The 57297-nt window shown below is 67.2% G+C and carries 50 protein-coding genes and 1 pseudogene (1 of these 51 only partly in view); 24 read left to right on the top strand and 27 right to left on the bottom strand.

All coding sequences use genetic code 11. The features are described from left to right. The 4 genes from I8J34_RS09955 to I8J34_RS09940 form a co-directional block, all read right to left on the bottom strand. On the bottom strand, window positions 1-290 hold the 5' end (the start) of the coding sequence (locus I8J34_RS09955) for a GGDEF domain-containing protein (protein WP_214361248.1). 991 nt of this gene lie to the left of the window's left edge; the window shows 290 of its 1281 coding nt (coding positions 1-290); it begins with the start codon at window positions 288-290; its stop codon lies off the left edge, out of view. A 130-nt stretch (window positions 291-420) separates the two neighbouring features. Further along, window positions 421-957, bottom strand: coding sequence for a phasin family protein (locus tag I8J34_RS09950; protein WP_214361247.1), 537 nt, complete (start codon window positions 955-957; stop codon window positions 421-423). A gap of 144 nt (window positions 958-1101) precedes the next feature. Continuing rightward, window positions 1102-1449, bottom strand: a complete 348-nt coding sequence (locus I8J34_RS09945; RefSeq protein ID WP_214361246.1) for a hypothetical protein — start codon at window positions 1447-1449, stop codon at window positions 1102-1104. Window positions 1450-1535: 86 nt separating this feature from the next. Then, window positions 1536-1856: an Hsp20/alpha crystallin family protein gene (locus I8J34_RS09940; protein ID WP_214361245.1), complete on the bottom strand. Its 321-nt coding sequence runs from the start codon at window positions 1854-1856 to the stop codon at window positions 1536-1538. Between the two features lie 224 nt (window positions 1857-2080). On the opposite strand from I8J34_RS09940, the gene I8J34_RS09935 reads away from it, so the two are divergent. Continuing rightward, window positions 2081-4183 (top strand): PAS domain-containing protein, encoded by a 2103-nt coding sequence (locus I8J34_RS09935; RefSeq protein ID WP_214361244.1) that lies wholly within the window; start codon window positions 2081-2083, stop codon window positions 4181-4183. 46 nt (window positions 4184-4229) lie between these two features. Next, entirely contained in the window at window positions 4230-4862 is a 633-nt protein-coding gene (locus I8J34_RS09930; RefSeq protein ID WP_214361243.1) for a response regulator, read from the top strand. A gap of 73 nt (window positions 4863-4935) precedes the next feature. Here I8J34_RS09930 and rpoS read toward each other — a convergent pair whose 3' ends face one another. From rpoS to I8J34_RS09900, 6 genes are all read right to left on the bottom strand, one after another. Continuing rightward, window positions 4936-5871, bottom strand: a complete 936-nt coding sequence (gene rpoS, locus I8J34_RS09925; RefSeq protein WP_214361242.1) for an RNA polymerase sigma factor RpoS — start codon at window positions 5869-5871, stop codon at window positions 4936-4938. A gap of 11 nt (window positions 5872-5882) precedes the next feature. Continuing rightward, window positions 5883-6836, bottom strand: coding sequence for a peptidoglycan DD-metalloendopeptidase family protein (locus tag I8J34_RS09920; RefSeq protein ID WP_230411784.1), 954 nt, complete (start codon window positions 6834-6836; stop codon window positions 5883-5885). Then, window positions 6833-7498 (bottom strand): protein-L-isoaspartate(D-aspartate) O-methyltransferase, encoded by a 666-nt coding sequence (locus tag I8J34_RS09915; RefSeq protein WP_230411788.1) that lies wholly within the window; start codon window positions 7496-7498, stop codon window positions 6833-6835. The genes I8J34_RS09920 and I8J34_RS09915 overlap by 4 nt, the downstream gene beginning before the upstream one ends. Continuing rightward, entirely contained in the window at window positions 7495-8235 is a 741-nt protein-coding gene (surE, locus tag I8J34_RS09910; RefSeq protein ID WP_214361240.1) for a 5'/3'-nucleotidase SurE, read from the bottom strand. The genes I8J34_RS09915 and surE overlap by 4 nt, the downstream gene beginning before the upstream one ends. A gap of 122 nt (window positions 8236-8357) precedes the next feature. Further along, the gene (locus I8J34_RS09905; RefSeq protein WP_214361239.1) at window positions 8358-9593 is read right to left on the bottom strand and encodes a CaiB/BaiF CoA transferase family protein; all 1236 of its coding nucleotides are present in this window, start codon (window positions 9591-9593) and stop codon (window positions 8358-8360) included. A gap of 8 nt (window positions 9594-9601) precedes the next feature. Next, window positions 9602-10786 (bottom strand): acyl-CoA dehydrogenase, encoded by a 1185-nt coding sequence (locus tag I8J34_RS09900; RefSeq protein ID WP_214361238.1) that lies wholly within the window; start codon window positions 10784-10786, stop codon window positions 9602-9604. Between the two features lie 153 nt (window positions 10787-10939). Here I8J34_RS09900 and I8J34_RS09895 point away from each other — a divergent pair, with 153 nt between their 5' ends. The 3 genes from I8J34_RS09895 to I8J34_RS09885 all read left to right on the top strand — a co-directional run bounded on the left by I8J34_RS09895 (window position 10940) and on the right by I8J34_RS09885 (window position 13032). Beyond that, a complete protein-coding gene (locus I8J34_RS09895; RefSeq protein ID WP_214361237.1) occupies window positions 10940-11881 on the top strand; it encodes a LysR family transcriptional regulator in 942 nt (313 codons plus the stop codon). Between the two features lie 133 nt (window positions 11882-12014). Beyond that, window positions 12015-12863, top strand: coding sequence for a carboxylating nicotinate-nucleotide diphosphorylase (nadC, locus tag I8J34_RS09890; RefSeq protein WP_214361236.1), 849 nt, complete (start codon window positions 12015-12017; stop codon window positions 12861-12863). Between the two features lie 31 nt (window positions 12864-12894). After that, entirely contained in the window at window positions 12895-13032 is a 138-nt protein-coding gene (locus I8J34_RS09885; RefSeq protein ID WP_214361235.1) for a hypothetical protein, read from the top strand. Between the two features lie 66 nt (window positions 13033-13098). Here I8J34_RS09885 and I8J34_RS09880 read toward each other — a convergent pair whose 3' ends face one another. The 4 genes from I8J34_RS09880 to I8J34_RS09865 all read right to left on the bottom strand — a co-directional run bounded on the left by I8J34_RS09880 (window position 13099) and on the right by I8J34_RS09865 (window position 17988). Continuing rightward, window positions 13099-13728: an SAM-dependent methyltransferase gene (locus I8J34_RS09880; RefSeq protein ID WP_214361234.1), complete on the bottom strand. Its 630-nt coding sequence runs from the start codon at window positions 13726-13728 to the stop codon at window positions 13099-13101. A 2-nt stretch (window positions 13729-13730) separates the two neighbouring features. After that, entirely contained in the window at window positions 13731-15188 is a 1458-nt protein-coding gene (gene thrC, locus I8J34_RS09875; protein WP_214361233.1) for a threonine synthase, read from the bottom strand. Between the two features lie 47 nt (window positions 15189-15235). Continuing rightward, the gene (locus I8J34_RS09870) at window positions 15236-16549 is read right to left on the bottom strand and encodes a homoserine dehydrogenase (RefSeq protein ID WP_214361232.1); all 1314 of its coding nucleotides are present in this window, start codon (window positions 16547-16549) and stop codon (window positions 15236-15238) included. A 128-nt stretch (window positions 16550-16677) separates the two neighbouring features. Beyond that, window positions 16678-17988 (bottom strand): pyridoxal phosphate-dependent aminotransferase, encoded by a 1311-nt coding sequence (locus I8J34_RS09865; RefSeq protein WP_304513278.1) that lies wholly within the window; start codon window positions 17986-17988, stop codon window positions 16678-16680. A 140-nt stretch (window positions 17989-18128) separates the two neighbouring features. Here I8J34_RS09865 and I8J34_RS09860 point away from each other — a divergent pair, with 140 nt between their 5' ends. The 4 genes from I8J34_RS09860 to I8J34_RS09845 all read left to right on the top strand — a co-directional run bounded on the left by I8J34_RS09860 (window position 18129) and on the right by I8J34_RS09845 (window position 22495). Further along, window positions 18129-18506 carry an Mth938-like domain-containing protein gene (locus I8J34_RS09860; RefSeq protein WP_214361231.1) on the top strand — a complete coding sequence of 126 codons (378 nt, stop codon included), beginning with the start codon at window positions 18129-18131 and terminating at the stop codon, window positions 18504-18506. 86 nt (window positions 18507-18592) lie between these two features. Then, entirely contained in the window at window positions 18593-19048 is a 456-nt protein-coding gene (locus I8J34_RS09855; RefSeq protein ID WP_214361230.1) for a peroxiredoxin, read from the top strand. A 69-nt stretch (window positions 19049-19117) separates the two neighbouring features. Next, window positions 19118-20530, top strand: coding sequence for a PhoH family protein (locus tag I8J34_RS09850; RefSeq protein WP_214361229.1), 1413 nt, complete (start codon window positions 19118-19120; stop codon window positions 20528-20530). A gap of 189 nt (window positions 20531-20719) precedes the next feature. After that, window positions 20720-22495 (top strand): DEAD/DEAH box helicase, encoded by a 1776-nt coding sequence (locus tag I8J34_RS09845; RefSeq protein ID WP_214361228.1) that lies wholly within the window; start codon window positions 20720-20722, stop codon window positions 22493-22495. Between the two features lie 9 nt (window positions 22496-22504). On the opposite strand, the gene I8J34_RS09840 is transcribed toward I8J34_RS09845, so the two are convergent. Next, window positions 22505-23728, bottom strand: coding sequence for a methyltransferase (locus I8J34_RS09840; RefSeq protein WP_230411783.1), 1224 nt, complete (start codon window positions 23726-23728; stop codon window positions 22505-22507). A 56-nt stretch (window positions 23729-23784) separates the two neighbouring features. Between I8J34_RS09840 and I8J34_RS09835 the strand changes: the two genes are divergently transcribed. Continuing rightward, window positions 23785-24183 (top strand): thioredoxin family protein, encoded by a 399-nt coding sequence (locus I8J34_RS09835; protein ID WP_214361227.1) that lies wholly within the window; start codon window positions 23785-23787, stop codon window positions 24181-24183. Between the two features lie 60 nt (window positions 24184-24243). Here I8J34_RS09835 and I8J34_RS09830 read toward each other — a convergent pair whose 3' ends face one another. Genes I8J34_RS09830 through I8J34_RS09820 form a run of 3 tightly spaced genes read right to left on the bottom strand, consistent with a single transcriptional unit; the run spans window position 24244 to window position 28091 of the window. Next, a complete protein-coding gene (locus tag I8J34_RS09830; RefSeq protein WP_214361226.1) occupies window positions 24244-25269 on the bottom strand; it encodes a hypothetical protein in 1026 nt (341 codons plus the stop codon). 10 nt (window positions 25270-25279) lie between these two features. Continuing rightward, window positions 25280-27226, bottom strand: a complete 1947-nt coding sequence (locus I8J34_RS09825; RefSeq protein ID WP_214361225.1) for a hypothetical protein — start codon at window positions 27224-27226, stop codon at window positions 25280-25282. Between the two features lie 16 nt (window positions 27227-27242). After that, the gene (locus tag I8J34_RS09820; protein WP_214361224.1) at window positions 27243-28091 is read right to left on the bottom strand and encodes an SH3 domain-containing protein; all 849 of its coding nucleotides are present in this window, start codon (window positions 28089-28091) and stop codon (window positions 27243-27245) included. Between the two features lie 175 nt (window positions 28092-28266). Here I8J34_RS09820 and I8J34_RS09815 point away from each other — a divergent pair, with 175 nt between their 5' ends. Genes I8J34_RS09815 through I8J34_RS24955 form a run of 3 tightly spaced genes read left to right on the top strand, consistent with a single transcriptional unit; the run spans window position 28267 to window position 35542 of the window. Next, the gene (locus I8J34_RS09815) at window positions 28267-32631 is read left to right on the top strand and encodes a PAS domain-containing protein (RefSeq protein WP_214361223.1); all 4365 of its coding nucleotides are present in this window, start codon (window positions 28267-28269) and stop codon (window positions 32629-32631) included. Continuing rightward, complete coding sequence (locus tag I8J34_RS09810) at window positions 32628-33071, top strand: response regulator (RefSeq protein WP_214361222.1); 444 nt, start codon at window positions 32628-32630, stop codon at window positions 33069-33071. Before I8J34_RS09815 ends, I8J34_RS09810 begins: the two co-directional genes overlap by 4 nt. Beyond that, the gene (locus I8J34_RS24955; RefSeq protein ID WP_214361221.1) at window positions 33068-35542 is read left to right on the top strand and encodes a two-component system response regulator; all 2475 of its coding nucleotides are present in this window, start codon (window positions 33068-33070) and stop codon (window positions 35540-35542) included. The genes I8J34_RS09810 and I8J34_RS24955 overlap by 4 nt, the downstream gene beginning before the upstream one ends. Here the strand turns inward: I8J34_RS24955 and I8J34_RS09800 are convergent. The 4 genes from I8J34_RS09800 to I8J34_RS09785 all read right to left on the bottom strand — a co-directional run bounded on the left by I8J34_RS09800 (window position 35528) and on the right by I8J34_RS09785 (window position 39787). Continuing rightward, window positions 35528-36889, bottom strand: coding sequence for a sensor histidine kinase (locus I8J34_RS09800; protein WP_214361220.1), 1362 nt, complete (start codon window positions 36887-36889; stop codon window positions 35528-35530). The two genes, I8J34_RS24955 and I8J34_RS09800, sit on opposite strands and share 15 nt — an antisense overlap. Window positions 36890-36907: 18 nt before the next feature. Beyond that, complete coding sequence (locus I8J34_RS09795) at window positions 36908-37576, bottom strand: response regulator transcription factor (RefSeq protein ID WP_214361219.1); 669 nt, start codon at window positions 37574-37576, stop codon at window positions 36908-36910. 150 nt (window positions 37577-37726) lie between these two features. Next, window positions 37727-39508: a sodium:solute symporter family protein gene (locus tag I8J34_RS09790; RefSeq protein ID WP_214361218.1), complete on the bottom strand. Its 1782-nt coding sequence runs from the start codon at window positions 39506-39508 to the stop codon at window positions 37727-37729. Window positions 39509-39520: 12 nt separating this feature from the next. Beyond that, on the bottom strand, window positions 39521-39787 hold the full coding sequence (locus I8J34_RS09785) for a DUF4212 domain-containing protein (RefSeq protein WP_214361217.1): 267 nt from the start codon (window positions 39785-39787) through the stop codon (window positions 39521-39523). 185 nt (window positions 39788-39972) lie between these two features. Between I8J34_RS09785 and folE the strand changes: the two genes are divergently transcribed. From folE to I8J34_RS09740, 9 genes are all read left to right on the top strand, one after another. Further along, the gene (gene folE, locus I8J34_RS09780) at window positions 39973-40605 is read left to right on the top strand and encodes a GTP cyclohydrolase I FolE (RefSeq protein ID WP_214361216.1); all 633 of its coding nucleotides are present in this window, start codon (window positions 39973-39975) and stop codon (window positions 40603-40605) included. A gap of 11 nt (window positions 40606-40616) precedes the next feature. After that, window positions 40617-41801, top strand: a complete 1185-nt coding sequence (locus tag I8J34_RS09775; RefSeq protein WP_230411782.1) for a DUF1615 domain-containing protein — start codon at window positions 40617-40619, stop codon at window positions 41799-41801. Between the two features lie 10 nt (window positions 41802-41811). Continuing rightward, window positions 41812-42717: a histone deacetylase family protein gene (locus I8J34_RS09770; RefSeq protein ID WP_214361215.1), complete on the top strand. Its 906-nt coding sequence runs from the start codon at window positions 41812-41814 to the stop codon at window positions 42715-42717. Then, on the top strand, window positions 42717-43469 hold the full coding sequence (locus tag I8J34_RS09765; RefSeq protein WP_214361214.1) for an NYN domain-containing protein: 753 nt from the start codon (window positions 42717-42719) through the stop codon (window positions 43467-43469). Before I8J34_RS09770 ends, I8J34_RS09765 begins: the two co-directional genes overlap by 1 nt. Beyond that, entirely contained in the window at window positions 43466-44278 is an 813-nt protein-coding gene (locus tag I8J34_RS09760) for a DUF429 domain-containing protein (protein WP_214361213.1), read from the top strand. Before I8J34_RS09765 ends, I8J34_RS09760 begins: the two co-directional genes overlap by 4 nt. 72 nt (window positions 44279-44350) lie before the next feature. Beyond that, window positions 44351-45853, top strand: a complete 1503-nt coding sequence (locus tag I8J34_RS09755; RefSeq protein ID WP_214361212.1) for an NAD(P)H-hydrate dehydratase — start codon at window positions 44351-44353, stop codon at window positions 45851-45853. 101 nt (window positions 45854-45954) lie between these two features. Next, the gene (locus I8J34_RS09750) at window positions 45955-49044 is read left to right on the top strand and encodes a CBS domain-containing protein (RefSeq protein WP_323132709.1); all 3090 of its coding nucleotides are present in this window, start codon (window positions 45955-45957) and stop codon (window positions 49042-49044) included. A gap of 106 nt (window positions 49045-49150) precedes the next feature. Next, window positions 49151-51043: a DUF294 nucleotidyltransferase-like domain-containing protein gene (locus tag I8J34_RS09745; protein ID WP_214361210.1), complete on the top strand. Its 1893-nt coding sequence runs from the start codon at window positions 49151-49153 to the stop codon at window positions 51041-51043. A gap of 70 nt (window positions 51044-51113) precedes the next feature. Then, window positions 51114-51758 carry a 3'-5' exonuclease gene (locus I8J34_RS09740; protein ID WP_214361209.1) on the top strand — a complete coding sequence of 215 codons (645 nt, stop codon included), beginning with the start codon at window positions 51114-51116 and terminating at the stop codon, window positions 51756-51758. 13 nt (window positions 51759-51771) lie between these two features. Here I8J34_RS09740 and I8J34_RS09735 read toward each other — a convergent pair whose 3' ends face one another. Then, the gene (locus I8J34_RS09735; RefSeq protein WP_214361208.1) at window positions 51772-52314 is read right to left on the bottom strand and encodes a PDDEXK family nuclease; all 543 of its coding nucleotides are present in this window, start codon (window positions 52312-52314) and stop codon (window positions 51772-51774) included. 151 nt (window positions 52315-52465) lie between these two features. On the opposite strand from I8J34_RS09735, the gene I8J34_RS09730 reads away from it, so the two are divergent. Then, entirely contained in the window at window positions 52466-53008 is a 543-nt protein-coding gene (locus I8J34_RS09730) for a C40 family peptidase (RefSeq protein WP_214361207.1), read from the top strand. A gap of 15 nt (window positions 53009-53023) precedes the next feature. Here the strand turns inward: I8J34_RS09730 and I8J34_RS09725 are convergent, their stop codons facing one another. Continuing rightward, window positions 53024-53344, bottom strand: a complete 321-nt coding sequence (locus I8J34_RS09725) for a DUF2325 domain-containing protein (protein WP_214361206.1) — start codon at window positions 53342-53344, stop codon at window positions 53024-53026. A 123-nt stretch (window positions 53345-53467) separates the two neighbouring features. Between I8J34_RS09725 and I8J34_RS09720 the strand changes: the two genes are divergently transcribed. After that, window positions 53468-54484: a Fe(3+) ABC transporter substrate-binding protein gene (locus I8J34_RS09720; protein ID WP_214361205.1), complete on the top strand. Its 1017-nt coding sequence runs from the start codon at window positions 53468-53470 to the stop codon at window positions 54482-54484. A 127-nt stretch (window positions 54485-54611) separates the two neighbouring features. On the opposite strand, the gene I8J34_RS09715 is transcribed toward I8J34_RS09720, so the two are convergent. From I8J34_RS09715 to I8J34_RS09705, 3 genes and pseudogenes are all read right to left on the bottom strand, one after another. Further along, window positions 54612-56408: an acyl-CoA dehydrogenase gene (locus tag I8J34_RS09715; protein WP_214361204.1), complete on the bottom strand. Its 1797-nt coding sequence runs from the start codon at window positions 56406-56408 to the stop codon at window positions 54612-54614. 56 nt (window positions 56409-56464) lie between these two features. Continuing rightward, window positions 56465-57130, bottom strand: a complete 666-nt coding sequence (locus I8J34_RS09710) for an energy-coupling factor ABC transporter permease (protein ID WP_230411781.1) — start codon at window positions 57128-57130, stop codon at window positions 56465-56467. Between the two features lie 18 nt (window positions 57131-57148). Continuing rightward, a pseudogene (locus I8J34_RS09705) lies at window positions 57149-57297 on the bottom strand (electron transfer flavoprotein subunit alpha/FixB family protein); the annotation flags it as partial.

Below are 57297 nucleotides of genomic sequence, written 5' to 3'. Positions count from 1 at the left end.
ATGGGCGCGCCGCGGGCGTCCAGGATCGCCACGGCGACCACGCCGTCCTGCGCCATGGCCGCTTGCAGAAGTTTGTCCAGATGGGCCGCATTCCCCGAAAACACGCCGAACTCGGCGGCGGGTGCCAGAAAGCTGGCGATGGACTGTGCCCGGGCACGGGTCGCCAGCTCCAGCGGCTCGCGGACATAGTTGAGATACAGCGCGCTGGTGACCAGCGACACACAGGTCACCGGCACCATCACGATGAGCACTAGGCGCTGCGTCAGCGAGAGGTTGTTCAACCGCTTCATGACGCGCCGGTAACGGCTCCAGGCAAGACGCTGGCGCGGATCGGTGGGTCGTGCGGCACGCCCCGCCGATCCGGAATGCCGGTCAGCCATGTCCATCATTGCGTCGGCGCGATGGGTGGCGAGCCCCGTCTCAGGCCATCTTCTTGGCGGCAGCCGGTGCGCTGGCGCGCCGCGCGACAGCTTGCGGCGTGTTCAGAAAAGCCTTCACGCTGTTGTCCAGAAGATCGCGCGACAGGCTGAACATCTTCTCGTACGCCTCGCTGGTTTGGGCCATGCTGTCCTTGAAGGTGTCGGCGATCTTGGCCGGATCGCTGCCGGCCTGCGGCACCAGCTGGCCGATCTGGCTCGAAAACGTCTCGAAGAGATCGCTCATGCGGCGAATCTGCAGTTTGCCGATTTCCGCCTGCGTTTTCATCAGCACCTCGTTGACGTTGCGGAAGTAGTCGCTCCCCTTCTCGATCTGCCGGGCCTGGAGCCGGATCTGCTCGCCCAGGTCATCTGCCGACGCCGGCGCCTTGGCCTCGTCGGCCAATGCATGGATCAATTCACCATTGAGCGTGCCCAGATCGCGCATTGCCTGGAGCGACAGGTCGAAAATGGATTTCACCACCTTGCCGTTTCCGTTGGCCACCTCGGTGACTTTCTCCATGTAGTTCATCGTGCTCATGCCGTGTTTTCCTCTTCACAAGGGAGACAAAAAATGGCGCCGCGCCAATGACGCGGCACGTACAGAAAAGCCGGCCCGTCGCTGCCGGGGCGTCGCCGCAACGCTGGCAGACGCCATCCGCCTTTGCACAGGCCGCGCCGCCGCTCAGGCGGCACAGTTCAAGAATTCGGGAATCAGTGACCGGTGATCGTGCCAGCGCGGATGCGGCACCCGGCGGGCCGCCGGGCGGATATCCGCCGTGACTGCCTCGCCGTCCGGCATCAAGCCCAGCGCGTAGGCGCTGGTCTTGAGGAAGCGGGCGCCATCCGCGTTGGGAAAGGGCCCGAATGCGGTGAGATTCATGCCGCGCCCACGGCGTTGCTTGGGCCGCGGGTTCCCCATGAGAAAGTAGTAGCCGGCGCCCATTGTTTCGGCGCCGGCGTGTTGCCAGTGCATCTCGTCAATACCGTCGTCCATCATGACTCTGATGATCTGCCCGAATCGCTTGTGCACTTATGTCTCCTCCGCGGCCATCTCGATGGTGGCCGTCTCTTCGATCTGTGATTGTGTTGCGCGCTCACCGTCGCGCACCGGCCGTCTTAGTCGATGACGACGGTCCGGCACCGTCTCGGCAGGATCAGCCGGAACACAGCGTCGCTGAAACAGGCCCTTGCCTGACCCGCGTCGACGCTGTGCCCCGGCTGATAGCTCCGTACCACCTTGCCGAAAAACCGCCCGGTACGGATCGAGCGTCCCTCCTCACCCTCAAACTGCTTTGCGCACAGCGCCGATCGACGACCCTCGACCATGCCCCGGAGCGGTGCGTCGGCGGGATGGAGCGGTCGTGGATCGTTCATGAAAATCGCCTTGAACTTGGCAACATCCGAGAACGGCAAGGCAAGTCGCGTTTCGCCGCTCATCGACTTTGCGTGTCAATGTGTGTCGTGGATTATTCATGGCATTCAAGTGGCGGTCTGTCGGTCAATTCCCTTTTCGGGTAAGAAAACCGGACAGGGCGTGTCAGTCATTTCTGACAGGCTTCCGGGGGCATGTGGCGTATAAGAGAATGAAGCGCATGCCGGACGTCGGTCGCCTGAACGGGAGGCCGTCGCCAGGGAGTCACGGAAAAAACGGGGGGAGCGAGATGAGCAAGGGGTCGGACGCCCGTCGGTGGTTGGCGTCCCAGCTGCGCAGGAGCGCCGAGACGCTGCTGGCCGGTACGCCCGAGTCCGCACCGACCAACCTGGACCGACAGGCGTTGCGGGCCCATGAACTCGAGGAGCTGCTGCACGAATTGCAGGTGCATCAGGTTGAACTCGAAATGCAGAACGAAGCGCTTTGCGCCGCTCAACTGGACCTGGCCGAAGCGCGGGACCGCTATCTCGACCTCTTCGAGTGTGCGCCGGTGGGCTATCTCACCCTGAACATCGACGGCTTCATCGAAGAGATCAACCAGACGGCCGGCACCCTGCTTGCAACCCCCCGTTCGCGCCTGCTGGGCCGCCGCCTGGCCGGCTTTGTCGCGGCCGAAGACCGCAACCGCTGGAACAACTTCCATCTCGGCATGAAACAAGCGTCGCAGCGCCAGGATTGCGAGTTGCGCCTGTGCCGCCCCACGGGCGAGTGTTTTGTGGCCCACCTCAGCGGACAGCGGACGACATCGATCAACCGGCCGGTGACCCTGCGCTTGACCCTGACGGATCTGTCCGATGCGCACCAGCTCGACGCCCTGAAGGAGAACGCACTGCGCTTGAAGTTGGCCGTCGAGGCGATGTCGGGCGGTTTGTATGACTGGAACCGCCAGACAGGACGGGTCTACTGGAGCAGCGCGCTGAAGCGTGTGTTCGGTGCGCACGATGGCGAGCTGGATCGGGGGCGCGTGTGGTGGCGGGCCAACGTGCATCCTCAGGACCTGCGCCGGATACGGCCCGCGGTGCTGCGCGCGATCCGGAACGGCGAGTCGCAATTCAGCATCGAGTACCGGATCCAAAGCCTCGACGGACGCTGGATCTATGTGGCCGACCGCGCCCATATCGAGCGCAACGCCAAGGGCCGCATCTACCGCTTCGTGGGCACGCTGATCGACATCACCGAGCACAAGAAGATGGAGCTTGCCCAGGCGCGGCAAAACGAAAGCCTGGAAGAAAAGGTGGCCCAGCGCACGGCCGAGGCCGAAACCCGCGCTCGCGATCTGGCCGAGGCCGAACGCTTTGCACGCGGCATCATCGACTCGCTCTCGTCACGGCTCTGCGTTCTCGACGAGCATGGCAACATCATTGCCACCAACCGGGTCTGGCGCGAGTATGTCGAGGCGCATTGCGTCGGCGCCGGAGACCCGCACTCCGGCCGCGCCGCCGCGGGCGATCCACTGGCCGATGGCTCGGGGCCGATGACCGCCGCGGTGCGTCGCGCGGTCAAGGACATGCTGTCCGGCAAGCGCCGCAGCTACCAGCTCGAATACGAGAGCACCGAGGACGGCGACGTGCGCTGGTTCAACATGACGATCACGCGCTTTGCCGGCGAGGGGCCGGTCCGGCTGGTCATCCGCCATGACGACATCACCCAGCGCAAACTGGTCGAACTGGAAAGCGAGCGCACCGCGATGCAGCTCAAACAGCTGGGGCGTCACCTGCAATCGGCCCGCGAAGCCCAGAGCGCCTTGATCGCCCGCGAGCTGCACGATGAGCTTGGCGCCGGCCTGACGATGCTCAAGCTGGCCCTGGCCACCATGGCCGACGAGGCCGAGGGGATCGAGACATTCGAGGGGCGCTTTGGCCCCCTGATCAAGCAGGTCGATAGCGCCTTGAAGGTGACCAAGCGCATCTCGGGCAGCTTGCGCCCGGCCATGCTCGACACCCTCGGCCTGGTGGAAACCATCCGCTGGTATCTGCCGCAGTTTTCGGACGCCACGGGAATCAAGACCCTGCTGCGATTGCCCGACTATGTGCGCCTGTCGAACGCGGCGAACATCATCGTCTTTCGCATCATCCAGGAAGGGCTCACCAACGTGGCCAGACACGCCGGTGCCAACCGGGCCTGGGTGCATGCGCACAAACGGAAGGGGTGGCTGATGGCGTGCATCGCCGACGATGGCGTGGGCATCAGCCACGAGGCCGTGTACCGGCAGGACGCCTTCGGCATCATCGGCATGCGCGAGCGGGCACAAAGCGTCGACGGCGAGCTGTCGATCAAATCACGGCGGGCCGGCGGCACCCGCTTGTGCCTGTGCCTGCCGCTCGACAGCTAGGCCGCACAGGCGCACCTTCAAGGCCGCCAGGGAGAATGTCCAGAAAATGACCACCGTGCTCATCGCTGACGACCATGCGGTAGTCCGCAGCGGACTGCGGCAATTTCTCGCCTCCACCACCGACCTGAAGATCACCGCCGAGGCATGCAACGGCCAGGATGTGCTGCAACAGATCGGCCCGTCGAAGTGCGACATCCTGTTGCTCGACATCAATCTGCCCGACCTGAACGGCCTGGAAGTCCTCAAGCGCGCAAAACGCCTGCGGCCCGATCTGCCGGTGCTGGTATTCAGCATGTTTTCCGAAGACGAATTTGCCGTGCACGCGCTCAATGCCGGTGCCTCGGGCTATCTGAACAAGGACAGCCCGCCGGCGCAGATCCTGCAGGCGCTGCGCACCGTGGCCAGCGGCGCGCGTTACCTCAGCCCGGCGCTGGCGGAGAAGCTCTTGAGCGGAAATCTGGGGAGGGGGAAGGCGCTGCCGCACGAAACCCTGTCGCCGCGCGAGAACGAAGTCATGCTGGCTCTGAGCCGGGGAATCGCCCTCACCCGCATCGCTCAACAACTGAATCTCAGCGTCAAGACCATCAGCACCTATCGCACGCGGGTGCTCGAAAAGCTCAACCTGAACAGCAATGCGGACATCACCCGCTATGTGCTCGAGCACAAGCTGGACACCTGACCCGCCCGATCGACCGTGAGTGCGACGTAGAGGGAGGTGGCCGCCAGCACCGTGTGCCGGCGGCCGCGACCGATCAGAGCAGGGAATCCTTCGACATGCCGTGACGCTTGACGATGCGGCGCAACTGGCCGAGCGCTTCGAGCTGGATCTGGCGCACCCGCTCGCGGGTCAGATCGAGCTGGCCGGCCAGCTCTTCGAGGGTCTGCACCTCGACCCCGTCCAGACCATAGCGGTGGCGCACCACCAGGCGCTGCTTCTCGTTGAGCATGTTGATCCATTCGCGGATCAGCGTCTCGACTTCGAGGTCGTGGATCTGCGCATCCGGCGAGGTGACCTGGTCGTCGCGCAGCGACTCGCCGATCGACAGCGAGGGGTCCACATCCAGCGGCGCATCCAGCGACGCGGTGTGCTCGTTGAGCGCCAGCATGGCGCGCACGGTCTCTTCGGTCTTGCCCAGCTCGCGCGCGACCTCCTCGACCAGCGTGTCGCGCTTGCCGGCCGCCTCGACACGGCGGCAGGCGCGCAGCACCTGGTTGAGCTCCTTGACCACGTGCACCGGCAGGCGGATGGTGCGCGACTGGTTCATGATGGCGCGCTCGATGTTCTGGCGGATCCACCACGTGGCGTAGGTCGAGAAACGGAAGCCGCGCTCGGGGTCGAACTTTTCGAGCGCATGCATGAGACCGAGGTTGCCCTCCTCGACCAGATCGAGCAGCGGGATGCCGCGGTTCAGGTAGTGCTTGGCGATATTGACGACCAGGCGCAGGTTGCGCTCGATCATGATCTGGCGGGCCTCGAAATCGCCCTTGCGCACCCGACGCGCCAGGGCGGCCTCTTCTTCGGCCGTGAGCAGCGGATTGGCGCCGATATCGTTCAGATACAGCTGGGTGACGTCGCTGAGAAACTCGCTCTCGAAAGACGGCGCCGGCGTTTCGACGAAGGCTTCGACCTCTGGGGGCAGATCCGGCGTTTGATCGTCAACTTCTTCGTTCAATGCCGGATCGTACATGCCTTGCCCTCCTAGCGTTTGGGTAGATAGGTCAGCGGATCGACCGGTTTGCCGCGACGGCGGATCTCGAAATGCAACTTGGGTCGATCCGAATCCGTCTGGCCCAGTTCGGCGATCGTCTGCCCCTGAGTCACCGTTTCGCCCTCTTTGACCAGCAGGGTCTTGTTGTGTGCATACGCGCTGAGATAGTCAGCATCGTGCTTGATGATGACGAGTTTTCCATAGCCGCGCAAGCCAGCCCCGGCGTATACGACGCGCCCGCCGGACGACGCGCGCACCGGGTCGCCGAGCTTGCCGGCGATGTCGATGCCCTTGGTCTCGCCGTTGGCAAAAGTGCTGACCACCTTGCCGCTGGCCGGCCACAACCATTCGGAACTGCCGGCCGCCGCAGGCGGCGGTGTCGGCTTGCCGGCCGGTGCCGCGGGCGGCGTGGCGGCGGGTTTCGGCGCCGAAACCGGCGGCGTTTGGCGCAAGCGCGCCCAGGCCGCGTCGGAATAGGGTTCGACAATGGCCAGCGGGCCGGTCTTGAGGCCGGCGGCGGCAGGCGCTTCGGGGGCCGTGGCAGGCGCCGCGGGCGTTGCCGAGGTGCTGCCGGGCATGGCGCCGATCGGCGATTGGCCGATCACCACCGGGGTGACGGTCACGCCGTCGGGCGGCGCCACGCGCACCGTCTGGCCGACGGAAATCTGGTTCGGATCGGCCATCTGGTTCCATTCGGCCAGCTCTTTGAATGTGTAACCAAATTTTTGCGCGATGCGATTGAGCGTATCGCCGGCCTGCACCACGTAGGTGGTCGGCTGCTGCGGCGCGGCATCGGTGCCGGACGCGGGGGCTGCGGCGTCGGCCGGTGCCTCAGGCACCATGTTGCGATCGCTGACCGGCGCAGACATGTGGGTGGCGCAGCCACCCAGGCTCAGGATCAGCACCGGCAGGAAAAGTCGGGTCAGGCATTGCATCATTGTCATTCCGTACCACCCAGCAGAGGCACAAAGCGGACGGCATCCAGGCGCGTTTCGCGGAACTGCCGGCCCTGGCGCTCTACCAGGATCAGATATTGTTGTCGGCCACCGACCGGCACCAGCGCCCGGCCATCGGGCGCCAGCTGCGCCTTGATCGCTTCGGGCACGCCATCGGCAGCCGCGGCGGCGGAGATGATGGTGTCGAACGGCGCCGCTTCGGGCAGGCCAAGCATGCCGTCGGCGTATTTCAATCGTACATTGGGCAGGCGCAGGTGTCGCAGATTGACGCGCGCACGATCGAGCAGCGGACGGATCCGCTCCACCGCGTACACATCGGTGCACAAATGCGACAGCACGGCGGCCTGGTAGCCGCAGCCGGCGCCGATTTCGAGCGTCTTGCCCATCTCGCGCCCGTCACGCAGGATCTCGGCCATGCGGGCGACGATGAAGGGCTGCGAAATGGTCTGCTGGAAACCGAGCGGCAGGGCGGTGTCTTCGTAGGCGCGCGAGGCCAGGGCCTCCTCGACGAACACATGGCGCGGCACCTGCAACAAGGCGTTGAGCACCTTCTCGTCGCGGATGCCCATCTCGCGCACACGATCGACCATGCGCGCCCGGGCACGCGCGGCCAGGGCGAGGTTCTGGGCCGGAGAGCGCACGCCGATCATGCCAGCCATGTCGCGACGGTGGACATCTGAGCGGCGTGGGTCAGGTCGATCTGCAAGGGGGTGATCGACACGAATCCGTCGGCCACCGCTTTGAAATCGGTCCCGTCGCCGGCATCCTGCGCTTCGCCGGCCGGGCCGATCCAGTAGATGGTTTCGTTGCGCGGCGAGAGGCTCTTGATGACCGGCTCGGCCTTGTGGCGACGCCCCAGGCGGGTCACCTTCATGCCTTTGATGTCACCTACCGCGCCCTCGGGCACATTGACGTTGAGCAGCACCGGCTGGCGCATCGGCTGGCGCTTAAAGCGGTCGGCCAGTTCGGCGGCGATCTGCGCCGCGGCGGTGAAGTCTTGCGGGTTCTTGCTGGCCAGCGAGACGGCCATCGAGGGCACGCCGAGCAGATAGCCCTCGGTGGCCGCGGCGACGGTGCCGGAATAGATGGTGTCGTCACCCATGTTGGCGCCATGGTTGATGCCGGAGACGACCATGTCGGGCAAGGTGTCGAGCATGCCGGTGACGGCCAGGTGCACGCAGTCGGTGGGCGTGCCATTCACATGGTAGAAGCCGTTGGCGCCGCGACGCAGCGACAGCGGCCGGTCGAGCGTGAGCGAGTTGCTCGCGCCACTGCGGTCGCGCTCGGGCGCCACCACGGTCACCTCGCCGACCTGCGCGAGGGCGGCGGCCAAGGCCTCGATACCGGGCGCAAAATAGCCATCGTCGTTGCTGATCAGGATTCGCACGATCGCGTGTTCTCGCTTGCGGGTTGGGGCGCAGCCCGCTGCGAGCCGGCGCCGGAATCAGCGCCGCAGTTTAGCACAGGCATCGCGTTCGCCATGTCGGCAAACGCGATGCCGCTCGGGACTCAAACGATCTTCTGCGCCTTGAGATCGGCCAGCGCGTCGGCCGACAGGCCCAGCACCTCGGCCAGTACGCGATCGGTGTCGCAGCCGAGCAGCGGCGGCGCGTTGCGGTAGCTCACCGGCGTGTCCGACAGGCGGATCGGGCACCCCACCTGCGGCACCTGGCCGGCCAGCGGATGCGGCAGATCGACACGCATGCCGCGCGCCTGCACCTGCGGGTCGTCGAACACGTCGGCCACGGTGTTGATCGGTCCGCAAGGCACGGCCCGCGATTCGAGCCGGGCGATCCACTCGGCGGTGCTGCGCGTCACCGTCAGGGCATTGAGCTTGGGGATCAGTTCGTTGCGGTGCGCCACCCGCGCCGCATTGGTGGCAAAGCGCGGGTCGGTGGCCAGTGCCGGCTGCCCCGCACTTTCGCAGAAGCGGGCGAACTGGGCGTCGTTGCCGATGGCCAGGATCATGTAGCCGTCGGCGGTCGGGAAGTCCTGGTAGGGCACGATGTTGGGGTGCGCGTTGCCCAGGCGCTGCGGCGCCTTGCCGCTGGTGAGGTAGTTCATGGCCTGGTTGGCCAGGCAGGCGACCTGCACGTCGAGCAGCGCCAGATCGATGTGCTGGCCGTCGCCGGCGCGGAATCCGTCGCGATCACGATGCGCAATGGCCGCCAGCACGGCGTTGGAGGCATACAGGCCGGTGAGGATGTCGGTCAGCGCCACGCCGACCTTCATCGGCCCGCCGCCCTCGGCCTCGTCCGGCCGGCCGGTCAGGCTCATCAGCCCGCCCATGCCCTGGATCAGGAAGTCGTAGCCGGCGCGCGGCGCGTAGGGCCCGGTCTGGCCGAAGCCGGTGATCGAGCAATACACCAGTTTCGGATTCACCTGGCGCAGGCTGGCGTAGTCGAGCCCGTATTGTTTGAGGCCGCCGACCTTGAAGTTCTCGATCAGCACATCGCTCTTGGCCGCCAGGTCGCGCACCAGCCGCTGCCCATCCGGCGACGTGATGTCGATGGTGACCGAACGCTTGTTGCGGTTGGCGCCCAGGTAATAGGCGGCTTCGCTGGTCGGCTGGCCGCTTTCGTCGGCCAGGTAGGGCGGCCCCCAGTGGCGGGTGTCGTCGCCGACGCCAGGGCGCTCGATCTTGATGACCTCGGCACCGAGATCGGCCAGCAGCTGGCTGGCCCACGGCCCCGCAAGAATGCGCGACAGATCCAGCACGCGCAGGTGTGACAGTGCGCCAGCCATGCTCGGCCTCAGTTCGCGAAGGCGGGGATGTCGGTGATGGCGCGGCCGATGATCAGCGCGTGCACATCGTGCGTGCCCTCGTAGGTGTTGACCACTTCGAGGTTGACCACATGGCGGATCACGCCGAATTCGTCCGAGATGCCGTTGCCGCCGAGCATGTCGCGCGCCATGCGGGCGATGTCCAGCGACTTGCCGCAGGAATTGCGCTTCATGATCGAGGTGATCTCCACCGCGGCGTTGCCCTCCTCCTTCATCCGCCCCAGGCGCAGGCAGCCCTGCAGGCCGAGGGTGATTTCGGTGAGCATGTCGGCCAGCTTCTTCTGGATCAACTGATTGGCGGCCAGCGGACGGCCGAACTGCTTGCGGTCCAGGGTGTACTGGCGGGCGGTTTCGTAGCAGAACTCCGCCGCGCCGAGCGCGCCCCAGGCGATGCCGTAGCGCGCCGAGTTGAGGCAGGTGAAGGGACCGCGCAGACCGGTGACGTCGGGGAACATGTTCTCTTCGGGCACGAACACTTCGTCCATCACGATCTCGCCGGTGATCGAGGCGCGCAGGCCGACCTTGCCGTGGATCGCCGGGGCACTCAGCCCCTTCCAGCCCTTTTCGAGGATGAAGCCGCGAATCTTGCCGTCTTCGGTCTTGGCCCACACCACGAACACGTCGGCGATCGGGCTGTTGGTGATCCACATCTTGCTGCCGGAGAGCGAATAGCCGCCGTCGACCTTCTTGGCGCGGGTGGCCATCGAGCCGGGGTCCGAGCCATGGTTGGGCTCGGTCAGGCCGAAACAGCCGACCCACTCGCCGGTTGCCAGCTTGGGCAGGTACTTCTGCTTCTGCGCCTCGGTACCGAATTCGTTGATCGGCACCATCACCAGCGAGGACTGCACGCTCATCATCGAGCGATAGCCCGAATCGACACGCTCGATCTCGCGGGCGATCAGGCCGTAGGCCACGTAATTGAGGCCAGCGCCGCCGTATTGCTCGGGAATTGTCGGGCCGAGCAGGCCCAGTGCGCCCATCTCGTTGAAGATTTCGCGGTCGGTGCGCTCGTGGCGGAAGGCATCCTGCACGCGCGGCAGCAGCTTGTCCTGGCAATAGGCACGGGCGGTGTCGCGCACCATGCGCTCTTCGTCGGTCAGCTGCGTGTCCAGCAGCAAGGGGTCGGCCCAGTCGAATCTCGGGTTGGCGCTCATCTCATCTCCTCCGGCAAATCATGGTCGGTTCGGGCGCCCGCGGCGCAGCGATCTCTGACACCGATCATAGGAGTGGGCGCGCCCCGGCGCAAACGAGAATTTCGCACCTTTTTGTGCAAAACTCTCACTCCGTAACTTCAAGTGAGATCATCCATGAGACGCAAGATTCCCAGCACCAACGCGCTGGTGGCGTTCGAATCGGCCGCCCGCCACGAAAGCTTCACACGTGCCGCAGAAGAACTCTCGCTCACTCAAGGCGCCGTTTGCCGGCAGATCGCCAGTCTCGAGGAATTCGTCGGCGTCGCCCTGTTCAAGCGTGCGCGACGCGGCGTCAAACTCACCGAGGCCGGGCTCGGCTACAGCCGCCAGATCGCCAGCCGGCTCGACGCGGTCGAGCGCGACACGCTGTCGATCATGAGCCACCACGCCGGCGGGCGCAGCATCGAGCTGGCCGTGGTGCCGACCTTCGCCACCCGCTGGCTGCTGCCGCGCCTGCCGGACTTCCTCGCCCAGCACCCCGAGGCGGCGGTCAACCTCACCACCCGCACCCGCCCCTTCCTGTTTGCCGAGACCGAATTCGACGCGGCGATCTACTTCGGCGATGCCGACTGGCCCGGCGCACACGCGCACTTCCTGATGCAGGAGAATCCAGTGCCGGTATGCAGCCCACGCCTGTTGCCCGACGGGCCGACCAGCGCCGCCGCCCTGGCCGAACTGCCGCTGCTGCAACAGAGCACCCGCCCCTACGCCTGGCGGCAGTGGTTCGACGCACAAGGTGTGCGAGCCGCACGCGACCTGCACGGCCCGCGGCTGGAGCTGTTCTCGATGCTGGCCCAGGCGGCCATGCACGACATGGGCCTGGCCCTCATCCCCCCCTTCCTGATCCAGGACGAACTGGCCAGCGGCCGACTGATGGTGGCGGTCGATGCCACCTACGACAGCGGCAAGGCCTATTACCTCATGATCCCCGAACGCCAAACCGAGGCCGCCCTGCTCGGCGCCTTCCGCCATTGGCTACAGGCGCAGATCGCCGCCTATCTGGGTCAGGCCGCGCCTGGGCCAAGCGCGGCCCGGCCGAACGACAGCGGCAATTAGATCGACGCCGATCCGTCCCATCCCGTTCGCAGGCGCGACGAATGCAAACGACACCGACATGAGCCGTTCAAGCCCATGCCTTGGCGATTTGCAGTGATAGAATGCACACCCGATCATACAGAGCGCCTCCCGCATGGAATCCATCGAGCAACTCCGGGTTGAAATCCAGCGCAGCGTGGCTGCCGCCCTGGCCGAGGACATCGGCACCGGCGACCTCACGGCACGGCTGATTCCCAACGCCTCCGAAGCGCGCGGCCGGGTCATCACCCGCGAAGACGCCGTGCTGTGCGGCACCGACTGGTTCAACGCCGCCTTCGAAACCCTCGACCCCACCGCCACCATCCTGTGGCACGCCAAGGACGGCGACCGGGTCGAAGCCGGCCAGAGCCTGTGCGACGTGATCGCCGGCGCCCGTGCGCTGCTCACGGCCGAACGGGCCGCGCTCAACTTCCTGCAACTGCTGTCGGGCACCGCCACCCTCACCCGCCGCTACGTGGACACCGTGGCCGGCACCCGCGCCAAGATCGTCGACACCCGCAAGACCCTGCCCGGCCTGCGCCTGGCGCAGAAATACGCGGTGGGCGTCGGCGGCGGCACCAACCACCGCATCGGCCTCTACGACGGCATCCTGATCAAGGAAAACCACATCATCGCCGCCGGTGGCGTGGCCGAAGTGCTGGCCGAGGCGCAGCGCATCGCGCCGTCCAACGTGTTCATCGAGATCGAGGTCGAGACGCTGGACCAACTCGCCGCCGCGCTCGATGCCGGCGCCCGCATGATCCTGCTCGACAACATGACGCTCGAACAGATGGCCGAGGCGGTGCGCATCACCGACGGCAAGGCCGAGCTCGAAGCGTCGGGCGGGGTCAGCCTCGACCGCGTGCGTGCCATCGCCGAAACCGGCGTCGATCGCATTTCCATCGGCGGTCTGACCAAGGATGTCCGTGCCATCGACTTGTCGCTGCGTCACGTCGAGGGCTGACCTGCAACATCATCCGATCCGAGGATTCCGAATGCTGTTTGCGCTCTACTACATCTTTGCGATCACCGTCCTGGTCCTGCATTTCAGCGGTTTCCTGGCGCGGCGCAACCTTGAGTGGTTGCTCTACGTGGTGGCCATCACGGTCTTCCCCGCGGTGATCTACCTCTAGTGCAAGCGCACAAGTCAAAGGGCACCCGCGGGTGCCCTTTGTCGTTGACCGTGGCGCCCGAAACGCTCAATCCGCCACGCGCTGCACCACCACATCCACCAGCGCCGACATGCCCTTGTGCCCGGCACCTTCGTCGATCACCGACTCATGGGTGCGCAGCAACACGATCTCGTGCGCGGCGAAAGCGTCGAGCAGCAGGGATTCGGTGTACAGGTTCTCGACCGCCGACGGACCGCCGGTGCCGTACTCGAGCTGCTTCGGCGTATAGCCCTGCAGCAACAGCAGGCCACCCGGGCGCAGCGCCGACATCATGCGTGCGAACAGCGCCGGGCGCTGCGCCGGTCTGGCGAACTGGATGAAGATCGCCACCACGGCGTCGTAGGCCGCCTCGGGCCAGGCCCAGTCGAAGACATCGGCCTCGATCAGATTGATCGTCACCTGGCGCTCGCGCGCCAGCTGGCGGCTCTTGGCCACGGCCGCCGGCGCGAATTCCAGCGCGTCGACCCGATGCCCGGCTTCGGCGAGAAACACGCTGTTGCGCCCCTCGCCGTCGGCCACCGACAGCACCTCGCTACCCGGCGGCAAGCGCCCGACCTCTCGCACCAGGAAGTCGTTCGGATCCCGCCCGAACACAAAGCCTTCGCCGGCCGCCGCGAAGCGGTCGTTCCAGAAGGCCTTGGGATCGGGAGTCGTCATCCTCAAACCGCCACGTGCGCCTGGATGAAGGCCTTGACGGCGTTCACGTCGACCGGCATCACCTCGCAGCGCTGCGGCAGGCTTTCGAGATGGGCGAAGCCGTCGGGTCGCGGCGGCTCTTCGCCCAGCGCCTCGCGGATGGTTTCCTCGAACTTGACCGCCTGCGCGGTCTCGAGCACCAGCACCGGCACGGCCTCGTCACGATAAGCTTCGGCCACTTTCAGGCCATCGGCGGTGTGGGTGTCGACCACCACGCCGTAGGCCGCACGGGTGGCACGGATGGTCGCCAGCCGGTCAGCATGCGAGCTGCTGCCGGAGACGAAACCGAAGCCGGCCAGCGCGTCGCGATATGGCGTCTGGTTGAGATCGAAGCTGCCTTCCGATTCGAGCGTGCGCCACAGGTCGCGTACCACGGCCGGGTCGCGCCCGACCAGGTCGAAGACGAAGCGCTCGAAGTTGGAGGCCTTGGAGATGTCCATCGACGGGCTGGACGTCACATGCGTCTCGGCCGAGCTGCGCGGGCGATACACGCCGGTGCGGAAGAACTCGTCGAGCACGTCGTTTTCGTTGGTGGCGCAGATCAGGCGGCGGATCGGCAAGCCCATCATGCGCGCAATGTGACCGGCGCAGATATTGCCGAAGTTGCCCGAGGGCACAGCCATGTCGACCTGCTGGTCGTTGCTGGCGGTGGCGCCGAAATAGCCGGCGAAGTAGTAGACGATCTGTGCGGCGACCCGGCCCCAGTTGATCGAGTTGACCGCACCGATCTTGTACTTGGCCTTGAAGGCATGGTCGTTCGACACCGCTTTGACGATGTCCTGGGCGTCGTCGAACATGCCTTTGACGGCGATGTTGAAGATGTTTTCGTCCTGCAGCGAATACATCTGCGCGCGCTGGAAGGCGCTCATGCGCCCGTGCGGCGAGAGCATGAACACACGCACATTGTGCTTGCCGCGCATCGCGTATTCGGCGGCCGAGCCGGTGTCACCCGAGGTAGCGCCGAGAATGTTGGTCTGCTCGCCGCGCTGCTCGAGCACATACTCGAACAGGTTGCCGAGCAGCTGCATGGCCATGTCCTTGAAGGCCAGCGTGGGGCCGTTGGACAGCTCGAGCAGCGCCAGGCCGCCTTTATGGTCGCTCCCCTCACCGGCGTCCAGCCAGGTCACCGGCGTGATCGCGGTCGCATCGCTGCCGGCGCGGGTGTTGCCATACACCTCGGCGGTGTAGGTCTTGCGGCAGATGGCGCGCAAGTCCTCGGCGGGGATGTCGTCGATGAAATGCGACAGGATTTCGAAGGCCAGATCGGCGTAGGGCAAGCTGCGCCAGCGGGCCAGGTCGTCGGTGCTGACCTGCGGATAGCTTTCGGGCAGATACAGGCCGCCGTCGGGCGCCAGGCCGCCGAGCAGGATGTCGCAGAACGGCAGGTCGGGCGCCTGCCCCCGGGTAGAGAGATAACGCATGAGTGTCACCAGAGGGCGGGTGGCACGCGGCCACCCGCCGGGAGAGATTAACGGTCGAGTTGCTCGATACGCAGACGGGTCACCGGCGCGCTCACCACTGACAGGGCCTCGATCTTGGCCACGGCGGCATCGGCCTGCTTTTCGACGGTCTCGTGGGTGAGCAGGATGATGTCGGCCTGCGACGCGCCCTCGGCCGGTTCCTTCTGGATCATCGCATCGATGGAGATGTCGTTGTCCGCCAGGATACGGGTGATGTCGGCCAGCACGCCCGGCTTGTCGTCGACACGCAGGCGCATGTAGTAGCCGCAACGCGTCTCGGACACCGGCAGCACCTTGAGGTCGACCAACTGGTCGGGCTGAAAGGCCAGGTGCGGCACGCGGTGCTCGGGGTCGGCGGTGTGCATGCGGGTGACGTCGACCAGGTCGGCGATCACCGCACTGGCGGTCGGCTCGTCGCCGGCGCCCTTGCCGTAGTAGAGCGTGGCGCCGACGGCGTCGCCCTGCACCAGCACCGCATTCATCGCGCCCTCGACATTGGCCAGCAGGCAGCGCGCCGGGATCAGCGTCGGATGCACGCGCAGCTCGACACCGTCCTCGCGCATGCGGGCGATGCCCAGGAGCTTGATCCGGTAGCCCATCTGCTCGGCATAGGCGATATCGGCCGCCTGCAGCTTGGTGATGCCCTCGATGTGTGCGCGCTCGTACTGCATCGGCACGCCGAAGGCGATCGAGGCCATGATGGTGGCCTTGTGCGCAGCATCGTTGCCCTCGATGTCGAAGGTCGGGTCGGCCTCGGCATAGCCGAGCGCCTGCGCCTCCTTGAGCACGGCGTCGAAGGGCAAGCCCTTGTCGCGCATCTCGGAGAGGATGAAGTTGGTGGTGCCGTTGATGATGCCGGCCAGCCACTGGATACGGTTGGCGGTGAGGCCTTCGCGCAGCGCCTTGATGATCGGGATGCCACCAGCCACGGCGGCCTCGAAGGCCACCATCACGCCCTTGCGCTGGGCCGCGGCGAAGATCTCGTTGCCGTGCGTGGCGACCAGCGCCTTGTTGGCGGTCACCACGTGCTTGCCGTTCTCGATGGCCGTCATGACCAGATCCTTGGCCACGGTACAGCCGCCGATCAATTCGACGATGATGTCGATCTCGGGATCGCGGGCCACTGCGAACGCATCACCAACGACCTTGGCCTGCCCTTGCACGATGGACTCGGCACGAGCGGTATCCCGGTCGGCCACGGTGGTAATGCTGATCGGACGGCCCGCACGGCGGGTAATCTCCTCAGCGTTACGGGTAAGGACGGTCCAGGTGCCGCCGCCAACAGTGCCGATGCCCAGCAGGCCAACATTGATCGGTTTCATCGCAGTGTTTTCTTGAAGTCAGTACAACATGGTCAACACCCCCGGCAACGCACCGGGGAACAAGAACGCGGCCACCACGGCGCGGAATCTCCGGGTGGCCGACGTGTTTCAATCGCGCGGCGGAGCCATCAACAGCGATGCAGCCCCTTGCGGTAATTGTCGAGGAAGCGCGCGATACGGCCGACCGCGTCGCGCAGATCTTCTTCATGCGGCAGGAACACCACCCGGAAGTGGTCGGGCTGATGCCAGTTGAAGCCGCTGCCCTGCACCAGCAACACCTTTTCGGCCTCCAGCAGCTTGAGGATGAACTGCTGGTCGTCCTCGATCGGGTACATGTTCAGATCGAGCTTGGGGAACAGGTATAGCGCGGCCTTGGGCTTGACGCAGCTGACCCCCGGAATCTGGGTGATCAGGTCGTAGGCCAGATCGCGCTGACGGGTCAGCCGGCCTTCGGGCGCGATCAGCTCTTCGATGCTCTGATAGCCGCCCAGCGCGGTCTGGATGCCCCACTGCGCCGGCACGTTGGCGCACAGGCGCATCGAGGCGAGCATGTCGAGCCCCTCGATGTAGTCGCGCGCATGGCGCTTCTCGCCGGAGACGATCATCCAGCCGGCGCGGTAGCCGCATGCACGGTAATTTTTCGACAGTCCGTTGAAGGTCACGCAGAGGACATCATCGGCCAGCGATGCGATCGAGGTATGGGTTTCGCCGTCGTAGAGCACCTTGTCGTAGATTTCGTCGGCAAAGACGATCAGCTGGTGCTGGCGCGCGATCTCGATCAGCGCCTGCAGGAGCTCGGTCGGATACAGCGCGCCGGTCGGGTTGTTCGGGTTGATGATGACCAGCGCCCGGGTGTTCGGCGTGATCTTGCGGCGGATGTCCGCCAGATCGGGCAACCAGCCGGCCTGTTCGTCGCAGACATAGTGCACCGGCGCACCGCCGCCGAGGCTGACCGCGGCCGTCCACAGCGGGTAGTCCGGCGCCGGCACCAGCACCTCGTCGCCGTTGTTGAGCAGCGCCTGCATCGACATGACGATCAGCTCGGAGGCACCGTTGCCGATGTAGATGTCCTCGATGCCCACCCCGGCGATCTTCTTCTGCTGGGTGTAGTGCATCACCGCCTTGCGCGCCGAGAACAGGCCCTTGGAATCCGAATAGCCGGCCGCATCGCGCAGGTTGTGGATCACGTCCACCACGATTTCTTCCGGCGCCTCGAAACCGAAGTGCGCCAGGTTGCCGATGTTCAGCTTGGTGATGCGATGGCCTTCGTCTTCCATCTGCTTGGCGCGACGCAGGACGGGCCCGCGAATGTCGTAGCAGACCTCCGACAGCTTGTGGGACTTGTGCACCGCCCGCAAGGCGGCGGCGTCGGCGCGGGCGGCTGCGCCCTGTACTTCACCGATCGGCTCTGCCACCTTGAGATTGGGCGTCTTGCTCATCATCTTCCCCTGTCGAAAGGACGCTGGCTGCATCAATTGCTGCAACGCAAAAACCTTGCGTTTGGCCAGAAAATCAAAAGATTGTAATCTACCCCAAGCCAGTCGCCCCCGGCAAATCCTGCCCGCATCGTGCACCGCCCATGAAACTCCAACCCGACACCATCACCGACAAGAACGTCATCACCGGCTACGGCCCCGAGTTCGTTCAAGTCAACGGCGCCGACTATCGCGGCAATCTGGCCGTCCTGCCCGACCGCATCGAAGCCGGCTGGACGGCCGGCGGTTTCGACGCGCTGAGCGCGGCCGATTTCGCCACTCTGGCCGCGCTCGGCTGCGAAGTGCTGTTGATCGGCACCGGCGAGCGCCAGCGCTTCCCGTCGCCGGCACTGCTGCGGCCGCTGATCGAGGCGCGCATCGGCTTCGAGATCATGGACGTGCCGGCCGCCTGCCGCACCTACAACATCCTCGTGGGCGAAAACCGAAACGTCGCCGCGGCCCTGCTCTTCGACCCGGGCTGACGCCTCCGGCGCAAAACCCTCGCGCGATTGTCATCGCGGCGGAATGTCGATTACCCTGCGGTGAAACCCCATCGACAGGAGCTCTCATGATCGACCAACGCGTCCCCGACATCGCCCTGCCGGCCACCAACGCGCAGACCATCCGGCTCCCCGCGCTGCGCGGCAAGATCGTCGTGCTGTACTTCTACCCCAAGGACAACACCCCCGGCTGCACCAACGAGACGCGCGATTTCGGCGCCCTCTATCCGCAGTTCGACGCCGCCGGCGCCGTGGTGCTGGGCGTCTCGCGCGACAGCCTCAAGTCGCACGAAAACTTCAAGGCCAAGCTTGAACTGCCGTTCGAACTCCTTGCCGACACCGAGGAGGTCGCCTGCCAGGCTTTCGACGTGATCCGCATGAAGAACATGTACGGCAAGCAAGTGCGTGGCATCGAGCGCAGCACCTTCGTGATCGACCGCGAAGGCGTGGTGCGCCGCGAGTGGCGCAAGGTCAAGGTCGACGGTCATGCCGAGGAGGTGCTCCACTTCGTCCATTCCCTCTGATTCCCGCGGGGCGGCCCCGAGCCTTCCGCCCCTGGCGCCACCGAACACCGATCCCCTGCCGGAGCCTGCATGGTCACCAAACGCGCATCGAAATCGCTGAAAAGCAAGCTGTTCGTTCTCGACACCAATGTGCTGATGCACGACCCCACCAGTCTGTACCGCTTCGAAGAGCACGACATCTTCGTGCCGATCATGACGCTCGAAGAGCTCGACGGAAACAAGAAAGGCATGTCCGAAGTGGCCCGCAACGCGCGTCAGGCCAGCCGCATGCTCGACGAAATCGTCCGCGCCTGCCCCAACGGCATCGAGGACGGCATCGACCTCACCGAGCCCTCGCGCCGCCAGGCCACCGGCCGCCTGTTCCTGCAGACCGAGGCCATCGACCTGCACCTGCCGCCGGGCCTGCCCACCGGCCGCGGTGACAACCACATCCTGGCCGTCGTCAGCTTCCTGGCCAAACGCTTCCTCAAGCGCCCGGTGATCCTGGTGTCGAAAGACATCAACATGCGCATCAAGGCGCGTGCGCTGGGCCTGGAGGCGCAGGACTACTTCAACGACAAGGTGCTCGAAGACACCGACCTGCTGTATGCCGGCGCCCGCGAACTGCCGGCCGACTTCTGGGACACCCATGGCGCCGGCCTCGAATCCTGGAAGGACGAGCGGCACACCTACTACCGCCTGCACGGCCCGCTGGCCAGCGCGCTGACCAACAACGAATTCGTCTTCGACACCACCTCCGAGCCGCCCTTCGACGCCTGGGTGACCGAGCAGGACGGCCCCACCGTGGTGCTCGAAACGCTCACCGACTACAGCCACCAGAAGAACAACATCTGGGGCATCACCGCGCGCAACCGGGAGCAGAACTTCGCCCTCAACCTGCTGATGAATCCGGAGATCGACTTCGTCACCCTGCTCGGCCAGGCCGGCACCGGCAAGACGCTGCTGACCCTCGCCGCGGGCCTCACGCAGGTGCTCGACGCCAAGCGCTACAGCGAAATCATCATGACCCGTGTCACCGTGCCGGTGGGCGAAGACATCGGCTTCCTGCCCGGCACCGAGGAAGAGAAGATGACGCCCTGGATGGGCGCACTCGAAGACAACCTCGACGTGCTCAACGGCGCCACCAACGAGGGCGGCGAATGGGGCCGTGCCGCCACGCACGACCTGATCCGCTCGCGCATCAAGGTCAAGAGCCTCAACTTCATGCGCGGGCGCACCTTCATCAACAAATACCTGATCATCGACGAGGCACAGAACCTCACGCCCAAGCAGATGAAGACCCTCATCACCCGCGCCGGCCCCGGCACCAAGGTGGTGTGCCTGGGCAACATCGCGCAGATCGACACGCCCTATCTCACCGAGGGCAGTTCGGGCCTTACCTTCGTCGTCGACCGCTTCAAGGGCTGGCCGCACTCCGGCCATATCACCCTGCAGCGCGGCGAGCGTTCCCGCCTGGCGGATCACGCCGCCGAGGTGCTGTAACCGCATCGGGCCACCGGCCGGCGACGGCCGGTGGCCCGCGCGCATCCCGATGCCGCAGCTGGCGCAGTAGTCAGGGCGCTGCACTGCAACATCCCAGGATTTCATTTTACTTTCAGCGCGTTATAGCGGATACTGGCTGGTTTCCCGTCGCCCGTTGCGCCCGGGGATGCCAGAGACCACGAGGCCCGCATGACAACGTCCGACCAGACACCCACCACTTTCGCCGCCCTGGGGCTATCCGCCCCGATTCTGACTGCCCTGTCGGAGATCGGCTACGAAACCCCGTCGCCCATCCAGGCGGCGTGCATCCCTCACCTGATGGCCGGCGGCGACGTCCTCGGCGAAGCCCAGACCGGCACCGGCAAGACCGCTGCCTTCGCGCTGCCGGCGCTCGAGCGCATCGACGCCTCGCGCCGCACCCCGCAAATTCTCGTGCTGACGCCGACCCGCGAGCTGGCCATCCAGGTGGCCGAAGCCTTCCAGACCTACGCCCGCTACCTGCGCGACTTCCATGTGGTGCCGCTCTACGGTGGCCAGAGCATGGTGGTGCAGCTGCGCCAGCTCACGCGCGGCGCGCAAGTCATTGTCGGTACGCCGGGCCGTCTGATGGACCACCTCAAGCGCGGCAGCCTCAAGCTCGACGATCTGAAAGTGATGGTGCTCGACGAAGCCGACGAAATGCTGCGCATGGGCTTCATCGAAGACGTCGAGTGGATTCTCAGCCATACCCCGAGCAGCCGCCAGACCGCGCTGTTCTCGGCCACCATGCCCTCGGTCATCCGCAGTGTGGCCCAGCGCCACCAGCGCAACCCGGCCGAGATCAAGATCAAGTCGGCCACCAGCACCGTGGCGGCCATCCGCCAGAGCTACTGGATGGTGCGTGGCCATGACAAACTCGACGTGCTGACCCGCATCCTCGAAGCCGAAGACGAGCTCGATGCCGCCATCGTCTTCGTACGCACCAAGGTCGCCACCGACGAGCTGGCCAACAAGCTCGAAGCGCGCGGCCATGCCGCCGCCGCCCTCAACGGCGACATGACCCAGGGCCTGCGCGAGCGCGTCATCAACCAACTCAAGTCGGGCCAGATCGACATCGTCGTGGCCACCGACGTGGCCGCCCGCGGCATCGACGTGCCGCGCGTCAGCCACGTGATCAACTACGACGTCCCCTACGACACCGAAGCCTATGTGCACCGCATCGGCCGCACCGGTCGCGCCGGGCGCACCGGCCACGCGATCCTGTTCATCACGGCCCGCGAACAGCGCATGCTGCGCGCCATCGAACATGCCACGCGCCAGAAGATCGCCCTGCTCACGCTGCCGACGCGCAGCGAGATGGCCGACCGCCGCGTGTCCAAGTTCAAGCAGGAAGTGCTCGACGTGCTGGAGAAGGAAGAGCTGCATTTCTTCATGGAAGTGGTCGGCCAGATCCGCGACGAAAACGACCTGAAGGCCCACTCCATCGCCGCCGCACTGGCCTTCATGGCCCAGCGCGACAAGCCGCTGCAACTCGACGCTGCCAAGGGCGCCGAGCTGCCGACCAGCGGCGAAGTGCGCACGCCGCGCGAAAACCGCGACGAAATCCTCAGCCGCCGCCGCGACGCCGCCGACGGCAAGCTGCGCCCCTACCGCATCGCGGTCGGCCGCCAGCATGGCGTCACGCCCAAGGAAATCGTCGGCGCCATCGCCAACGAGGGCGGGCTGTCGGGCGGCCAGATCGGTCAGATCCATCTGTTCGACGACTTCAGCCTGGTCGAGCTGCCCAGCGACCTGTCCAACGACACGCTGGCCACGCTCAAGCGCACCCGCGTGTGCCAGCAGGCGCTGAACATTCAGGCCGACGACACCACGCCGATTCCGGCCAAGCGCTTCGGCACCAAGCCCGGTGCCAGCAAGCGCCCGGGCGCACCCAAGAAGTCGTTCAAGGGCGGTAAGCCCTTCGTCAAGCGTCCGCTGAAAGAATAAGCCGCTCGATCATGCCCGCGCCGCCTGCACCAGCAGGTTGCGCGGCGTGAGCGCCCGGTCGCAGAACTGGCCGAGCCGCACCCGGTAGCCGGCCGCCGTCAGGCCGAGCGCCAGATCCCCCACTAGCCACAGCTCCAGCGCGCGTCGAAACACATGGCGCACCAGCTCGTAACGCGCCACCTGCGCCTGGCGTGCCCAGCCGATCGCCAGCCAGTCCGCCCAGCGCAGGCTGTCGGGCAAGGCCAGCGCTTCGCGCGCGGCCAGCAGACGGCAGAACTCGTCGAACGCCAACCGCGACCACGCCGCCGGCACCGGTCGGAACGGTCGGTAGGGCGAGCCCTCCAGCGCTTGGCGCAGGGCGATGAAACCGAGCTTGTAGGCCCGCGCCTGGCCCTGAGCGCGCCGCTCGCGGCCGGTGGCGGTCACGGTGTCGGTCAGTGCCAGGCGCAGATCGCCGGCATCGAGATCGAGCGCGGCCGTCACCGACAGCGGTCGATAGCGCTCGCCCACCCCCCGGTCGTAACAGCACGGCGCAATACTGAAACCCTCGGCCCCGCCCTGCGCTGCCCGCCGCACCAAGCTGCGGTGCAGCTCACCACAGGCATGCAGCGCCACCACATGATGGCCGGCCACCCGCGCCTGCCCCGCATCGGACAAGGCATCGGCACACACGCTGTGTTGCACCCGGCGCGCCCGCAGCGCCAGGCGGGCGCATTCGGCCGACAGGGCCGGATCGATTTCCAGGCTCGTCACCGCCACCCCGCCCGCGCCCAGTCGCCGCCCCAAGTGCCCCTTGCCGGCGCACCACTCCAGTACCGGCACCTCCATCGGTCCGACCGCGGCGGCGAAAGCCTCGATCTGCTCGCGCTTGCGGCCAGGAATCGCCCAGTCGAAGTGGGCATCGCAGGGCGGCAAGGCGTGGCGTTCGCACGGCTCGACCACGGTCAGCCGCGCCAGAACCGCCAAGGCCGGCAGCTGCGCCGAGACCCAGGCCAGGGCCGCCGCCTCGTCGGCCTGCAGCCGCACCAACTCGGCCTCGTCCAGCCGCAGCACCGCTGTCTGCAGGGCCGGAAACCGCGGCGTCCAGGCCGGCGTATCGACGCAGAACGGCCGGGGCCGCCACACCTCGGCGTAGTCTTCGAGCAGCGCTTGCAGGGCCAGAAAACGGTCGGTCAGATCCATGGCGGCGAACGATACGCCGTTGGCGGGCGCTGGCAAGTGGATCCGTCGCATGGCGCCCGCCCGGCAGATACGGTATAAGCGGGACGACCGACTGAACGAATCGCCCCATGAACCCGCTGGTCAATCTCGATGATCCTGCCGATGTCGCCGACGCCCTCTCGCGCGAGTGGCTGGTGGCCTGCCTGTGCGCCGAATGGTGCGGCACCTGCCGCGAGTATCGCGACGGCTTTGCCGCGCTGCAGGCGCAGTTTCCGCAGGCCGCCTTCCTGTGGGTGGACATCGAGACCCATGCCGAGTGGGCCGACGAGATGGACATCGAGAACTTCCCGACGCTGATGATCCAGCAGGGCGAGGCGGTGCGCTTCCTTGGCACCATGCTGCCCTACCCGGCGCATCTACAGCGCGCGCTGGAGACCCTGCTCAACGCGCCGGACGGCGACGCGCGCCGCCCCGGCGAGGATGTGCCGCTCGATCTGCGCGAACTGCTGCGGATGCAGGCCGGTTGAGCCAGCGCTCAGACGCAGTGAGGCAAGCGTGGCGAGCGCAGTCGATCGGCGCACAACCTCTCAGGAGTCGATCTCGGGGCGCAGCAGGGGTGCCAGCCGCGCCGGCGCCTTCATGGCCTGCTCGAACACCTCCGAGAAGGACACCGGGCGCTGCGGCTTGAGCGTCAGGCGGATGCTGTCCTCCTCGCCGCTGACGAACTGGATCAGGGTGGCGCAGGCCTTTTTGCGATCGCCCACGTCATCGACCGGCAGATCCTTTTCGCAATCGCCGCGCGCGTTGCCGATATCGGCCTGGAAGCGCTTGTCGCGCTGCGCCGCGGCCGAGCCATCGGCCGGCGACACCGGGATCCCGTAGCGCTTGTGCAAGGCGATGCTGCGCTTGATGTAGCCATCGTCGCGCAGGGCCGCCTCGAGATGCTTGAGCCGCACCTCGCCGATCGATTCGAGCATCTGCAAGGCCATGGCCAGACCGGGCGGCGGACCACCGCCGCGCCCGCGCCGGGGTCGCGCCTCGCCGCCCAGTGCAAACGCCGACGGGCTTGCCTCGCCCTCGGCCAAGCGGGCCAGCGCGCCGACACGTTCGAGCGCCAGATCGAGGCGGGCCTTCATCACCTCGGGTTGGTCCACCTCCAGCGCCAGCGTCATGGCGTCGTCGTCGAGGTCCATCTCCCAATGCAGGGTCACGGTGGCCGGCGGCAGCTGCGAGCGCCCGCTGGCCTGCACGAACTCGACGCCGCCGAGCGGGCTGAAGCCCTCGCCGGTGGCCACTCCGTGCATCCGGACCTCGGCCCGCTTGCGGCGGGGTTCGTCGATGAAGTCGTCGATGTCGATCCGCGCGATGCGCACGTCGCCCTCGCCCATGCCACCTTCGATGCGCACCTCGTCCAGGCGCACGCTGCCGCCGAAGGGCGAGGCCGACACGGCTTCCCAGCGCACCTGGTCGCGCATGCCATGAGTGTCGAGCATCTGCTCAATGGCCGCTTCGGCCTTGCCGTCGGCCACCTGGCCGAGGACCACCCAGCCCACCACCAGCGCAACGGCCACGCCACCGCCGGCCAGCATCAGGTTTCGTTGATTCATCGCCATGGTGTGCGCCTCATTGCTGCTGGAGCGCCGCCTGGGCGGCCTCGGGCGTCCAGTCGGGCTGGCCGAGCGTCATGCGCGTCACGGCCAGCGGATCGAGCAGATCGGTGCACCCCTCGGCCTTGCAAGGCATCGCCGAGTCCACCGCCAGCAGCGTGAGCGGCAGGCCTTCGTCGTCGCGTCGTTTCGCATCCAGCGTCACCTCGCCTTCGACCCGGTACCAGCCCGAATCGAGCTTGCGCTGGCCAAGCAGGCGCATGGCGTAGGGCCAGTCGACCTCGGCGTCCTCACCGTCGCTGCCGTCGACCCGCACGATGCGCTGGATCTTGCGCTTGCCGCCGGCCACCAACTTGGCATAGCCGCCGCCCGACAGCGGCGCGTAGCCGATATCCGATTCGAGCCGGTTGCGCAGGCGCTGCGGGTCGCGCGCGGCCTCCTCGACCAGTTGCTGGTAGGTCTGCAGATTGCGCCGCTGCTCGTTGGCCAGACGTGCCTGCTCCATGCGCAGGCGCTGCGCTTCGCGTTGCTCGGCATACAGGCGCTGCTGCTCAGCGCGCTGCTCTTCCATCTGCTTTTGCCGGGCCAGCCGCGCATCGCGCTGGAACAGGTGATTGTTGGCCTGCTGCAGGTTGTACTGCCAATCGCCCCACCCGCTCGGGCTGCGCCGGTCCCGGCCGCGCCAGACGCTGATCGAATACAGCAGGTGATTGGCATCGCCAGCCACCGTGCCGTTGTCGAAATCGCTCGAGAACACCAGGTTGGCCCGCGAGGCACGCGCCACGCCGGCTTGCGCGAGCGCCGCCACGGCGGTGTCCACCGCCCCGCGAATGGCGTCGGCCTGGCGGAAGCGGTCGGCCTGCTCGGTCACCGCGTCGATCTGCGGGTCCACCTGCCAGGCGCCGATGCCGCCATAGCTGGTGGCCCGCGCCCGCAGCAGGAAGTGGGTACGTGTCGCGGCATCGCTGGCCAGGTGAAACCACAGCGTGTTTCGCGTGTCGGCGGCCACCGGCCGGCGGACCGTGGCCTCCTGGGTCAACGGGATGCCGGCCGAAAACCAGAGCTTTCCGGTACGCGCGATCGGCACGCCGTCGGAGCGCTCCAGCGTCAGGCGCCCCGCGCCACTCGCATAGCCGTCCGCGCCGCAGCTCAGGCCGTCGGACTTGAGCGTGACGTAATCCATGTTGGTGCGCGACTCGATGCGCGTGAGGATGCGGCAGCCGTTCTGGTCCTTCATTTCCGTCAGCACCTCGGCCAGACGGGTGCTGGACGCCCCCTCGCCGGGGGTCCAGTCGCCCACGGCGAAGCGGGCGATCGCCGGTGTGGCGGGTGCCGGTGTGGCGGGTGCCGGTGTGGCGGTCGGCGCGGGTGCCGGCACGGGCGCAGCGATCGGCGGCGGCGGGGTCGGTGCGGGTTTCGGCGCGGGCAGTGGTTCGGGTGCCGGCAAGGGCACCGGCGGTGCAGCGGGTGGCGGCGCAGTCTCGGGCGGCGGGGCTGGTGTGGGTGTCGATGCCGGCGGAGGCGCCGGCTCCGGTGTCTGCGCCGGCGCCGGTTTTTGCGGCTCACGCACTTCCGGTGCCGGGTTCGGTGCGGCGGCGGCCAGCGGTGGCATCGCCTTGGCCGGCGTTGTATGCAACACCCACAGCTCGGCCTTGCTGCTGGTTCCGTTGGCGAAGGGTTTGCCGTCGGCGGTCGTGCTCACCCAGTCGAGCGCCGAGGCCTGCGGGCATTGGCTCTTGAGCAGCGCTCCGAGTTTGGGCAACAAGCGCGCCAAGCCGGCCGTGTCGGCAGCGCCGCCATGGACCGCGCGCAGCGACAGCCGTGGCGAACACCACGCGCTGCCGGCCGCGTGCTCGATGAAGATCTCGATGTTCTCGGACTTGGAGAGCGCCAGGCGATAGCTGTCGGCAAGCGCCACGCCGGCCGACAGGCCGAGCGCCGTGGCCGCCAAGCAACGCAGCATGGTCGGGGCCCGCATATCAACTCAGCTGCCAGGCGCCATCGGCGCTCTGGCAGGCATCGACTGTCTTGCTCTCTTCACCGTCGGCCGTCTTGACGCGGTAATCGACCGTGCGGCAGGTGGTCTTCACCGCCACCTGCTCGCTCACGGCGGCGCTCGGTTCAATGGCGTCGAGGTCGAAGCCCTGCGCGCTGGCCGATTCGGTGGAGATGGCATCCAGGTCGGTCGGTGCGTCTTTGGCCTGGGTCGTCGGTACCGGCCCGACCAGCGGCGCATAGACATAGCCGACGGTCACGCCCTTGCGCCCGACAGCGATCCAGTCGTTGTCGGTACGCCCGAGCGCGGTAAAGGTCTGCCCCTCCAGGAAGCCACCCACCTTCTCGGCCCCCGTGCCGGGCGCGGCACGCAGGTTGACCGACTTGATGGCGCGGTAGGGCTGGTTGATGACGGCCATGTTCTGCACCGTGGCGATCTTGGGGGCGCGCCGGATCGTCTGCTGCGTGGTGACGGTCTTGCTCGACACCGGCGTGATCGTCGCACTGGCGCCACTGTGATTGGACTGCCAGGCTACCGGACGGCCCGAATCGAGCGCTTCCTGCGTGCTTGCCGCCAGGGCGGCGCGGTCGCGCTCGTCGAGCTTGGCGCCGATCCAGTTGCCCAGCGCGCCGCCGGCCAGTGCGCCGGCAATGATCGCCAGATTGCGCCCCGAGCCCTTGCCTACCTGACTGCCGATCAAGGCGCCGCCGACGGCGCCCAGCACGGAGCCCATCGACTGCTTGGACATGCCGCCTTCACCCGTGCTGGCACACCCAGCGACCCCGACTGTGACGGCAGTGGCCAACACCGCCAACCGCTTGCTCGCATGCATGCCATCGCCTCCCGCGCATGAAGAAACCCGCAGACCGAGGATCCGTAGGGACAAACTGACTATAGAAACGGCAAATATCGAATACAAGCGACATCCTGCACGGTGCGCGGCATTCAAGGCATGCTGGCTCAGGGTGGGTAAATCCCATTATCCTGTGTGCGCATCCCCGACACGCATGAACGAGCAACACCCCCACACCATGAACGGACCGGCGCTTTCCGAGCTGTGCAGCGGCGACATCCCGGTGACCACGCCGCGCGCGCGCCTCTCCGAGCTCACTGCGCCGCTAAGCACCCACCGATTCGTGGTGGTGGTCGACAAGCAGCGGCCGGTCGGCCTGCTGAGCGCTGCGCTACTGCTCGATCCCCCGCCGACGCCCGACGAAAAGGTGCGCAGCCGGATGGCCCCGGCGCCGCTCATCGACGCCTGTACCGATTGCCGGACCGCCCTCCAGCACCTTCAGCGCTCGCCGCTGCGGGCCCTGGTCCTGGTCGACGACAGCGGCGGACTGGTCGGCCTGGTGGGCGAGCAGGAGCTGCTGCAGCATTTCGCCGCGCCGCCCACAGTCGGCGACGGCACCGCCCCGCTGGAATCGGCCGACATCTCGCTGGGCAAGGCGCTCGACGCGGTGCGCCATAGCGAGCGCATCCTCGATTCGGTGTTTTCGGCACTGCCCGATCTGTTCTTCCACCTGCGCCGCGACGGCACGATCATCGATTTCCGGGCCCGTGACGACGATCTGCACGCCCCGCCCGACTACTTCCTCGGCAAGCGCATGCAGGACGTCCTGCCCGATGCGCCCGCCCGGCGCTTCTCCCAGGCGCTGGCCCGGGCAGCCGACAGCGGCGCGGTAGAGACCTTCGACTACACCCTAGAGGTCAATGGCGGGCCGCGCCGCTACGAAGCCCGGCTGTGCCCGCTCGACGACAGCCCGCAGCTGATCGCCGTCGTGCGCGACATCACCGACAGCCACGCCACAGCCCAAGCGCTGCGCGAGAGCGAGACGCGCCTGGCGTTTGCGCTGGACGCGGCCGAAGGTGGCGTGTGGGACTGGGACCTGGCCAGCGACACCTGGCAGGCCAGCGCGCACTACTTCCGCCAGCTGGACTACCCGGTCGTCACCGGCCCCCTGGCGCCGGCCGATGCGCTCACCCCGGTCCATCCGGACGACCGCGCGCTGGTGGCGCGGCACATGGACGCCCAGCGCAAGCTCGGCGCCCCGCCGTTCGACATCGAGATCCGCCTGCGCCATGCCGACGGCCAGGACCGATGGATCCGGCGCAAGGGCAAGACGGTGGCCTGGGACGCCGCCGGCCGGCCCTTGCGGGTGGTCGGCACGCATACCGACATCACCGAACGCAAGGCCGAAGAACTGGCCCAGCAAGCCCTCAACCGCAAGCTGGAAAAAGCCCAGAGCCTGGCCCATGTCGGCTGGTGGGAGTGGTCGCCGACCAGTGGCCGGCTGCAGATGTCCGACGAGTTGCTGCGCATCCACGGCCTGCCGCCGGGCGCCCAACCGCCATCGCTCGATGCCTGGCTCGCGCATGTGGTCGCCGAGGATCGTCCCCGCGTGCAACAGGCGCTGGAGACGGCCCTGGCCAGCGGTCAGGCCGAATGCGAATTCGCCATCCATCGCGACGACACCGGCGAGCGGCGCGATCTCAAGGCCAAGGGCTATGTCTCCTTCGATGCCCACCGGCAACCGGTCGGCCTGTTCGGTGTCACCGCCGATGTCACCGAGCTGCGCGACATGGGCCGCCGCTACGCGCTGGCGGCGCGGATCGGCGAAGCGGCCGCCTGGGAGATCTGGCCGAACGAAGGGCGCCTGGTGGTCGACGCCAACCTCGCGCTGCTCACCGGCGACCCGCCCGACGCGCTGCCCGGCACCCTCAGCACCTGGCTGTCCCGCCTGCCCGACGACGACGCGGCCGCCTTTCTCGCCGCGCTTGAACGGATCGCCAAAGGCGACACCCACACGCTCAAGCTCGATCACCGCGTGCTGCGCCGCGACGGCCGCACCGCCTGGCTGCATGTGCAGGGGCAACGGGTCTCCGGGCCGGGCGAGACGCCGCTGCGCATCCTCGGCTCCTCGGTCGACATCACCGAGCAGAAGCACGCCGAAAGCCTGTTGCGCGACAGCGAGGCGCGCTTTCGGGCGCTGACCACCGTGGCCCCGGTCGGCATCTACCATGCCGATGCCGCCGGCGAGCTGCTCTACGCCAACGCGCGCTGGTCGGCCTTGTCGGGCCTGTCGCCCGACGAGGGCCGCGGCCACGGCTGGGCCCGTGCGCTGCACCCCAAGGATCGCCAGCGCATCGAAGCGGCCTGGCAGGCTCAGATCGCCGAGGGACGGCCGTTCAACGCCGAGTATCGCTACCGGCGCGCGACGGACGATGTGTGGGTGTTCAGCGCGGCCGAGGCGCTGCATGACGACCATGGCCAGATCAGCGGCTATCTGGGCATCACCCTCGACATCTCCGAGCACAAGCGGGCGGACGCGGCCCGCCAGGAGCACATCCGTTTTCTCGAATCGCTGGAGCACATCGACGCGGCCCTGCGCAGCAGCGCCGACCTGGACACCCTGCTCGCCGCCGGCACCGAGGCGGTCCGCCACATTTTCGACTGCGACCGCGCCTGGCTGATGACGCCCTGCGATCCGGCCGCGGACAGCTGGCGGCTCCCGGTCGAGTCCACTCGCCTCGAACACCCCGGCATCGGCGGCTCGGAGCAAGCGCAGCCGATGACGCCGGACATCGCCGGCATCTGCCGCAAGACACTGGACAGCAGCGAACCCTACACCCTGGTCGACGGCCAGGACGACGACGCACTGGCGCCCCAAAAAGCCGCCTACGGCGTGCGCTCGCTGATGCTCACACCACTACAGCCCAGCCTCGGCCCGGCCTGGGCGCTGGGCATCCACCAGTGCAGCCATGCGCGCCAATGGAGCGCGACCGAGCGCCACCTGTTTGCCGAAACCGCCCGCCGCATGACCGACGCCATCAACCTGCACACCACGGTGCAGCAACTGCGGGCCAGCCAGACGCAGTACCGCTCGGTGGTCGAAGATCTGCCCGTGCTGGTGTGCCGCCATCGGGCCGACGGCATCATCGAATTCGTCAACGAAGCCTACTGCCGCTACTTCGGCCAGCCGCGCGAGGCGCTGGTCGGGCATTCGCTGTTCGACCACCTGCCACCGGCGCAGCGCGCAACCGTCGGCGCCGGGCTGGCCGCGCTGAACGCGGCGCATCCCGTGATGAGCCACACCCATGAAGTCATCGACGCCCACGGGCAGATCCGCTGGCAGCGCTGGACACGCCGCGCCATCTGCGACGCCCAGGGCCAGGTCGTCACCCTGCAGGCCTTCGGCGAAGACATCACCGAGCGCAAACGCACCGAGGAGGCGCTCATCCGCAAACAGTCCGAGCTGGCTGAAGCGCAGGAACAGGCACGCCTGGGCAGTTTCGTGTGGAACATCAGCAGCGGCGAGATTCGTTGGTCGGACCAGCTGTTCCGCCTCTTCGGCCTCGATCCGCTGGCGCAGCCGCCGACCTACCATCTGTTTCTCGACGCCGTCCATGCCGACGACACCGCGCGTGTCGACGCCGCCTTCAAGAACGCCCTCAAGCATGCCATTCCCTTCCGCGAGGAGTTTCGCCTCAAGCGCCCCGACGGCGAGCACTGTTGGTTGTTCGCCCAGGGGCGCATCGAAACCGAGCTCGACGGCCGGGCGACCGTCATGCGCGGCACCCTGCTCGACATCACCGAGCGGGTGCTGACCACCGAAGCCTTGCAACACGCCCATGACGAACTCGAACAGCGGGTCGAGCAGCGCACCGCCGAGCTGCAGGCCGCCAACGCCGAACTCGAAGCCTTCACCTATGCCGCCTCGCACGACCTGCGGGCGCCACTGCGAGCGATCCAGGGTTTCCAGCGCGCCATCGAGGAAGACTTTGCCGAGCAGATTCCGGAGGGTGCCCACGACTTTCTCCAGGAGATCGCCACCGCCAGCGCCCGCATGGGCGACCTGATCGATGGCCTGCTCGAGTTGTCGCGCAGCAGCCGTGCCACGCTGGTGCGCCAGCCCATCGACCTGGGCGAGATGGCCCACGCCGCCCACCGCCGGCTGAGTCAGCTGCATCCCGATCGCGATGTCCGCCTGCAGTGCGAGGGCGCGCTCGACGCCCGTGGTGACAGCCGCCTGCTCGCCACGGTGATGCAGAATCTGATCGAAAACGCCTGGAAGTATTCGCGCCACCGCAAATCGGCGCTCATCCGCGTCTCCGGCCAAATGCAAAATGGGCAGCAGGTGTATGCTGTCGCCGACAACGGCGCCGGTTTCGACCCCGCCTTTGCCGGCAAGCTGTTCGAACCGTTCCAGCGCCTGCACCATCCGAGCGAGTTCCCCGGCATCGGCATCGGGTTGGCGACGGTGGCGCGCATCATCCGGCGCCACGGCGGCTGGATCGAGGGCGAAGGGCGGCCGGGTCAGGGCGCCTGTTTCCGTTTCAGTCTGGGTGCACAAGAAGGAGAAAAGGCATGAATCAGCGCAAACTGCTGCTCGTCGAGGATGACGCCCAGGATTTGCGGCTGACCTTGCGCGCCCTCAAGCGCATCAACGTCGTCAACGAAGTCGACGTCGTGCATGACGGCGCCGCCGCCCTCGACTACCTGTTTTGCCGCAACGCGCACGCCGGGCGCGACCCGGGCGAGGCCCCGGCCGTGGTGTTGCTCGACATCCGCCTGCCCCGCCTCAGCGGCCTCGAAGTGCTCGAACAGCTGCGCGCCGATCCGCGCACCCACCACATCCCGGTGGTCATGCTCACCTCCTCGGACGAAGAGCAGGACATCCTGCGCAGCTACGATCTGGGCGCCAACAGCTATGTGCGCAAACCGCTCGATCCGGGCGAATTCACCCAAGCCGTCGCCCAGCTGGGGCTCTATTGGATGCTCCTGAACGCACCGCCCACGAGCTCACAATGAACGCAACGCTGCGCGTCCTCGTCATCGAGGACAACGAACAGGATTACCGCCTGCTGGTGCGCCACCTGGCGCGTAGCCACCTCGGCTGCGAATGCGCACGGGTCGGCACCGCCGCCGCACTGACCGACGCGCTGGCCCCCGGCGCACCGGGCTGGGACGTCATCCTCAGCGACTACAACCTGCCCGACATCGACATCCACCGCACGGCGGATCTGTTGCTCGGCAAATATCCGTACACGCCGATCATCGTGGTCTCCGGCACCATCGGCGAAGAGGCCGTCATCGACCTGCTACGCGCCGGCGTGGCCGATTATGTCAGCAAGACGAATTTCACCCGCCTGGTGCCGGCCATCGATCGCGCCGTGGCGGCCGTGGCCACCCGGCGTGCCCGCGAACATGCCGAACGCGAGTTGCAGCTACGCGACCGCGCCCTGTCGGCTGCGGCCAACGGGGTAGTCATCTCGCGCGCCGGCGACGACATGCCCGTGGTCTATCTCAACCCCGCCGTCGAGGCCATCACCGGCTACCGGGCCGACGAGATCCTCGGCCGCAACCTGCGCCTGCTGCAGGGCGACGACCGCGACCAGCCCGGGATCGCCAAGATCCGCGCGGCACTGGCGCACGGCCGCAGTTGCCACGCGGTGCTGCGCAACTACCGCAAGAACGGTGGCTTGTTCTGGAACCGCATGAGCATCCGTCCGGTCAAGGACGCCCAGGGCGCGGTCAGCCACTTCGTCGGCATCATCGAAGACATCACCACCCAGCGTCAGGCCGACGAGCGCCTGCGCCAGGCCGCGGCCGTCTTCGACAGCAGCACCGAAGGGATGATGATCACCGACCTGTCGGCACGACTCATCGAAGTCAACCGGGCCTTCACCGAGATCACCGGCTACCGGCGCGACGAAGCCATCGGCCAGCCCACCAGCCTGCTGCGCTCGGGCAAGCACCCGCCGCAGTTCTACCAGGCGATGTGGCACAGCCTGCATGAGTCCGGGCAGTGGCGCGGCGAAGTGTGGAACCGGCGCAAGAACGGAGAGATCTATCCCGAGTGGCTCACGCTCAGTACGGTGCGCGCCAGCGACGGCACGCCGGTGTTCTACGCCGGCGTGTTCTCCGACATCACCAGCGTCAAGCAGTCGGCCCAGCAGCTCGAGCATCTGGCCCATCACGACCCGCTCACCGACCTGCCCAACCGCATGCTGCTCAACGCGCGCCTCAACCACGCCATCGAGCATGCCACCCGCAGCGGCACCGCGTTGGCCGTGTTGTTCGTCGATCTGGATCGCTTCAAGAACATCAACGATGTCTACGGCCACCCCTTCGGTGACCAGTTGTTGCGTCAGGTGGCCGAGCGCCTGCGCGCCTGCGTGCGGCTCGACGACACCGTGGCCCGCCTCGGCGGCGACGAATTCGTGGTGCTGCTCGAAGACGTCAAGGAGCCGTATGGCGCGGTGCTGGTGGCCGAAAAGATCCAGCTCTCGCTCAACCAGCCCTTCGCCATCGAGATGCGCGAACAGTTCGTCACCGCCAGCATCGGCATCAGCCTTTTCCCGCGGGACGGACAGGAGGCCGCCGACCTGATCCGCAACGCCGATGCGGCCATGTACCAGGTCAAGGAAGCCGGCCGCTTCGGCTTCGCCTTCTACACCCCCGAATTGACGCAAAAGGCCACCGAGCGAGTCCGGCTGGAAAACGACCTGCACAAGGCACTCGACCTCGACCAGTTCGTCCTGCACTACCAGCCGCAAGTGACGCTCGCCGACGGCGCCATGGCCGGTGTCGAGGCCCTGGTGCGCTGGGCCCATCCCGAGCGCGGCCTGTTGTATCCGTCGGCCTTCATCGGCATCGCCGAAGAATGCGGCCTGATGCCGCGTATCGGTCGCTGGGTCCTCGAACAAGCCTGCCGTCAGGCCCGTCAGTGGCTGGACGCCGGCCTGCCCTTCGGGCACATCAGCGTCAATCTGGCGGCGTCGCAGCTGCGCCGCGGGGACCTGGTCAGCCTGATCCGCGACACCCTGGCCAGCACCGGCCTGCCCGCCGTCCGGCTGGAGCTGGAGATCACCGAAGGTTTCGTCATGCAGCAGGCCACCGACGCCATCGCGCGCCTCGAGGCCTTGCGCGAGCTCGGCGTGGCGATCGCCATCGACGACTTCGGCACCGGTTACTCATCGCTGTCCTACCTCAAGCGGCTGCCGGTCACGCGGCTCAAGATCGACCGGTCCTTCGTGCGCGACATCCCCGACGATCCGGACGACGCCGCCATCACCCGCGCCATCATCGCGCTGGCCCACAGCCTGTCGCTCGAGGTGATCGCCGAAGGGGTGGAGTCTGCCGCCCAGGCCGCCTTCCTGCTGGCCGAAGGCTGCAGGCACGGCCAGGGGTATCACTTCAGCCGGGCGATCAGCGCAGACGCGCTGGCGCGCTGGGTTCCGCCGTCCACCGATCCCGCCCTCGCCTCACGCGGCGACTGATCCGCGCTCCTCGCCCGGCAGCTCCACACGCACCCGCAAGCCATGGCCGGAAGATGGCGTTTCCAGCGCGATCCGGCCCTGGTGGGCCGTTACGATCTCGCGCACGATGGCCAGGCCCAGCCCCACCCCGCTGCCGACGCTGCCCGGCGTGCGGTAGAAGCGCTTGAACACCCGCTCACGCTCCGCCTCGGCAATGCCGGGGCCGTCGTCTTCCACCGTCACCAGCACCCCGCTGCCGTGCTGGACGCAGTGCAGGCTGACCCGCCCGCCCGTCGGTGCGTACTTGAGGGCGTTTTCCACCAGATTGGCCAGCAACTCGCGCAGCAAAGTGCCGTCGCCGCGCACCCAGGCCGGCGCCCGGTGCACACCGAGATCGATCTGCTTGCGGTCGGCGCGCGCCAGCCAGTCGTCGAGCATGTCGTCGATCAAGGGCGCCAGATCGACCGGGCGCGCATCGAGAATGTGCTGAGTGCCCGCCTCGGCACGGGCCAATGCGAGCAACTGGTTGGCCAGCCGGGTGACGCGCGTCGTCGCCCGGGCGACTCGCGCCAACTGCTCTGGCGCCGGTGTCGTCCCCAGCAGCTCGACCTGCATCTGCAGGTTGGCCAGCGGGGTGCGCAACTGGTGAGCGGCGTTCTGCAAAAACCGCCGCTGCTCGTCACGCGCCGACGCCAGGCGCAGCAACATGGCGTTGAGCGCCATCACCACGCCCCGGATCTCGAGCGGCACCCCGGCAGGATCGATGGGGTCCAGATCGTTGCCGGCACGCGCCGACAGCGCGGCGGTCAGACGGGCGATCGGTCGCAGCCCGGTCGGGATGGCGAAGCGGACGATGGCGACCACCGCCAGCCCCACCGCCATCACCGCGGCGCCGAAGCCGAGCATCAGGCGCAACAGGGCAGCGTGCCGCTTGCCCAGGGTTTCGGCCACCGTCACATGGAACCCGCGGCCGTCGATCATGCGGTGCAGACGAACGCCACGGATCGTCTCGCCCCGGTACGGAGCATCGTAGAACGCCGGCGCACCGTCGACTTCGAGCGCCTCGGGCGGCGGCAGATCGGCATCGCCGGCCACCACCTTGCCGTCGTCGGCACGCACCCGGTAGAAAATGGTATCCACCTGATCGGTCCGCAGCAGCGCCTGCCCGCCCGCGGCCAGATCCATCGCCAGCATGTCGTCCGCCCGGCGGATCCGCTGCGCGACACCATCGGCCAGGTTCAACAGGTTGGCATCGTAGGCATCACTGATCACTTCGCTGGCCGTGCGATAGGCAAACAGCCCGCCGAGCAGGCCGATCAGGATCGGCACGGCGAGGGCCCGCAGCAGTCGGCGCTTGAGACTCGGCATGCCCCCCGCCCCGGCCGCCTAGCCCTGCGCCGCGGCGTCGGCGTCGCGCAGCTCCAGGCGATAGCCGAAGCCCCGGACACTGCGGATCACCAGCCCGGCCATCTCCAGCCGGGGCCGCAAGCGGGAGATATACACCTCGACCGCGTTGGGCGACCCGTCGGCCACCAGGCGTTCCTTGGGCACGGTGCGCCCTCCCGCCTCGACCAGGGCGGTGAGCAGCGTCCATTCGCGCCCGGTCAGCGAGATCGGCGTGCCGGCGAGGGTCGCCAGGTGGTCTTCGACATCCATCTTGAGCGCGCCGAAAAGCAGCTCAGTCCGCGCCAGATGCCCCACCCGACGCGCCACCGCACGCATGCGCGCCGACAGCTCCGACAGCTCGAAGGGCTTGGCCAGGTAGTCGTCGGCGCCCAGATCGAGCCCATAGATGCGGTCCGACAAGGCGTCGCGGGCCGTCACCAGGATGACGGCCACGGGCAGCTTGCCGGCCCGGATGCCGCGCACCAGCTCATAGCCGGACAAGCCCGGCAGGCCAACGTCGATCAGCGCCATGTCGATGCCGCCGGCCGCGAGCCGCACTTGCGCGGCGACGCCGTCATCCACCGCTTCGACATCCATTCCCTGAGCCTGCAGATAGGCCGACATGCCCTGCGACAAGCCGGGATCATCTTCGACAATCAATACACGCATGGAATCCTCGTTCGCCTCGCGCCGCGCATCATGCGCCACGACGGCAAGTGTAAACCGGCCACGGTGGCCGGCAAGGGCCATCTCGAAACGGATGACAAAACGAAAAACTCCCGCCGCAGCGGGAGTTTTTCATTCAGCAGAACACGCGACTCAGTGGCCGGTAGCGGCACCCGCGCCACGCGGCGTACGGATGTCTTCCACCAGATGCTGGATGTGGTCGGGGCACGGCGCCGTCACCTTCGACACCACCGTTGCCACCAGGAAGTTGAGCACGGCACCGACGGTACCGATGCCTTCCGGCGAGATGCCGAACAGCCAGTTGGCCGGGATGTTCTCAGCCATCGGCGTGATGAAGATCCCCTTGAAGTAGAGGATGTAGCCGAAGGTGAAGAACAGGCCGGTGAGCATGCCGGCGATGGCGCCTTCCTTGTTCATCTTCTTGGAGAAGATGCCCAGCAGGATGGTCGGGAACAGCGAGGCGCACGCCAGACCGAAGGCGAAGGCCACCACCTGTGCCACGAACCCGGGCGGGTTGTACCCCAGATAACCGGCCACGCACACCGCCACCGCCGCAGCCAGACGACCGGCCAGCAGTTCGGACTTCTCGGACATGTCCGGCGTCAGGATGCCCTTGAGCAGGTCATGCGAGATCGCCGCCGAGATCACCAGCAGCAGACCGGCCGCGGTCGACAGCGCCGCGGCGATACCGCCGGCAGCCACCAGCGCGATCACCCAGTCGGGCAGCTTGGCGATTTCCGGGTTGGCCAGCACCATGATGTCGCGGTCGACCGTCAGCTCGTTGCCTTTCCAGCCGGCCGCTTCAGCCTTGGCCATGAAGTCGGCATCCTTGGACTTGTCGTTGTAGTACTGGATGCGGCCGTCGCCGTTCTTGTCTTCGAACTTGATCAGCTTGGTCGCTTCCCAACGCTTCATCCACTCCGGACGGGCCTCGTAGCTCAGGCCGCTCTCGGGCGAGAACAGCTCGCCCGACACCACACCCGGCGTCATCGTGGCATGCAGGTTGTAGCGGGCCATGGCGCCCACGGCCGGTGCCGTGGTGTAGAGGATGGCGATGAACACCAGCGCCCAGCCGGCGGACGAGCGGGCGTCCTTGACCTTCGGCACGGTGAAGAAACGCACGATCACGTGGGGCAGACCGGCGGTACCGGCCATCAGCGCCATGGTGATGGCGATGACGTCGATCATCGACTTGTTGCCTTCGGTGTAGACCTGGAAGCCCAGGTCATGCACCACCGTGTCCAGCTTGGCCAGGAACGGCTCGCCCGTGGCCACCGTGGACCCCAGGCCCAGCTGCGGGAAGATGTTGCCGGTCAGGTTCAGCGAGATGAAGATCGCCGGCACCATGTAGGCGAAGATCAGCACGCAGTACTGCGCCACCTGGGTGTAGGTGATGCCCTTCATGCCGCCGAGCACGGCGTAGAAGAACACCAGGCCCATACCGACGAGCAGGCCGGTGACGATATCGACTTCGAGGAAGCGCGAGAACACGATACCGACGCCGCGCATCTGGCCGGCCACATAGGTGAAGGAGATGAAGATCAGGCAGATCACCGCCACCAGGCGCGCCGCGTTCGAGTAGTAACGGTCGCCGATGAACTGGGGCACCGTGAACTTGCCGAACTTGCGAAGGTACGGGGCGAGCAGCACCGCCAGCAGCACATAACCGCCGGTCCAGCCCATCAGGTACACCGAGCCGCCGTAGCCGAGGAAGGCGATCAGGCCGGCCATCGAGATGAAGGAAGCCGCGGACATCCAGTCAGCGGCCGTTGCCATGCCGTTGATCACCGGGTGCACACCGCCACCGGCGACATAGAAATCGCTGGTGCTGCCGGCACGCGCCCAGATCGCCACGCCGATATACAGCGCGAAGGACAGGCCGACGACAATGAAAGTGAGTGTTTTCAGATCCATCTTGAGGCCTCTTTAGTCTTCGTGAACGTCGTGTTCGCGGTCGATCTTGTTCATACGCGCCGCGTACCAGAAGATCAGAATCAGGAATGCGTAGATCGAGCCTTGTTGGGCGAACCAGAAGCCGAGCGGGTAGCCGCCCAGGTGGATGCTGTCGAGCGCCGGCTGCAGGATGATGCCGAAGCCGAAGGACACGACGAACCAGAGGACGAGGATCACGGTCAGAAGACCGAGCGTCGCCTTCCAGTACGCCTGCCCCGAATCGTTGCCAGGGGATGTCATTATGTTGTCTCCTCACAATGTATGAAGCGCACATGCGGAGCACGCGCTGGCAGCACTTTAGGGCTGCAGCACTTACGCGATGCTTGCTTGAAACTTACGATTTGCTGAATTTTCCGTTCATACCGCGTAACGGCGGCCCCGGCGGCTTTTCGGTACCATGCGCCTCTGTTCATCGGAAACCCTTCATGTCCGACGATTGTCATCACGTTCCTGCCCCCCGCCGCGGCATCGGCATTGCCCGGGAGGGCGACTTCGACCCGGCCGCTTTCGAAAAAGCCGTCGGCGATCTACTGCGCGCCTGCGGCGTGGCCACCGACGGGCCGCACACCGGCCGCACCGTCCAGCGGGTGCGCGAGCTGTGGCAACGGCGCCTGCTCGGCGGCTATGAACTCGATCCGGCCGACGCGCTCGGCGACGGCTTCGACGACCCGCGCCGCGACATGGTGGTGGTGCGCGGCATCGCGGTGCATGGCGTCTGCCCGCACCACCTCGTTCCGTTTCGCGGCATAGCCCACGTGGCCTACCTACCCGGCGGGCGGCTGCACGGCTTCGGCCGCATCGCCCGCATGGTCGACGCCATCGGCCACCGCTTCACCTACCAGGAATGGATGACCCGCGACATCGCCGACGTGCTGGTCGAGCACGGCCATGCCGCCGGCGCCGCCTGCCTGATCGAGGCCGAACAGCTGTGCCTGCTGCTGGGCGAGGATCGCCGCGGCGACGAGCGCGTCATCACCCAAGCCTTTGCCGGCTGCTTCGAAACCGATCTGCAGGCGCGCAACGAATTCCTGCGCGCCATCGGTCCAGCCGCACGCTGACGCCCCGCTCCATGACGTGCTTTTCGCGGCATGCTGCCGCCCTGCTGGCCGTGCTCGCGCTGAGCGCCTGCCAGAGCCCGCCCTACCCATCGCGGCCCTCGCCCGCCCTGCCGCCGGCGCCGGTTCAAACCCCGGTCACCGACCTCCCGGTCATCGGCGCCCCGGTCGTCAACGCACCGCCGACGCCCGCCCCGCTGTCGGCCGCCGAGCTGCTGCCCCCGGGCATGACCGACCGCAGCGGCTGGGCCGGCGACATCGACACCGCCTTCGACCGGCTCGCCATCGCGCGCAGCGCCGACAACCTCTGCGCCGCCATCGCCGTCATCGAGCAGGAATCGAGCTGGCAGGCCGATCCGGTGGTGCCGGGCCTGCCGCGCATCGTGCGCCAGGAGATCGACCGCCGCGCCGAGCGCTTTTCGATTCCCAGGCTCGTCGTCGATGCCGCGCTGGAAAAGACCTCGCCCGACGGGCGCAGCTACGCCAGGCGCATTGCCGCGCTGCGCACCGAGAAGCAAATGAACCAGCTGTTCGAAGACATGCTCTCCGAACTGCCGCTGGGCAACACCCTGCTCGCCGGCCTCAACCCGATCCGCACCGGCGGCCCGATGCAGGTCAGCGTTGCCTTTGCCGAAGAGCACCTGCGCCAGCGCTCCTACCCCTATCCCCGCACCGGCACGGTCCGCCACGAGGTGTTCACCCGCCGCGGCGGCCTGTACTTCGGCATCGCCAACCTGCTCGACTACCCGGCCGACTACCCGCATCCGCGCTTCCGCTTCGCCGATTTCAACGCCGGCCGCTACAGCAGCCGCAACGCCGCCTTTCAGCACGCGATCGCCCGCGCCACGGGCCGCAAGCTGGCGCCCGACGGCGATCTGCTGCGCTACCGCGGCGACACCCCGCGCGACGACGTGAGCGCCACCGAAGCCGCCCTGCGCACCCTCGCCGGCCCCTTGCAGCTGAGCGCCCGCCAGATCCGCAACGACCTGCTGCGCGAGAAATCCGCCGACTTCAACCGCACCCGTCTCTACCAGCGCCTGTGGCCGCTGGCCGAGCGCCGGGCCGGCCGTGCGCTGCCGCGCCAGCAGATGCCCGACATCCTGCTGCAAAGCCCGAAGATCCAGCGCAAACTCACCACCGCCTGGTTCGCCCGTCGGGTCGAAGGCCGCTACGATCGCTGCCTGGCCCGGGCCCGTTGAGCACGCCGCCATGAAACTGTTCTACGCCGACCATTTCGTCCTGCCGCTGCCTCCGGGGCACCGTTTCCCGATGGTCAAATACAGTCGCCTGCGCGAACGCCTGATGGCCAGCGGCCAGTTCGCCGCCGCCGATTTCTGCGTGCCCGAGGCCGCCGACGACACCGCCCTGCTGCGTGCCCACAGCGCCGACTATGTGCGCCGGGTAACGCAGGGCGCGCTCGACGCGGCCGAGCAGCGCCGCATCGGGTTTCCGTGGACGCCCGAGATGGTCGAGCGCTCGCGCCGCTCGGCCGGCGCCACGCTGGCCGCCTGCCGCAGCGCGCTCGCCTCGGGCTGCGCTGCCAACCTGGCCGGCGGCACGCACCATGCCCACCGCGACTTCGGCTCGGGCTTTTGCGTGTTCAACGACGCGGCAGTCGCCGCGCTGGCGATGCGTGCCGAAGGCCTCGCCGAGCGGATCGCCATCGTCGACTGCGATGTGCACCAGGGCGACGGCACCGCCGCCATCCTCGCCGACACGCCCGAGGTGTTCACGCTGAGCCTGCATGGCGACAAGAACTTCCCCTTTCGCAAGACGGTGTCCGACCACGACATCGCCCTGCCCGACGGCACCGGCGATGCCGACTACCTGGCCGCCCTCGCCCCGGCGCTGGACCATGTCTTCACGCATTTTCGCCCCGAGTTGGTGATCTACCTCGCCGGCGCCGACCCCTTCGAAGGCGACCGTCTCGGCCGCCTGTCCCTCAGCTTCGACGGTCTCGCCCAGCGCGATGCCCTGGTGCTCGGCAGCTGCCGCGACCAGCGCATTCCCGTTGCCATCGCCATGGCCGGTGGCTATGGTCATGACATCGACGACACCGTCGCCATCCACGCCACCACCCTACTCACAGCCGCCCGGCTGTTGCGGAGCCCCTGATGCAAGAAGAATCCCGAATCGCGCTGTTGATCGACGCCGACAACTGCCCCGCCAGCAAAATCGAGCTGATGCTCGACGAGCTGGCCAAGTACGGCGTCACCAACATCCGCCGCGCCTACGGCAACTGGAAGAGCACCAGCCTCAACGGCTGGGCCGACAAAGTGCATGAATTCGCCATCCAGCCGGTGCAGCAGTTCGCCTACACCAAGGGCAAGAACGCCACCGACTCGGCGATGATCATCGACGCCATGGACCTGCTCTACACCCAGCGCCTCGACGGCTTCTGCCTGGCCTCGTCGGACTCCGACTTCACCCCGCTGGTGATGCGCATCCGCGCCAACGGCCTCAAGGTGTACGGCTTCGGCGAAAAGAAAACGCCGATGCCCTTCGTCAATGCCTGCTCGCGCTTTCTCTACCTCGAGAACCTGATCACCGAATCCCCCGACGACTCCGCCGCCCCGTCGGCCAAGCCCGAGCGCGTCAGCAGCAAGGCCCTGCGTGGCGACTCGCGCATCACCAGCCTGCTGCGCAACGCCGTCGAAGCCTGCGTCGGCGAGGACGACAACTGGGCCAGCCTGTCGTCGGTCGGCTCGCACATCAGCAACCAGACCCCGTTCGATCCGCGCAACTACGGCTACAAAAAGCTCGGCGACCTGATCGAAGCCACCGGCCTGTTCGACACCGAACGGCGCGGCAGCCACCTCTACCTGCGCGACAAGCGCAGCAAAGGCAAGGGCAGCGCCGCCGCGTGAGAACGCTCATCGGCGTCGACTTCACCTCGGCGCCGCGCCGGGCCAAGCCGATCACCGCCGCGCACGGCCGGCGCGTCGGCGGCGCCGTGCGGCTCGAGGCGCTCAGCACCCACGCCGACTGGCCGGCCTTCGAGGCCCTGCTGCACACCCCCGGCCCCTGGCTGGGCGCCTTCGACTTTCCCTTCGGCCTGCCACGCGAGGGCTTGGCCGCGCTGGGCTGGCCGAGCACCGACTGGGCCGCCGTGGTGCGCCATGTCGCCGGCCTCGCCAAACCCGTCTTTCGCGCCGCGCTCGACGCCGACCGCCAGCGCCGCCCGATGGGCGCGCGCTACCCGCACCGCCACACCGACCAGGCGGCCCGCTCGCACAGCCCGATGAAGCTGGTCAATCCGCCGGTCGGCCTGATGTTCTTCGAAGGCGCGCCGCGCCTGCTCGCCGCCGGCTGCACCCTGCCCGGTCTGCACGCGGGCGACCCCGATCGCATCGCCGTCGAGGCCTACCCCGGCCTGCTGGCGCGACGCATCACGCCGGCCTCCTACAAGAGCGACGCGCGCCGCCGCCAGACCGAGGAGCGCCGCCGCGCGCGCGAAGCGATCGTCGCCCGCCTGTGCGCCGCCGACACCCCGCTCGGCCTCCCGCTGGTGGCCAGCGACGAGCAGTTGCAGGCGCTGGTGGACGACGCCGGCGGCGACCGGCTCGACGCCGTCCTCGCGCTGCTCCAGGCCGCCTGGTGCGACCAGCGCTCGACGCAAGACTTTGGACTGCCCGGGGGCGCCGACCCGCTCGAAGGCTGGATCGCCACCCTGTAGGCCGGAAGGGTCTCGGAGGCCATCGGCGAAGCGCGTAGAATGGGCGCTCCCTGATGTCATCGGCGAACTTCCATGCTCCAGTCCAGCCAACCGATCTACCCCGTTGCCGGCATCCGCACCATCGAAACCGCCGCCATGCCGACGGCCAAGCCGCCGCTGATGGAGCGCGCCGGGCGCGCGTCGGCCGAGGAAGCCGTGCGGCTGATGATCGACCGCCCCGGCGCCCTGCTGATCGCCTGCGGCCCGGGCAACAACGGCGGCGACGGCTTCGTCATGGCGCGCCACTTCCTGCAGGCTGGCCGCCAGGTGGTGGTCGCCTTCTCGGGCGACACGGCCAAGCTGCCGGGCGACGCCAAGAAGGCCTGGGAGGCCTGGCGCGACGCCGGTGGCGAAACCCTCTCCGACCTGCCCGCGGCCCCGCCCGAAGGCTGGGCGTTGGTGGTCGACGCGCTGTTCGGCATCGGCTTGCAGCGCCCCATCACCGGCCGCTACGCCGAGTGGATCCGCGCCCTCAACGCGCTGCCCGGCCCGCGCATGTCGATCGACGTGCCCAGCGGCCTGTGCGCCGACACCGGCCGCGTGCTCGGCGTGGCCTTTCGCGCCACGCACACCGTCACCTTCATCGCCCTCAAGCCCGGTCTGCTCACGCTCGACGGGCCGGACCACTGCGGCGAGTTGGTGGTCAAGCGCCTGGATCTGGACGCCAACGCCTTTTTGCCCGCGCCCGGCTGGGAAGTGCGCCCGGCCCTCTTCGCCGACCAGTTCACCCCGCGCCGGCTCAACGCCCACAAAGGCCTGTTCGGCGATGCGGTGATCATCGGCGGCGCGCCCAGCATGTGCGGCGCCCCCTTGCTGGCCGGCCGGGCGGCGCTGCGCGCCGGCGCCGGGCGGGTGTTCGTCGGCTTGCTCGATCCGCGCGCCCCGGCCGTCGATCTGGTCCAGCCCGAGCTGATGATCCGCAGCGCGGAACACGCCCTGAGCGAAGGCCAGGCCATCGCCATCGGCCCCGGTCTGGGCCGTGACACCGTCGCGGCCGACCTGCTGCGCCAGGCGCTGGCGTCCGACCACGCCCTGGTGCTCGACGCCGACGCGCTCAACCTGATCGCCGACGACGACACGCTGGCCGGTGCCGCCACCCGCCGCCACGCGCCGGTGGTGCTGACCCCCCATCCGGCCGAGGCCGCCCGCCTGCTCAAGTGCAGCCCCGATCAGGTTCAGCAGAACCGCCTCGATGCCGTCATCGAGCTGTCCCGCCGCTTCGATGCCCATGCGGTGCTCAAAGGCCATGGCAGCCTGATCGCCCATCCGAACGGTCGGTGGTTGATCAACCGCAGCGGCAACCCCGGCATGTCGGCCGCCGGCATGGGCGATGTGCTCACCGGTCTGCTCGCCGGCCTGCTGGCCCAGCGCTGGCCGATCGAGGCGGCGATCATCGGCGCCGTCCATCTGCATGGCGCCGCCGCCGACCTGCTGCTGGCCAAGGGCATCGGCCCGATCGGCATGAGCGCCTCCGAGCTGCCCGATGCCGTACGCATCCTGCTCAATCAATGGGTTGCCCAGCACCACCGGCAGTGATGCCGCGTCACAAGCCCGGAAAGATATGCCTTCTATTTAGACGGGGGATCGGCTACATTTTGTAACACGTGGCTGCGGCCACTCGTTCGACGGTCCAGACCATGCCCGGTTCCGACACTCCAGGCGGCTTTTCCCTCCCCATCGTGTCCGCGCGCGAGTTGGCACGGCCGGTAGTCACGATGTCGACCGACACCCTCTTGCCGGCCGCCCTGTCGGCCCTCTCCGAAAGCCCTTCCCATGCCGTGCTGGCCGAGCATGACGGCCAGATCGTCGGCATCCTGACCGAACGTTCGGCGCTGGCACTGGGCACTGAGGCGCCCAGCGGCAACCGGCGGCTCGGCGATGTCTGCCAACACGCCGTGTTGTGGGCCGAGGCCGACGAGAACTACATCGACGCCTACGAACGCATGCTCGGCCGGGGCATGCGTCATGCCGTGGTCCGCGATCCGCAAGGGCGGACGCTCGGCCTGCTCAGCGAAAGCGCCATCCTCGGCCGCATGGGCATCGAACATTTCGCCCACCTCGACGCCATCGAACAGATCATGACGCCCGATCCCGTCACCGTAGGGCCCGACACCTCGGTGTTCGAGTGCGTGACGCGCATGCGTCAGCTGCAGATCGGCTGCGTCATGATCGCGACCGACGATGGCATGCCGGCGGGCATCCTCACGACCCGCGACGTCACCCGCCTGATGGCCCGGCGCTCCGCACTGCAGACGCTGCCGGCGGCCGAAGTGATGAGCCGGCCGGTGATCCAGCTCGAGGCCGAACGGCCGGTGTTCGAAGCGGCCCGCGAGATGGCCATGCGCGGTATCCGCCACATCGTGGTCACCCGCAACGACCGGCTGTGCGGCATCGTCTCCGAGCATGACATCGTGCGCTGCCTGGAGCATCGCTATGTCGATGTGCTGCGGCGCGTGATCACCCGCCAGGCCCGGGAACTCGATGGCCACCGACAAGCCGTGTTGCAGGCCAACGTCATCGACCAGTTCCTCTCACGCAGCCAGGCACTCGGCCTGTGCCTGGTCGGCACCGACGGCCAGATCGCCTTCATCAATCCGGCTGCCCGTGCGCTGCTGGACGTCGCCGCGGACGCCGCCGCCCGGCATCTGTCCGACGTGCTCGAAGCCTTGCCGCCCGACAGCCGCCTGCAACTGAGCGCGCTGAGCCGTCTGGCCGCACCCGACGGCCCGGTCTCGATTCGGGTCGGCGACCGCCATGTGCTGGTGCGGGCCCACCGCTTCGTCACCGACGCCTCGCGCGGCACCCAGGCGCAGCTGCTCATCCTGATCGACGATTCGGTCGCCAGCGAAGCCGGCGAGCTCATCGGCTTCAGCCGCCACGCCTTCGGCACCATGGCGCTGCCCATGATGTGGGCCGACACGGCCGGCAAGGTCACGCTGAGCAACGCCGCTTTCGACCAACTCGTGGCACGCACCGATCCGGCTACGCCCCTCGACCTGGGCACGCTCTTCAGCCATGCCGGCGCACTGCTCGACCCGTCGCCCGACGACGCCGAGGCCCTTCGTGTGCGTTGCACGCTGCACCGGCTCGACCACCGAGACATCCCGGTCGAGCTGTTTTTCAGCCGCATGGCCTTCCTCGGCAAACGCTACCTGGGCGGGTTCATCATCGATCTGTCGCCCCAGCGGGCCATCGAGCAGGCCTTGCAGGATGCCGAGCAACGCCTGACCACATTGCTGCAGACCTCGCCTGACTTCATCGCGCTCAAAGACCCCGACGGGCGCTGGCTGCTGGCCAACCCCGCCGGCCTTCGCATGTACGGGCTGACGCACATCGATTGGCGCGGCAAAGACAACCGGCAGCTGGCCGCCCGCGTGGGCGAGACCATGCGCGACCCGCTCGAACGCTGCAGCAACACCGACCAGCTGGCCTGGTCGCGCCGGGAGCCGGTCCGCTACATCGAAGAGATCCCGCATACCGAAGCGCCCGGCACCCGCTCGCTCGACATGATCAAAACCCCGATCCTCGGCGCCGACGGCCAGCCCAAGGCCTTGATGGTGATCGGGCGCGACATTACCGAGCGGGTCGATGCCGAACGTGCCCGGCGCGAGGCTGACGCCCGGCTGCATGGCGCGCTGGCCGGCATCGACGACCTGATGCTGATTGCCGACTGCGCCGGCCTCGTCCACGACCACTACCCCAAACCGACGCCGCCGCGCTTCCAGCTGCCCGACACGGGCCTGAACGGGCTACCGGTGGAGACCCTGCTGCCGCCCGAAGCGATCGCCCCCTTCCAGCTGGCGCGCCAAAAACTGCGCGACGGCCTTGGCGTGCAAAGCTTCGACTACGCGGTCAACCGCGATGGCCAGGCGCACTGGTTCAACGTGCGCCTGTCGCGCCATCGCCACGTCGCCCCGCTCGGTGGCGGTATGACGGTCATGATCCGCGACATCACCGCCAGCCGAAAAACCGCCGAGCAGCTCGAACGCCTCGAAGCCACCGTCGACGACCGTGTCGACGAACGCACCGGCGAGCTGCAAAGCGCCCTCGAAGAACTCGAAGCCTTCAGCTATTCGCTGTCTCACGACCTGCGCGCCCCGCTGCGCGCCATCGACGGCTTCGGCCGGCTACTGGCGCAAAACATCGAAGCGCAGCTCGATCCGACCGATCGCGAATATCTCAAGCGGATTCAGGCGGGGGTGCAGCGGATGAACGGCCTGATCGACGACATGCTCGATCTCGCCCGCCTGTCGCGCAAACCGGTCGAACGCCAGACGGTGGACCTCAGTCAGATGGCGCAACGGGTGCTCACCGATCTGGCCGACCGCGAACCGGAACGCGCGCTGACCTGGGAGATCGCGCCCGGCCTGTACGCCGAGGCGGATCCGATCCTGATGCAGTCGGTGCTCGACAACCTGCTGGGCAATGCCTGGAAGTTCACCCGCAAGACCGAGGCCGCGCATGTCAAGGTCTATGCTGAAGAACGCAAGGGGCGGCGCTGGATCGTCATCCAGGACAACGGCGCCGGCTTCGACATGAGCTATGCCGACAAGCTGTTCAAGCCCTTCCAGCGCCTGCACTCGCCGCGCGACTTCGACGGCACCGGCGTCGGGCTGGCCACGGTCCAGCGCATCATCAGCCGCCACAACGGCCAGATCGAAGCCGAAGCGGCCGAACACCACGGCGCCACCTTCCGCTTCTGGCTCGATCCATCGCCCCCCGGCTGAGCGCGACACCCGCCGACGGTGCGGCGTATCCCGCTTTCTTGCGTCAGATCAGTTCTGGACAATCGCGGCAACCTATAATTTCGGGATACGCGACTGGGGAGACCGTATGACGACAGCAGCCGAAACACTGGTCGGTGCCAGCACCGAATTTCTCAAACGCTTTTCGCCCTTCGACCAGATGGAGCCCGAAGCGCTCGGCTTCCTGTCGGAACGCGTGCTGCTGGGCTTCTTCAGCAAGGGCAGCACCATCCTGTCGGCCGAGATGGGCCGGCCACGCTACTTCTACATCATCCAGCGCGGCAAGGTGCAGGCCAACCAGAGCGGCGACGTGGCGCTCACCGAATACGCCACCATGACGCTCGGGCCGGGCGAATGCTTCCCGATCGGCGCCATCTCGGCCGGCCGCCCGTCCACCAACACCTACATGGCGCTGGAAGACAGCTTCTGCTTCCAGCTGCCGGCGGACGACTTCATGGAGCTGATGCGCATCAGCGCGGTGTTCCATGTGTTCTGCACGCAGTACATCGCCAGCCTGCTCAGCCAGTCGCGCCAGCAATTGCAGACCACCTTCTCGCAGCGCGCCGCCGAGCAGCAGACCATGACCACCCCGCTCGGCCACCTGATCAAGCGCGAGCCGATCTTCGTCACCCCCGACACTGCCACCCGCAGCGCACTCGAGAAGATGGACGAGCTGCGCATCGGCTGCATGGTGGTGGCCGATGCGGACAAGCGCCCGGTCGGCATCCTCACCCAGAGCGATCTGCTGTCGCGCATCGTGCTGCCGGCCTTCGACCTCGACCGCCCGATCTCCGATGTCATGACGCCATCGCCGCAAGTGCTGCCGATGACCGCCACCGCCTATGACGCGGCGCTCGAAATGGCCACCCACGCCCGCCGCCACCTGCTGGTGGTCGACAACGACGACAAGCTGCGCGGCGTGGTGTCCGAGCGCGACCTGTTCTCGCTGCAGCGCATCGGCCTGCGCCAGATCCGGGCCAGCATCGAGGGCGCCGACGACATCGAGTCGCTGCAGCATGCCAGCCGCGACATCCGCCAGCTGGCGCTGAACCTCATCGCCCAGGGCATCGGCGCCGAGCAGCTGACGCGCTTCATCTCCGCGCTCAACGACGCGCTCACCCGCCGCATCATCACGCTCGAACTGACCCGCCACGAGCTGTTCGGCGTGCAGTTCTGCTGGCTGGCCTTCGGCTCCGAGGGCCGTCACGAACAAACGCTGTCCACCGACCAGGATAACGGCATCATCTTCCAGGCCGCCGAGGGCGAGCATGATGCCGTCAAGCAGCGCCTGCTGGCCTTCGCCAAGGATGCCAACGAGGCGCTGGCCGCCTGTGGCTTCCCGCTGTGCAAGGGCAACATCATGGCCAGCAACCCCGACCTGTGCCTGACGCTCGACGAATGGAAACGGCGCTTCGGTGCGTGGATCCGCGAGCCCGACCCGCAAGCCCTGCTCAACGCCTCGATCTTCTTCGACTTCCGGGTGCTGTACGGCAACGAAAAGATCGGCGACCAACTGCGCCGCTGGCTGCTGCAAACCGCCAAGGGCAACTCCACCTTCCTGCGCATGATGGCGCACAACGCGCTCTCGGTGACGCCACCGCTGGGCCGCATCCGCGATTTCGTGCTCGAAGATGACGGCACCATCGATCTGAAGAAATCCGGCGCACGCCTGTTCGTCGACGTCGCCCGCATCCTGGCCTTGCGCGCCGGCGTGGAAGCCTCCAGCACGGTCCAGCGGCTGCGCCAGTCGGGCCAGCGCAACAGCGTGCCGAGCGAAGAACTCGATGCCGTCACCGACGGCTTCCACTTCATCCAGCTCCTGCGCCTGCGCTCGCAGCACCTGGACACCGAACACGACGCACCGGGCGACAACAAGATCGACCCCGACACCCTCAACGAGCTCGACCGGCGCATTCTCAAGGAGGCCTTCCGCCAGGCCCGCAAGCTCCAGTTGCGCCTCAAACTGGACTACCAGCTATGAGCGCGCGCCCTCTGCCCCCGGCGACATGCCCCGCGCCGCTCGCTGATTCCTTCCTGCCACCGAGCGCCCCATGAGCTGGATCACCCGAATTCTTCCCGGCGCACGCAGCACCGTCGATCTGGCGCCCGAGATCCGCGCCACGCTGGACGCCTGGCGCGCCCTGCCCGACATGCCGCTCGACACGCCGCATGCCGAAACCCGCTACGTGGTGGTCAATACCGAAGCGAGCGGGCTCGACCTGGCCAAGGATCGGCTGCTGGCTGTCGCGGCCATCGCGATCGAAGGCGGGCTGATCAACCCGCATCACGCCTACTACCGGTCGCTGGATCCCGACCCCGCCGCCGCACTGGCCGGCTTGCTCGAATTCATCGGCAAGTCGCCCGTCGTGGTCTTCAATGCCGGCTTCAACAAGCGGATCCTGCTCAACGCCTTCGAGGAACGGCTCGGTGTCGACCTCGAACTCCACTGGCTCGACGCCTACTGGCTCATGCCGGGGCTGTATTCGGAACGCGGCCTGGGGCTGGCCAAACTCGCCGACTGGATGGCGGCGCTACGGATCGAGACCTTCCAGCGGCATCACGCGCTGGGCGACGCCTATGCCATCGCGCAGCTGGTTCTCGCGGCCCTGGCACGGGCACGCACGCTCGGCCACCGCCACCCGCAGGCACTCATCGAACTCGAACACACCCGCCAGCAGCTGCAGCGCAGCAGCTGACCGGCTCAGGTGCTCAATCGAGCAGCCAGGCGGCAATCGCCGCCGCGTCGGGCAGGGCATCGCGCCGCCAAACGGCGTAGCGCACCCCGGCCTGGCGCAAGGTGTCGCGCTTGAAGGCATCGACCGGGGCTGAGGCGCCCTCGCGGTCGAGGTCGACCGCCGCAACAGGCAGCAAGGCTGGCGTGCAGATCACGAAGTCGAGCCGCGCATCCCGCTCGATCGCCGCCAGACCGGCCGCGCGGCGCAGCGAGCCGCGCGGAAAAATCACATGGCCCGGAAGCGCATCGACCAGACGGCGAAACGCGGCAGCCTGGGCGGTATTGAGATAGGGCAGCCGCCGTTCCGCCGCATTCGCCGGCTCGGGCCGGTCTTGGCGAGGAACGGCGCGCTCGGCAGCCGGACGCTCGGCGGATATCGGCGTGGGCACGCTTCGGTCCGCCGCCGGCGCCACGCCGGGCAAATCCCCATGAGCCAGCAAGAACGCCATCTCCCGCGCCTGTTCGGCGTCACGCTGCTCGCGCCGACGTCGTTGCACCAACAGCGCCAGCCAGATCATCGCCAGCACCAAGACCAAGAAGAAGATCCACGCCATCGGCCGCTCGCCCCCCTGTGGGCTACCGTATCGCCGCATGTGTACCACAATTGCTGAAAACAACGCTATGAATCAGCGCTTTACTGAAGGGCTCCGGGACAGTATATTCGCGCGCATGCTGATCCGACATGCGCTTCCCGCCACCGTGCTTTGGCTCGCCCTGGCTTTTTCAGGCCCCGCCGTTGCCACGGAACCCGCGCCCGAGGCCTCGCTGGAGATTGGCGACACGCCTGCCAGCGCGGGCGCCCCGATCAGCGAACTGATCGCGCAGGGGCTGAGCTTTCTCGACACCCCCTACCGTTTCGGCGGCACCTCGCGCGACACCGGCATCGATTGCAGCGGCTTGGTGCAACAGGTCTTTCAGCGCGCACTGGGCCTCGATCTGCCGCGCACCACGCAAGCGCTCTCGCAACTGGGCGAGCGGCTCAAGCGGACACAGCTCGAGGCGGGCGACCTGGTGTTTTTCAACACCCGCCGGCGCGCCTATTCCCATGTGGGCATCTATCTGGGCGACAACCGTTTCCTGCATGCCCCGTCGTCGGGCGGCAAGGTGCGCATCGAAGACCTCAACACCCGCTACTGGAACAAACGCTTCAACGGCGGCCGGCGCGTGGTGCACACCATCCAGCCCGCATCGCCCGACACCACCTCACAGTAAGCACGCCCCGGGCGCTCAGCAGTTCTGCCGGGGACAGCGCCGGCACTGGCTGTCCGCACGCCGATCCAACGCCTGTTTCAGGGCGCAGACCGAGCGGCGGCAACACACGAACTCCACACCTGCCTTGCCCGCCGCCTCGCGGAAACGCTGCATCACGTTGTGGCCGAGAAAATCGGTGAACAGGATCACCAGATCCACGCCCACCGGCAGATCCGCCGCGCGCCGCTGGTGGGAGCGGTCCCGCCCCGTCACATGCGCTGCAATCCGGATTCCGAACCCGTCGAGCACATCCGGAATATTGCCGAGGCGGTCGGCCCCCACAAGCATGGCATTCATGACAAACTCCTATTGCGAATGATTCGCATTGCAGATTACACCTAATGAGAATCGTTTGCATCAGGAAATCATTCTCGTTACACTTCCGCCACATCGAAATCCTTGAACAAAAGGCCGACCTCCATGAAACGTTCCCTCGCCGCTCCGCTGCTGTGTGCCCTCCTCGCCGCATCTGTCGCTCACGCGGAAGACAAGGTGCTCAATCTCTACACCGCCCGTCACTACCAGACGGACGAAGCGCTCTACAACAATTTCACCAAGGCCACCGGCATCAAGATCAACCGCATCGAGGGCAAGGAAGACGCCCTGCTGGAGCGGATCCGCAGCGAAGGCGAGAACAGCCCCGCCGACGTGTTCATCACAGTGGACGCATCGCGTCTGGCCAAGGCGGACGCGGCCGGCGTGTTCGCCCCCGTCAAGTCGGAGACCCTGGCCTCCCGCATCCCGGCCAATCTGCGCACCGACACCTGGTTCGCCTTCTCCACCCGCGCCCGCGTCATCGTGTACAACAAGGCCAACGTCAAGGCCGAGCAGGTCCAGAACTACGAGGATCTGGCCAATCCGGCGCTCAAGGGCAAGGTGTGCACCCGGTCGGGCAGCCACCCCTACAACCTGTCGCTGGGTGCCGCCATGATCCAGCACCTGGGCGTGGAAAAGACCGAAGCCTGGGCCAAGGGCATCGTCGCCAACTTCGCACGCGAGCCCAAGGGCGGCGACACCGACCAGATCCGCGCCGTGGCGGCTGGCGAGTGCGGCGTGGCGATCGCCAACAGCTACTACGTGGCGCGCCTGATCAATTCCGACAAGCCGGAAGACAAGCAGGTCATGGAGGCCGTGGGCGTGGTGTGGCCGAACCAGAAAGGTGTCGGCACCCACATCAACGTCTCCGGTGGCGGCATGCTCAAGCACGCTCCCCACAAGGCGTCGGCAGTGGCTTTCCTGGAGTATCTGGCCTCGGACGAAGCGCAGCGCTACTTTGCCGACGGCAACAACGAATGGCCGGTGGTGCAGTCGGTGAAGGTCAGCAACCCCGCGCTCGAGCGTCTGGGCAGCTTCAAGGCCGACGCCCTGCCGGTCGGCAAGCTGGCCGACACCGTGGCCGAGGCGCAGAAAGCGTACGATCGCGCCGGCTATCGCTGATCCCGTCTGGCATCAAGAAAAAAAGCGACCTGCGGGTCGCTTTTTTCTTTGCATCATGGCGCCGACGATCACCGCGAAAAAAACCCCATGCGCCGTAGCGATGGGGTTTTCTTGGTGAAAGGCGCGGTCAGAATTGGTCGTCGTCGAGCGCCAAGGCACCGGCCGCCCCATTGACCACGGCATACGCCAGACCCGGCGCCTGCGACAGGACATGGTCGGCATAGAAGCGGGTGGTCACGATCTTGGTCTGGTAGAAGGACGCATCGCCCGTCCCTTCGCCGAGTCGCTGCTGTGCCACCAGCGCTGCCCGCGCCATCTGCCAGCCGCCGGCCACGATGCCGAACAGCTTAAGCATCGGCACGGCGCCCACGGAGGCGGCCTTGATGTCGCTACCGTAGGTCTGCAGCACGTAATCGGTCGCCTCTTCGAGGGCGGTGATACCGGCGGCAAACGCCACGCGGATCGCCCTGAACTCGGGGCTGTCCTGGTCGTTGAGCTGCACCACGACGGCGCGCATCTGCTCGATCACGGCCTTCATGGCCACGCCGCCGTCGCGCGCGATCTTGCGCCCGATCAGGTCATTGCCCTGGATCGCGGTCGTGCCCTCGTAGATGGTGGTGATGCGCGCATCGCGCAGGTGCTGGGCCGCACCGGTCTCTTCGATGAAGCCCATGCCGCCATGGATCTGCACGCCGGTCGAGGCGATGTCGATGGCGTTCTCGGTGCACCAGCCCTTGACGATCGGGATCAGCAGATCGACGAAGGCCTGCTGCTGCGCGCGCACCGCCTCGTCCGGATGGTCATGCGCCAGATCGGTCGCAGCGCCGACTACATAGGCCAGCGCCCGCATCGCTTCGGTCTGCGACTTCATCGACATCAGCATGCGGCGCACGTCGGGGTGACGGATGATCGCCACCTTGCCACCGCCGCGCACACCGGCCTCGGTGCCCTGGATGCGGTCGCGGGCATAGCCCAGGGCCTGCTGGTAGGCGCGCTCGGACAGTGCCAGGCCCTCCATGCCGACCGCGAAACGCGCCTCGTTCATCATGATGAACATGTACTCCAGACCGCGGTTCGGCTCGCCGATCAGGTAGCCGATGGCGCCGCCATGGTCACCGAAGGCGAGCACGCAGGTGGGGCTGGCGTGGATGCCCAGCTTGTGTTCGATGGACACGCAATGCACATCGTTGCGCGCCCCGATCGTGCCCTCGGCATCGACCATGAACTTCGGCACCAGGAACAGCGAAATGCCCTTCACGCCTTCCGGCGCATCCGGCAGGCGGGCCAGCACCAGATGCACGATGTTGTCGGTCAGGTCGTGCTCGCCGTAGGTGATGAAGATCTTCTGGCCGAAGATCTTGTAGCTGCCATCGGCCTGCGGTTCGGCGCGGGTGCGCACGGCGGCCAGGTCGGAGCCGGCCTGCGGCTCGGTGAGGTTCATGGTGCCGGTCCACTCGCCGCTCACCATGCGCGTCAGGTAGGTGGATTTCTGCTCGTCGGTGCCACGCAGCACCAGCGCCTCGATGGCGCCGTTGGTGAGCATCGGGCACAGCGAGAAGGCCATGTTGGCCGACTTCCACATTTCCATGACGGCCGTACTCAGCAGCTTGGGCAGCCCCTGGCCGCCGTATTCCGGATCGCAGGCCAGCGAGGTCCAGCCGGACTCGGCGAACTGGCGGTAGGCATCCTGCCAGCCCGGCGCGGTGGTGACCTTGCCGTCAGCCCACTTGGCGCCGATCTGGTCGCCGGCGCGGTTCAGGGGCGACAGGACACCATTGGCGAACTTGCCGGCCTCTTCGAGCACGGCATCCACCAGGTCCTCGGTCGCATCGCCGAAACTCGGCAGCTGGCCAACCTGATCCAGGCCCGCCAGTTCCTTCATCACGAATTGCATATCACGGATCGGGGCAACGTACTCGCTCATTGTCCATGCACTCCTGTCAGTCGATCATTGTGGCGACGGGCATTGCCCCGCGCCGGCTATTTGTTCTTCAAGTAGAGGCGGTCATCGAAACTGGCCACCCATTCGGGCCGGTAGATGACCATCACCGTGATCACGGCCCCCGACAGCCAGGCCTCGGAAAAACCTAGCAGCAGGCAGTACGGCAGGTAGTTGGCGCTCAGAAAGTCCATCGAATAGACCCCGGCGCCCGCCAGCAACATCGCGGCGGCCAGCCCCTGCAACACAACCGTCGCCGCGCTGCCGAAAAAAGCCACCACGAACACATACACAAAGAAATGCCGCGGCATGCGCCACGCGGCAAAGCGCCGGATGCCCTCGGCAATGGCCACCGGCAGCGCAGCCATGAACAACCAGTTCAGCGCCAGGCTCTGCCAGTCCATACCGGTCGCCAGCCCGACGCCGATCAACACCACGCCCAGCAGCCCCATGGCCAGTTGCGGGCCGAACAGCAGGTTGGCCACCATGGCGCCGAGCAGGTGCAGATCCAGGCCGGGATAGACACCCGCCTTCATCCGCCACACCAGCATCAAGGCCACGGCGGTGCCGAGCCACAGATTGAAACGCTCGGGCCGCTTGAGTTCAGACCAGCGGCCCGAGCGAAACAGCCAGATCAGCGTGAGGCAGGCGACGACGCCCCCGCCCCACAGCCAGACTCCGTCAAACAGGTCTGCGGCGAAATTCACTGCCGCATCCCCTCAGGCTCAGCCCAGTGCGGCGGTCAGTGCCGGCACGGCCTCGAACAGGTCGGCCACCAGGCCGTAGTCGGCCACCTGGAAGATCGGTGCCTCTTCGTCCTTGTTGATGGCGACGATCACCTTCGACTCCTTCATGCCTGCCAGGTGCTGGATGG

The organism is Denitromonas iodatirespirans (genome assembly GCF_018524365.1).
GTDB classification, from domain to species: Bacteria; Pseudomonadota; Gammaproteobacteria; order Burkholderiales; family Rhodocyclaceae; genus Nitrogeniibacter; species Nitrogeniibacter iodatirespirans.
Note: the sequence above shows the minus strand (reverse complement) of the source record. Positions and strands in the feature narration are given on the sequence as shown.

Coding starts and splice junctions, on each gene's coding strand:
- I8J34_RS09950 (WP_214361247.1), bottom strand. CDS start 957: ATGAGCACGATGAACTACATGGAGAAAGTCACCGAGGTGGCCAACGGA.
- I8J34_RS09940 (WP_214361245.1), bottom strand. CDS start 1,856: ATGAGCGGCGAAACGCGACTTGCCTTGCCGTTCTCGGATGTTGCCAAG.
- I8J34_RS09935 (WP_214361244.1), top strand. CDS start 2,081: ATGAGCAAGGGGTCGGACGCCCGTCGGTGGTTGGCGTCCCAGCTGCGC.
- I8J34_RS09930 (WP_214361243.1), top strand. CDS start 4,230: ATGACCACCGTGCTCATCGCTGACGACCATGCGGTAGTCCGCAGCGGA.
- rpoS (WP_214361242.1), bottom strand. CDS start 5,871: ATGTACGATCCGGCATTGAACGAAGAAGTTGACGATCAAACGCCGGAT.
- I8J34_RS09920 (WP_230411784.1), bottom strand. CDS start 6,836: ATGACAATGATGCAATGCCTGACCCGACTTTTCCTGCCGGTGCTGATC.
- I8J34_RS09915 (WP_230411788.1), bottom strand. CDS start 7,498: ATGATCGGCGTGCGCTCTCCGGCCCAGAACCTCGCCCTGGCCGCGCGT.
- I8J34_RS09905 (WP_214361239.1), bottom strand. CDS start 9,593: ATGGCTGGCGCACTGTCACACCTGCGCGTGCTGGATCTGTCGCGCATT.
- I8J34_RS09900 (WP_214361238.1), bottom strand. CDS start 10,786: ATGAGCGCCAACCCGAGATTCGACTGGGCCGACCCCTTGCTGCTGGAC.
- I8J34_RS09895 (WP_214361237.1), top strand. CDS start 10,940: ATGAGACGCAAGATTCCCAGCACCAACGCGCTGGTGGCGTTCGAATCG.
- nadC (WP_214361236.1), top strand. CDS start 12,015: ATGGAATCCATCGAGCAACTCCGGGTTGAAATCCAGCGCAGCGTGGCT.
- I8J34_RS09885 (WP_214361235.1), top strand. CDS start 12,895: ATGCTGTTTGCGCTCTACTACATCTTTGCGATCACCGTCCTGGTCCTG.
- I8J34_RS09880 (WP_214361234.1), bottom strand. CDS start 13,728: ATGACGACTCCCGATCCCAAGGCCTTCTGGAACGACCGCTTCGCGGCG.
- thrC (WP_214361233.1), bottom strand. CDS start 15,188: ATGCGTTATCTCTCTACCCGGGGGCAGGCGCCCGACCTGCCGTTCTGC.
- I8J34_RS09870 (WP_214361232.1), bottom strand. CDS start 16,549: ATGAAACCGATCAATGTTGGCCTGCTGGGCATCGGCACTGTTGGCGGC.
- I8J34_RS09865 (WP_304513278.1), bottom strand. CDS start 17,988: ATGAGCAAGACGCCCAATCTCAAGGTGGCAGAGCCGATCGGTGAAGTA.
- I8J34_RS09860 (WP_214361231.1), top strand. CDS start 18,129: ATGAAACTCCAACCCGACACCATCACCGACAAGAACGTCATCACCGGC.
- I8J34_RS09855 (WP_214361230.1), top strand. CDS start 18,593: ATGATCGACCAACGCGTCCCCGACATCGCCCTGCCGGCCACCAACGCG.
- I8J34_RS09850 (WP_214361229.1), top strand. CDS start 19,118: ATGGTCACCAAACGCGCATCGAAATCGCTGAAAAGCAAGCTGTTCGTT.
- I8J34_RS09845 (WP_214361228.1), top strand. CDS start 20,720: ATGACAACGTCCGACCAGACACCCACCACTTTCGCCGCCCTGGGGCTA.
- I8J34_RS09840 (WP_230411783.1), bottom strand. CDS start 23,728: ATGCGACGGATCCACTTGCCAGCGCCCGCCAACGGCGTATCGTTCGCC.
- I8J34_RS09835 (WP_214361227.1), top strand. CDS start 23,785: ATGAACCCGCTGGTCAATCTCGATGATCCTGCCGATGTCGCCGACGCC.
- I8J34_RS09830 (WP_214361226.1), bottom strand. CDS start 25,269: ATGGCGATGAATCAACGAAACCTGATGCTGGCCGGCGGTGGCGTGGCC.
- I8J34_RS09825 (WP_214361225.1), bottom strand. CDS start 27,226: ATGCTGCGTTGCTTGGCGGCCACGGCGCTCGGCCTGTCGGCCGGCGTG.
- I8J34_RS09820 (WP_214361224.1), bottom strand. CDS start 28,091: ATGCATGCGAGCAAGCGGTTGGCGGTGTTGGCCACTGCCGTCACAGTC.
- I8J34_RS09815 (WP_214361223.1), top strand. CDS start 28,267: ATGAACGAGCAACACCCCCACACCATGAACGGACCGGCGCTTTCCGAG.
- I8J34_RS09810 (WP_214361222.1), top strand. CDS start 32,628: ATGAATCAGCGCAAACTGCTGCTCGTCGAGGATGACGCCCAGGATTTG.
- I8J34_RS24955 (WP_214361221.1), top strand. CDS start 33,068: ATGAACGCAACGCTGCGCGTCCTCGTCATCGAGGACAACGAACAGGAT.
- I8J34_RS09800 (WP_214361220.1), bottom strand. CDS start 36,889: ATGCCGAGTCTCAAGCGCCGACTGCTGCGGGCCCTCGCCGTGCCGATC.
- I8J34_RS09795 (WP_214361219.1), bottom strand. CDS start 37,576: ATGCGTGTATTGATTGTCGAAGATGATCCCGGCTTGTCGCAGGGCATG.
- I8J34_RS09790 (WP_214361218.1), bottom strand. CDS start 39,508: ATGGATCTGAAAACACTCACTTTCATTGTCGTCGGCCTGTCCTTCGCG.
- I8J34_RS09785 (WP_214361217.1), bottom strand. CDS start 39,787: ATGACATCCCCTGGCAACGATTCGGGGCAGGCGTACTGGAAGGCGACG.
- folE (WP_214361216.1), top strand. CDS start 39,973: ATGTCCGACGATTGTCATCACGTTCCTGCCCCCCGCCGCGGCATCGGC.
- I8J34_RS09775 (WP_230411782.1), top strand. CDS start 40,617: ATGACGTGCTTTTCGCGGCATGCTGCCGCCCTGCTGGCCGTGCTCGCG.
- I8J34_RS09770 (WP_214361215.1), top strand. CDS start 41,812: ATGAAACTGTTCTACGCCGACCATTTCGTCCTGCCGCTGCCTCCGGGG.
- I8J34_RS09765 (WP_214361214.1), top strand. CDS start 42,717: ATGCAAGAAGAATCCCGAATCGCGCTGTTGATCGACGCCGACAACTGC.
- I8J34_RS09755 (WP_214361212.1), top strand. CDS start 44,351: ATGCTCCAGTCCAGCCAACCGATCTACCCCGTTGCCGGCATCCGCACC.
- I8J34_RS09750 (WP_323132709.1), top strand. CDS start 45,955: ATGCCCGGTTCCGACACTCCAGGCGGCTTTTCCCTCCCCATCGTGTCC.
- I8J34_RS09745 (WP_214361210.1), top strand. CDS start 49,151: ATGACGACAGCAGCCGAAACACTGGTCGGTGCCAGCACCGAATTTCTC.
- I8J34_RS09740 (WP_214361209.1), top strand. CDS start 51,114: ATGAGCTGGATCACCCGAATTCTTCCCGGCGCACGCAGCACCGTCGAT.
- I8J34_RS09735 (WP_214361208.1), bottom strand. CDS start 52,314: ATGATCTGGCTGGCGCTGTTGGTGCAACGACGTCGGCGCGAGCAGCGT.
- I8J34_RS09730 (WP_214361207.1), top strand. CDS start 52,466: ATGCTGATCCGACATGCGCTTCCCGCCACCGTGCTTTGGCTCGCCCTG.
- I8J34_RS09725 (WP_214361206.1), bottom strand. CDS start 53,344: ATGAATGCCATGCTTGTGGGGGCCGACCGCCTCGGCAATATTCCGGAT.
- I8J34_RS09720 (WP_214361205.1), top strand. CDS start 53,468: ATGAAACGTTCCCTCGCCGCTCCGCTGCTGTGTGCCCTCCTCGCCGCA.
- I8J34_RS09715 (WP_214361204.1), bottom strand. CDS start 56,408: ATGAGCGAGTACGTTGCCCCGATCCGTGATATGCAATTCGTGATGAAG.